Here is a 48,227-nt window from a genome sequence, read left to right on the forward strand (position 1 = left end):
CCTTGTTCGTCTACCCCGGGGACTACAAAACCTTTCTTTATATCTTAAGCAAAACCCATCAAAACTTCCCCTTTGAACTGCCCGCCTATTGCCTCATGACCAACCACTTCCACCTGATGCTCCGTTCAAAGGAACACTCCATCAGCAAAATCATGTCTCTGGTCAATAAACGCTATGCCGACTACTACAACACCCGCTACCGCCTCAAAGGCCACCTATTCGAAAAACGCTTCTACAGCCACGAAATCACCGATGATGAAGGCATCCTGCAAGTCAGCCGCTACATCCACCGAAATCCCCTGGAAGCCAGAATGGTTCAAAATCTCAAAGACTATCCGTGGAGCAGTTTTCCTTTCTATATGAATGGCGGATCTCCATTGCCTGATTATATAAACAAAGGAATCATTCTTCGGTATTTTGGAGGGAGTGAGGGGGAGAGGGGTGTGAAGTATAGGGAGTATTGTTTGGAGGAGGATTAGGGTGAATGTCACTTTCGGCTCTTCACGCTGACGGATTTTGGCTTTTGAAAGTTTAAGCAGTATTCATGATACCCTTAAGCCTCCACCTCACTTCATTAAGGGAAAAGTGGGGCTTGTTAAAAGTGGAAGGGAAAACCTGTTCATATGTTCTATTTTGTTTCGTGATACTATATGTGGTACTATTAGGTAAGAAGGGTATTTCCAGCATAGATCTCTAATACTTAACAAAATGAAGCAGCAGCCAAGGGGCTGAAAGAGTGCTTATTCATTATGGTTATATTCTTGTACGAAGTAGAGGGTCTCATCGCTACTTCAGTAATGATGCTGGCTACTTAATGATGATCAAGGAAAAGAATCCGTTGAAGATTTCCTATATAAATGAAATCCTGGATAGGCTAGGGGATTAATCCCCTTTCCTGCCTTCTAATATAAAATAATTAGATATTGAAAACCAATCCACTATAAAGGAGAGTACATGAATGAGCAATGTAACAACAAAGAATCTGAATTATTACCTTTCCTTGGATTATTCCATTATTATCAATAAGGTTAAAGAAGATGATCATGAATATTATTTTGGGAAGATTGCCGAGCTTGAAGGCTGCCATACCGATGCAGATACAGTAGATGAATTAATGAAAGAACTAGAGGAAGTTAAGAAAGATTATATTAAGCTTAAATTAGAACACAATGATAAAATCCCTGAACCTAATGAAATGCCAAGCGGAAAAATTGTATTAAGAATGCCTAAAACTTTGCATTGGAGACTTGCTGGGGAAGCTGCTCAAGAAGGAGTTTCTTTGAATCAATATATGATTTATAAATTATCCAGGAGTGTAGAGTAGGGAGACTGAGCCCACAATCTGTGAAAGGTTAAAGTGGTTGTTTGATGTCTTGGTTTTAAAAAAAGCGGGAGCTTGACGAAGCACTGTCGAAAGAAAGATGGGGACGCATCTCGCATTTCATTGGATGCTCTGAAGAAACATCAATTGCGTTCCTATTTTTTCGGGTTCTGTTTGGGAAATGTGCGCATTAAAGTTTATGTTAATTTATTTTGTTAAAAGGGCAGCTCTTTGAGTCAAGAGGTGCCCTTTTCAATAATCTGATCATCATAACCCAGCAGTAAAGGCTTCTAAAGGAACGTGGTAGCAGGGGTTGTATGTGAAATTGAAGTCATAAACCCTTAAATTGCCTCCATATTTTAGAACCCTTTGCTACTTCAGCCTAATGAAGGTGTATCTTAGAGTAAAGTTAAGCTGGGTGTATTTGATTATTTTGTATTAAGGGGCCCTTCTTTGAAGAAGGGCCCCTTTAGAATAATCCGAGTTTGAAGAATTAGTTTTCTGCGTTTGGCGTTAAAATACTTAGTTAAGGTCTGTAATCAAACTGTCCAAGTCTATAAGTGTTATTTCCCACCAGCAAATTAGAAAATCATTTTGATATTGCTTACGAGTCAAAAATAATTTTTATAATTGGAATTAGAGTTATCATCCCAAAAATTACAATTAATGTGATAAAGAACAAAAAGATATTTAAAGTTTTCAAGCGAAATCCTCTCCTATTACATATATTAGAGGACTATTCTTCCAGGGGAATTCTTCACATCATATTTTAAGATATACTAGAAAATATGTAAAGAACAAAAGCGGGGGCCTGATTCCACATTCATTTCCTTTCACTTTGAACAGTAAATTCGTCAATCTTAGGACACATAGTACCTTCAATTTCCAGATAAAGTAGAACGTCAATAAAAGTTTTGCGAATGTGTTTGATGTGTTGATGTATGTAATGGGGGTGTATAAAAGGTAAGGGGTCTGCTCCTGCATTCTGACCTCCGATAGGTTATTATGATAAAGGGTAGGGCTATTGGTTCAGGAACAAAAGAAGAGTGCTGGTTGATTGAAAACCCGTAAATTCAGAATTCAGGCTTTCTTTATAAGGGAGCAAAAAAATCACACGGATGAAAATGGATATTTCATCCTTTTAGCTGATATAATAATTAAATAAAAAAACTAAGAGGTGGAACATATGCCTGCACTCAGAAAAGATGATGTTATGAATGAGATAGATAAGCTTGAGCAATTCATGAAATCTTTGCCCGAAGAAGAAAAGAATGCATTTGCCACCAATATTAAAAGCATTAAAGGAATGATTAAGGATTTATTATATCAAGAAGAAGAAAGTTTATATTATGGTATCGCAAATAAATCCCTTGAAGAAGACTGGGACAACGAAAAGGATGACGCATACAATGACCTATAAAAAGCAAGATATTGTCCTAGTCCCTTTTCCTTTTAGCGATAGGCCAGGGTTTAAAAAAAGACCAGCTGTAATTATTAGCTGTGAAAATCATTACAATCAATACGGTAAGTATGTTTGCTTAGCTATTACTAGCCAAGAAAAGAAAATCGGTAAGGATCGATACGAACACAAACTGAAAGAAACAAAATCAGTTGGATTACTTTATGATGATCAATGGATCTTGCCAAATAAGATTTTTACCATAGAAGATAGTTTAATTGATCAAAAAAGAGGAGTTATGGATGAAGAAGATTTTCAAACAGGAAAATCTATGTTCGATGCATTGTTTGATTAATAGTATCGCTTCATATGCATAGTCACTCCCCATTCGTCGTATCCTGGTTACCTGTCACTCCCCGGTAAAGGTCTTCCCAATCAATGAGGTCGCCTTTATCAATGTCCATTTCAGCCTGTTTCTTTCTTTTTCAATCACCACACGAAGAATTACATACCACTCACCTACGGCACCTTTCATTTGGCAAAATTAAAGGGAAAGTCTGTTTCTTCATTCACCGGTCAACATATTATAAAAATCACTAGGGTGAATCCTTTGAATGGTGCCAATTTTTTTCGGAAAACGTTTTGAATTTGCAGTAACCATGTAATGGCAATCTGTCTGGATGGCTGTCGCCCAAACGTGGAAATCATTCTGGTCAAATGAATATAAAGGTTCACTTAACTCTTGGTTTGCTGCTAGATCATCCACCTCTTTTAGTGTATATCCTGATAACAATTCCAGTACTTCCTTAATTGGACGGTGTTCTCGGAGTACTGTTTCTATGCTATAACGACCGACCACGGAATTTACCGGAGGATGATCATCCAGAATTGGGTAAATGAACCCGTTAATATACCGTTCTACCTCATCCGGGCTATATGCTATGTTACCCAGGCCGTCTATAGCCTTCCTTTGGAACTCTAATAAACATACTTTAGAAAGGACAGGAGTAAACAAAATACTTGCGCGCGCTAGTGTTAAAATGGACTCATTAATGCCACCCGGTTTTCGAATGGCCCCACATAAAACTGTTGTATCAATTAGAGCCTTTGAAGTATTAGAATGGGAGGTGGAAAGGGAAGGTGTTTGATTAAAGGCTGAACTCATCCACTTCTCCTCCACCTTCTGACTTATTGCGAATATCTATTAATTCTTTATTAATTTGTTTTGATTGCTCTAAGGTTACTTTGAAGTATTCTCTTGGAATCCTCCAGTGTCCGCCGCTAGTACGTTCCGCCTTTGGGAACTTTCCGGCTTCACACATTCTTCTTACAGTCTGATCAGATACATGAAGGATTGAAGCAACTTCACTTGTAGTATAAGTTTCAACTGCAGTAGCAACTGATGTATCAACAGAGGTGCCAGGGGTAAATTCACCTGGTTGTGGTGATATTGTTATTGTGTTGAATAAGACAGTATTGTTTGTGTTTCCATTATCAATGTGTACCAGGTGCTTAAAAAGGTTTCTGCGAAGTCTATATTCTTCTTGAGAGCTTGAAGACAATAAGCTAACAATACCATCTAGATATTCCATAGCCTTTTCTTGTGCTTCGGTATATTGACCATGACTCGCCAAATTAGAAACATCTTTAGATAATTGCGCCATAAGTTTAAGTTGTTCCGTTTTAACCTCTTTTTTAGGTATATCGTCTATACAAACATCAACGTGTTTGCCGCTATACCTGCCAATAGCATGCGAGGCAATCGAGTGGATTACAAGGAGAGCATGGTCAGGCCTCTCTTCTTCCAGAAGGATTTGAGCAGTTTCCCATAATTTTTCATCCATGTAGTCTTGAATCATAAATTATCCCCCCTTTACATGTGATTAGTATACCATAAAAACCAACAACAAAACCAACAAACTCAACAGTTGCGGCGAAATCGAATGTTTCACAGAGTCTGGCTTAGGATGCCTATCACTCCCAGCATTTTCTTGTTTCACAATGTGTTGGGTTGATGTGTGATTTTTTAAGTAAAGTTAATGGTGAGGTTTGGCCAGGTCTGTCAGGTTTGTAAACAGTTTTAGTCAAGGGATGGCCGGGCTGTGCATTACATTTACCAATAGCCAAATACGCTGCTGTATTACTCATTGTAGTAATGCTGAAGGTTATTTATTTTATGCTTAATTTGCTGGTGAAAGATGGTGCAAGGTGTCCGGAAGTTGGTGGTGATTTTGTCCATGATACGGGTGTTTGTTGCAAAATAAAAGTGCAGAACATTGCAAGGTATGAATGCAGAGTGATGCACTATTTTTATAGGGTATGGAAATAGCTTGCTCCTGTTTAATGAAAAGTAAATGAGCCGCATGAGTGTAGAAATAAAGCTAGTGGATGGTGAGTATAGAGCCGTTGTCTGCAAAGCGAAGGCAACTCATTTTGATGGTAAATACTGAAAATCGTTGAGTGACCTCATATTTGGGGAAGGAGAAAAATTTGACACCGCATCTTATCTTAATGGGATTTTTAAAGCAAGCGAGCGAGCGAGCGAAAGTTGAGGGGGAATATAAAGGTTCTTATCATTTAATACACATGGTGAAACAAGGAAGTGTCATTTGAACGGGTTGTGTCTGATGTAATGATTGAAAGCGAGTAGGATTAGCTGAGAGGAAAAATAAATAGAATCAGACGAAGAAAGAAATTATGTGCTTCTTAAGGAAAGATTATCTGATAAAATGCCTTATTTATAAATATCTCCTCGAGGCCCAAGATCCAATATGATGATAATCAGCCTGTCATTTTGAATGCGGTATAATAAACGGAGTGATCCGATCCGAATGCGATAATCATCGTGATTTGAACCTTCTAAAGGTTTCACATTGGGTATAGCATAGGGATTCTCACCAAGCTGATTAATCACTTCCTTGACCTTGCTCTTTAGCTTCGGTGGCAGCTTTTGATAGTATTTAGCAGCGGGTTTGCTAAGTTTTATAGTATACCTAGCCATTAAGGTCTTCCCAATTAATGAGGTCGTCTTTATCAATGTCCATTTCAGCCTGTTTTAGTATCTTTTTCTCTTTCTCGGTTAAAGGGGAATTATCGGCTTCTACAATCGTCTCTTTTCCACTTTCTTTTTCAATCACTACGCGAAGAAGATGATAAACGAGATTTCTATCCTTTTCTTTCACAAGATCAATAAGCAAGTGAAGGTCTTCTTTTTGAATACTCAAAATAACCACCTCATAAAGAAATTTCTTGTACTTATTATACACGATATGGGGTTGGAAGAGAGCCAAGGGGGCAGGTACCTTGGCTCATTATCTCTTTTTTGATTGTGAAATAAAGCAGAAGCTGCCAGCCTCTGCTTTTTAATATACCTTTTCTCTTTTTTCTTCTTCATAAACTCGTTCTGTGACAAATTGCTTTAAAAGAGTTTGATAAGGAATGTTCTTTAATTCGGCTAAATGCTGCAAGCGAAAAAGTAAGTCACTTTCCATTCTTAAGCTAATAGGCTGTGTCGACGATTTTCTAGGCGGCGGCAATTCATCGTCGTCTTCTTCAATGATACTTTCTTCTAATAAGCGCTGACTCATTGCGTGCTTCTCCCAATATAGATGTTCTTCTTCTTCGGTCATATGTTTTGGGATTAAATTAGGATCATCAATGATTACTCTGCCTAATTCATCTTTTTCTTCGTTGAAAGGGTTTGTACTCATATCAATCCTCCTACTTTTAAAATAAGATTTTTTTCCATTCAGCGGACTCCCATCCTGTAACAACTCGAATCATTTTATTCTTTTTTTCGTAAATAATTGTCAGCAGGCGGCCATCTTCTGTCATTCCAACTAATTTTTTTCTTGCTGTATGAGCATCCAAAGGAATTCTGTCAGGATCTAAAATGATTGCTCAGCTTCTTCTGGGTCTATTCCATGTGCTTTGACCTTCCGTTCATTATGGTCATCCCCATCAATCCCAACCTTGGTTCCTCCTCATCAGTTTAATGTATATACTTTGATACATACATTATATCCTGTTTGAGGGAAACTTAATAACGAAAAGCGGGGGCCAGACCTCATATCAGTGAAGAGTTAAGATGTTTGTATGATGTCTTGGTTTTATAGAAGCGAGAGCTTGACCCAGCACTATCGAAAGAAACATGGGGTCGTATCTGGAACTTCATTCAATACCCAAAAGAAACAGGCTGCGTCCTTATATTTTAAGTTCTGTTTAGGAAATGTGCCCTTATTAAATTGTATAATAGAAGAAAAACGAATGAGGTAAATGGTTATGCCAAAGTGTGAACAATGCGGTACAAGAGACGTGAAGATTCATTTTGGGTCCGGAGATGAGACAGAGAAGCTTTGTTCTTCCTGCTACAATGACATGATAGCAGAGAATTTAGGGGTGGAGCTGGAGCCGCTGATTGAGTCTTTTACTCTTAAAGACTATGAGGGCGTTAGCCGAAGTTTTCGTGTGGATAGGAAGGTAGACCCGCTTGGCCTCTTTTTGGAAGCTGCGGAAAACATTGAAATGGGCTACAAATTTGCCGTTCATGGTGAGTTAAGTGAAAATCAGGGAGATCTCCTGAACCGGCTTATCGCAAAAGTGAGAAGCGGGATAAGCGTAAAACAGATCGAAACGAAGACATTTCCCAATGGACAGATATACCATTCTATCATCCAGGATCAAGCCTCCGGCCGGTTTGAATTTGATGAAACCGCAGACGGAGTGCCGCTGGTCATTATGGACGGAAGGCCATTTACCTGGGAAGAATTCGGGAAAATGATGCGTTCTTATGAGGGGTTTCAGTTTGAGATCAAGGTGTTGGATATGACGGATTGAAAATGCGGGAAGAAAGCCAGGTTCCATACTGCTTCTTCACCATTTCAGTGGCTGGGTGTTGTTAATCAAACGTTTGATTAGCTGCTTGGTTTGCGTAAGAAGAGGCTAAGATACACTTCCTATATGGAAACATAAAAGAAGTGCAGCGGGTGCGAATAGACTTCAATGCTTTATGCTGCTGATCATTAGAAATACCAGGATTTTAAACAATTTTATCTGGAGGGTTCTGCCATGAAAAAGGATGATTTAAACCTGCGGGACGAGCTGGTCATTACAAGCACTTATCCTTCCTCTATCCTGGAAGATTTCCATAAATATCTGAACTACATTACTTCTCATAAGCTGAAGCTTACCCGGGCAAGCGGCTATTTTACCAAAAAGGACCTGCAGGCGATTTGCGCACATTTGGAAGATAGCGCTGCAAAAACCGATCCAAAGCTGACACAAACCGGATATCCGCTGATTAACTTGTTTTACCATCTTTCCATTACGCTTGATTTTATGAGAGTGAATCGTACGCCAAGTACAGCTAAAGCCCTGATTCAAAAGGAGCGAATCAATCAATTCTCAGCTTTGACTGAAACAGAGCAATATGTCACGCTGCTGCAGGCATTCTGGACAGAAATTGACTGGGAGGTCCTTCAGGGTGAGCAATGGGGAAGGGTCCCTTATATTCCTGTGCTGCTTGGTGAACTGGAAGAAGTTCCGGCTGAGGAGCCGCTGGACATCCCTATGCATGGAGAATTAAAGTCTCTGCTAAGGGGATATGGGCAATTGTTTCATCATTTTTCCTATTTCGGGTTCTGGCGTTTTGAAAAGGATGAAGAAAAATCAAAAGGCAGTCCCGGCAGACCCAAACTCACTGTGGCCAAAACGATTACCCTAACGCATTTCTTTAAAAAGATAGAAGAAGCGCTGCTGGATGCCTGGGATCCAGCCGGGGAAGAACCTTTGGAGCAGTCATTCGAGCTGCTTTCTTCGTGGTTTGAATTGCCTGATCAAGAAGATCTGTCCGAAGCAGAGGAGGAAGAGATACCATCTCTGATTTCTTTGCTGAAGCCTCTCTTTCCTGCAGGCGAATTGGAAACGATCCTGGAGAAGCCGCAGCCCATTTATGTGAAGGGCGCCTACCGGTTCGCAGTAAACATGGAGGGTGGTGACTGTAAGGTAATGGAGCTTTCGGGATCCGATACACTCGAGCAATTGCATGATGCCATTCATGAAGAATTTGATCTGTATGATGACCACCTATACGCTTTCTATATGGACGGAAAGAAATTCGGCAAGCATGCATACAACTCCCCGATGGATGTCCAAGGGCCATATGTTGATGAAGTAAGAATCGGTGAGCTTGATTTACAGAACGGCCAGCGGTTTCTTTACTTATATGACTTTGGAGAAGAGCGGGAATTTGAAGTGGAAGTGGTGGGGGTGCCGGGGGAGTAAATGAGCTATAGGGACAGGTACCTTGGCTCTTTTTATATATGGGAAAGAGCAGGACAAGGGACCTAACTTTTTTAGTGGACTATGGGAGACCAGCCTAATATTATGAGTTAACCCCGAAATACCAAATAATAACGTTGCATATCTAGTGAAAAACCTTTCATAAAGTTATACAATGACAAAGGTGCTATCATACCATTAATCTACTTCATTAGAAAGGCGATAGAAAATTGAACTTATCACAGAAAAAAAGAGTACAGCTAGCTTTTCTGTTGGGGTCACTGGCCATTTTAGGTCCATTTACGATTGACACGTATTTGCCTTCATTTCCTACTATAGTTAATGATTTTCATACGAATGCTTCGCTGGTTCAAATCAGTTTGACCACTTGTTTATTAGGGCTCGGATTAGGTCAATTAGTTATAGGACCTATGAGTGATGTGCATGGCCGCCGTAAACCATTGCTTATCTTCCTTACTTTGTATTTTTTATCCTCTGTCACTTGTGCCATTGCACCAAATATTTATACATTGATCATTTCCCGTTTTATTCAAGGCTTTGCAGCTGCAGGGGGACTGGTCATCTCAAGAGCCATTGTACGGGATTTATTTAGTGGGCGGGAACTAACGAAGTTTTTTGCTTCTTTAATGCTGGTTGGAAATCTTGGTCCCATCATCGCGCCGATTATAGGCGGTGCGATCCTGACGTTTACGAGCTGGAAAGGAGTTTTTATTGTCCTGGCTGGTATCGGCATGATTTTCACATTCATTGTTACCTTGAAACTTGAAGAAACGCTGCCAGCTGAAAAACGGGTACCGGGGAATTTCAAGCAGGTCATCGGGAACTTTGGAATGTTATTAAAGGACCGTGAATTTGCTGGATATGCCTTTACTCAAGGATTTACAACAGCCGGGATCTTTGCTTATGTGTCAGGCATTTCTTTTGTCTACCAAAACATTTATGGCGTTTCCCCTCAAGTATTCAGCTTCTTATTTGGAGTCAATGGAGTGGGCTTAATCATAGGAACTCAACTGGTTGGCCGATTAGCAGATTATATACCGGAAAAAACATTCCTGAAAATTGGACTAGGGCTTTCCAATACAGCTGCTATTCTTTTGCTCACGGCCCTTTTACTAAAGGCACCGCTTCTGTTAGTTGCGCTTCCTATTTTCTTCTTAGTAATGTCCATCAGCATTATTGGAACAGCATCATTTTCTCTGGCGATGGAAACAAAAGGGCATGTGGCTGGAAGTGCATCTGCTTTATTAGGGGTGCTGCCGTTCCTTCTTGGTTCCATAACAGCTCCACTTGTTGGAGTAGCAGGTGAGTATTCAGCGATTCCGATGGGGATTATTATTTTGGCTGCGAGTTTTTTGGCCTTCTTGTCTTACTTCTTATTAGTCCGGAAAGCTTCTTTACATCAAAAAGGGCCAGACGTATCTGTGCATAACAACTTGTAATATATAATCTTAAAAACACCTTTCTACTCGATAACAGATCGAAGGGGAGGTGTTTTATTTTGGATAGAATACCGGGGCATGACCCCCAAGGGTAAAGAGGCCCTTCTGTAATCCTTCAGGTATAGCTCTCGAAGAGACATTCTTAAAGCACTGCCTTCAGTGTCATCACCCACTACGGATTCCTTTACAGTCTTTGTAGGGTTAGGAATCCTGGCAAATGAGTTCTGTAGATTTGTGGTGATTAGGGAGTTGAATATGTCCTATGTTTTTACGCCCAGCTCCACATTGTCATTGCTCGTCCGTAGATGCCGTCAGCTGCTAAGTCGAATAGGCAGCTCACAGATTCGCTCAACCCCTGTCAAATCGATTGTTGTCTGAAAAAGCCCTTTGCTCCTCCTCACCATGAATTTCAGCAGCAGCAGTGTTTTTTGCTCTCCGGACTTCTTCAGAAATGTTGTTTTTGTTTTTTTTCTTACTTTTCTCGATTGTGTTTGCAGTTTCAATTCACGAGTCCTCCACGACTGCTTCACTTGCAGTCATCAAAAAAATCTGTCTGTTTTAAACTATCCTCGGTCGTACGTACCTTCAGCCAGCTTTCGACCATTCTCAGACTCCACCACATCAGACACCGTAAACAAAAAACCATGCGGATACTGCTCCGCCGTGATCAGGCCGGGCTTTTCCAACCGCTTTATCACACGCTGAATCCATGAATAGCTATAAAAAACCATCTTTCTTACGTAATAACCACAGGTTCGCCCGCAGTAAATAAATAGAAAGGTGATACTGCCCCATATTCAGCACAATTTCCTTCAAACGGCACCCCATCCTTCAGCATCACAAAACTCTTAAGAAGCAAATATAACAGCAATTTCTCCAAGTGATGAAACACATCACTCCACTGAAGATAATATTTCCTGCTATCCAGATTTGTAGAAATTTGTCGATAATATTCTTATAGTTATAGTAGTCATTAAAATTAATAGCAATCGTTAGGAGATTGTAGGTGAATTTGCTAGAACCTGTATCTGAGCAAAATAATAGCTGGAATAAAAATGGTATATTAGTAGTACGTAAGGGGGTCATCTATGAATTAGATTGTCACAAATAGTAAACCGTACCCGAAATTTAAGGAGTTTTAAACTGGCTAGAATAATAATATTGGAGATGTACAACATGTTCATGATTAGTCAACTAAGGAGGAAAAAATGATGAAATTAAAGTTGATAGGTGCTTCAATTATTGCCCTCAGTATTTTTTCTGGTTCTACAAATACATTTGCAGCATCTGAAGAATTAAAGACAGAAAATATTAAAGGAATTAATGGGGCTCCTGTAGAAGTTGAACAGGTTACAGAAGGAATTATAACTATTACTAATGCAGAAAATCCTGAGGATTTATTAATAGAGTTAGATAAGGCAGAAGCAGCTAAATATTATGATGAAGTGGAATCAAAATTGAAAGAAGGCGCGAGACCAGCCGGATTATCTTCAACTAAGAGCACGCGGGGTTTTTCAACACTGGGTGCAGAAGAATGTATATCTAAGTGCTCAGAAGCTTACAGATATGGAACAAAAACTGGTTCAAATGGATATGCAGAAGCGTTCACAAGTGTGGGTGGTTACCATTGGTATTACGGAAGAACTCACTGGGATGGAATTCATGGGGGTACGGTAGGTAAGTGGAAAGGTTCAGGTACTGCGCAGTTTATGAGAATTGATCATACATTATCGATTAATGGTATAAGTATGAGTATATCATGGCCACCAGGTTTTTCGGGTACATCAAGTTCAGCTACTTATCTTGGTGAAAAAAAATATTCGGCTAATAACCACACTTCACAATTTTCAGGTGGTACGGCTGTAGGTGGAAATATGACAACTCTGACCCATAATGGCTCAGCACTTGTTAGAGGTAGCAATGGCCAAGATTACCGTCCAATGGCAGTAGTTAGTATCAATTAATTCTAATAGACCCTTGCCTTTCTAGGCAGGGGTCTATTAACAGAAAGGGACTACGTATTCACATGAGAAAAAATTCTTCTTGGATCCCGTTCATTCTCATCATTCTTATATTATTCCTGATTTCTTGTGAACATGATAAGGAAACTAAAAAGGAGACTAAACAACTAGGTACCTCAAGTAATGTTGTATATTCAGATTCGGAAATAAATGAAAAGTACCTAGATATCATGAAAAAAAAATATTCCTACCTAATTGGAAAATTAGACATGGATTATGGTGGTTATAGTATTGAACCAGCGGAGCATCAATATGGAAATTTGTATTCTTCCTATTTTATATTAAATACTATGGATTTATTAGGTGAAAAACTAGATGCTTCTGAAGAAGCTAGCCTAGAAAATTTTATTTTAGAACAAATACATTTAATAGATAATAAAAAAAACCCAAATGTTGTTTATGATTTATATTACGCCGCAGAAATACTCAGAATATCTAACTATGAAGATTCCGAAATTATGAAAATTATTTATGACAAACTCATGAAGTTTCAGTTAAAGGATGGATCTTTTGTTTCTAGTTATGAGGAATTAGAGAGGAAGGTACCAAATGAGAATAATATCAGGTCTACTGTTATGGCAATATCAATTATAAAAGCAAATGATAAGCGAATTTCGAAAGACACAACTGATTGGCTATTAACTCAATGGAACGCGATTGATAAAACAGAAATAAACACTGCTAAACTAACTCAGATTTTAAAAGGCTTGTCACTTATAGGCAATAAAGATATTACCAGCATTATAGGTATTGATTTGGATTTATTCAAATCCTTTTATTTGAGTGTTTTAGATGGAGATAGTGAGGACGGTACATTACTTTATGATCTTCAAGACGTCATTATCTTAGATGAAATTTTCAACTTCAATTCTAAACCCAATCCAAATTTAGTAGAAAGAATTTATAAAGAACAAAACATGGATGGCGGGTGGAATATCTTTTTAGATGACTATAGCGAAGAGCAAGGAACAGAGGCTGCGTTAAGTTTTTTGAGTCATTACAATATTGAGATACCTAACGAAGACCTATTAAGCAAAACTGTTAATGAACAAAAATCCTTTAACGGAGGCTTTTCTCCAATAGTGCAAAAAGAGTTCTCTCTAAAAAACTCTTCATATATTTATATGTTAAGCCAGAAGTTAGGCTTGAAGTACCATAATAAAGAAAAAACAAAAAGTATTATTCAGGATATAATGAATTCAGATTATAACTTATTCAATTCTGAAGATCTTCTTCAATTGAATGCTTTAGCGACTGAATTTGAAATTAACAATAGTAAACTAATTGATTATGCTGAAATAAAGTTAAGGGATGAAAACAAACTTCAATCCGTAGAAAATATATATGACCTTTTAAACTTCTACAAGATAACAAATGGGAAAAATTCATTAGCTGAATATAATATAGATCCTGAAGTTCTAGATAAAGATAATTATTTCACTGAGTTACTTCTATTGAATTTAAATTCGATTGATGGAATTGTCTCAAAAGAACATATTAATAATTACTGGGAAAAATATAAGGATTCGTTTGTTAAAGACTCGGATAAAAATTCAAGTTTAGTATTTATGCTATTAAGTTCTTTACCTATCGATAAAGATGACAATAATGATGTATATAAGACTTTAATTCATCTTTTAAATAAACGAATGCATAAATATTCTGCAACTATGGAACCATTATCAATTCAAGATTTTTACTATACACTAGAAAGTATAGAAAACTTGAATAGAATGGAGTAAACATATGAAGAAGCTCTTATTTCCAATTCTCGTGGTACTAGGCTTTGGGGTTATTATAATCTTGACATTGACTAAAGATAACGATGCGCCTACGTTACTAGAGGTATCAGACAATGAGGTTAATAATTACCTTGCTGGACTAGAATCAAATGACAAGTTGGTAACAGTTCTTATTACAGAAGATAAATTAATGTGTTATGCACTTCTTAAAAATGATAATACCGGTGAGTTATTAAAAATAACTAAGACAAAAGATGGGTACCAATCTAATAAATCATCATCATGGGAGTTAACCGACGAACCAATTTCTATTTTAGAAATCAAGAGTACTAGTCACCATCCTTCTATATTACTAGCGGGAATTGTAACTCAACCTTCTATTGAATCAGTAAGTCTTTTAGAAGAAAATAATACAGAGGTAAAGTTTCCTCTAAAAGGTAACAATGGTTTCATACAACCAGTTGATGAATCTGTTATTAAGGTAGAAGCATTCGATAAGCAGAAAAAAAAGTTATGGGATTCTGGACATCTTAACAAATAATGATGATTTAGGCAGTAACTGATTTATTTTTAATTTTCAGTTACTTCTTTGTATTTAGATATAATAACCAATAGTGTTATCTAGTAAAAGAACATCATTTTTATCTATTAGTCGTAATGATTTTTTGACTTTTCCCTTGATGCTATTCTTTTAATCCTTTGCTGCATGATTAACTCTGCCTGTTCTAAGAAAGCGGTATTTGAAGGTGTTATTGCCCAGAAGAGGAACTCAGAGAGTGGATACATGATTCTGGTCATGAAAAATATTCCATGTAGAGGACTAGCTTAATGAATCTACGTTTAATTAAAAAGATGTGGAGTAAGAATGAGATAAAAATGTTAACTGTATTTCCTTCAATAAAAAAGGCAGAACCATTCACTATAAGAATTGGTTCTGCTTTTTTAAATCGGGGACTAATAAACCCGTTATGCTTTCTCAATAGATGTGGATTTATTTCGAGCCAAGGGGACAGGTCCCATGGCTCAGTTTAAAAAAGTTCCATGGTACCGTCCTTTTGACTGTCATTAATCAAACGTTTGATTAATTCTTATCGCTTTCATAAGGTAGTCAGAAGTATCCTTGTATGGCTATCCTGCCATCAATCTGCTTAAAGATAGGATTGTTTTTAATACTACACAAAATCTATTATTGTCCTTCTTTAATCAAGCCAGTTCAAATATAATTGTAAATAAAAGGAATACCTTAACTGCAATCTTATGAGGAGGACTGACAACCATTAGAACACTGTTTTTATTTTGCTGTCTTTTATTGTTATCTGCCTGTACTCTAGGTGCAGTTCAAGAAGAAGGTTATATCATAAGCAAAAGTGATTCCGAAATTTGGGTGGTACCGGCGACTGAAAAAGAGATGGAGGAGAAAGGATTCGAGGAGCTTGCAGAGGCTTATGGGGGAGAAGGAACTTTTTTTAATATATCCAATCTAGATAGCAAACGTCAGGAAAAGCTTAAAGAAGGGCAGAATGTAATAGTCTACTATAATGGAGATAAAGCTGCCTCAGCCCCGGCCCAGGCAGGAGCCATCAAGGTGAAAATTGTGGACTGTGTCTGTTCTAAGAAGCCTGTATTTGAGGGGATTATTGCCTTAAAATGGACTGAACAGTCACACCAGATCCTGGTGATCAATAAGATTTCAGATGAGATGCTTAAGAATGGAACACGAGAAGAGAAGATGGATATTGCTTCCCGAGAAGGGAATGGCATGATTTTTTACGTAGAAGAAACAGAATTTAAGGAATTAGAAGTGGGACAAAAGGTATCAGTGACTCATCAGGGAATGGCTCAGGAATTGCTTCCTCCTAAGACAGGGGCAGAGAGGGTGGAGGTATTGGGGGAATGAAGGAAGGTCCGCGATTTCAACTAATGAAAACTTCTCAGATATAAACTCTCTTCAAAGACTGATGTCGGAAAAGCTGCTGGTTTGGAGGAATAACTTTGCCAAATGAAATCATCGAAAAGGTTAAAAAAGGACTTAAGGGTATAGAAATCGGATACTTTGATACCGGTCAAATTTTCGAGGAAGAAGAATACTATAGGTATTTTGGTGCTCCTGATAAAGAAACCCGTCGATACAGCTTAGCGGTTTTTACAGTGTATTTGGGGAATTGGTATAGCCTTTGCCGTTTTCCTTTTTTAGATAAGCCACAATTATTAGAGGAATACATCAAGGCTTTTACAGAAAACCATCAGCACATACAAAAAGAGTTCCCGGTCATGTACGAATATATCATTTCTTTTTTGATTGGAATTGAAGAGGAAAATAGTCAAAAGTATGCAGATTCCACCTTGGAAATAGATAAGGAATTGTATGGGTCTTTGAAAAGGGAAGTTTTGATCCCAAATAGAGACACTTTAAATAGACATACGCCAATGAAGTACTTTTTTAGAGAAATAGGGGTTGATCCTTTTTTTGAGACTGATTTGTTTGAGGAGTAGTTGGAACTGGCTCACCTTCAGCGAGAGAAGAGGCCGTTAGAATTGAGCGGGGAACTCCCGTTATGGTACTATCGACTTTATTATGTTCACAAGCCAATCTTCACTATGCTATTCTGCAGATGAAAGATTGCCATGCAGAAAGGTGGAATCATATGGTTTTGTCTGTCAAAAACTTTAGAGGTGATACGTACTTCTTGCACAGCCGGCTAACGAAGAAAGGAAACCCTTCTTATCATTTTTCAAAAAAGGCTGGAGGCGCAGCAGATATTGAGAATGTCCCTGAAGGATATGAAATCTATGAAGAGCCAAACGGGAAATTGTATCTGAGAAAACAGGCAACCTCGCCTATTACAGCAGACGAGCTCCGGCTGATTGAAGAGGGGATGGAGAAATACTCAATCATTGAAGATTTTAAGCTGGATGTGAAAAAGAATACCGTTTATATCTATCAGGCAGTCGACTCCTTCGATGACACCCCAGTACCCAAGCCGATGCTTGAGAAATATAAACAATATGAAACATCGCTCTGCTTTACTCTTATTGACAGGGATGAGCGTATGTTCGAGGTGGAACGATTCTGTTATATAGGCGGTATAGATGACTGGATTTACCTTGATGGACCGGATCAGCTGGAATGTTTAGTCCGTGAGTACACGCCGCATTTGGGGAAAGAGTCTTTTTATGAGTTGATGTAAAAATTTTAAGTGCCTATCAATTTGTTGTTTTGTTTACAAGTTCTTCTAATACCGAGGTCTCCCAGAAACCTGTGGATTTGATTTTGCATCCTTTTTAAGAAGCAGTTCTTTGTCCAAAGGACTTATTCTCTTTTAGTAATTACATAACTGAGCAGGTAGAAACACTATCAACCAAAGTTTATAGTTCTTCTAATATTTTTGGCCAACTGGCGTTCTAGCAGTAAAACAATAATTATGATGATTTTGGGGCGATAAAATGAAATTTATAGACTGCACTTATGAGCAAGTAAAGGAATTAAAGGAATCAAAAAATTTAACATTAAGCTGGAGAATTCCCGTTCAACCAAAGTTCGTTGAGATGAATGATGAAATTGTAGCTTTAATTGATTTTTCTTTTGGCGGTGTCTACGGTTCAGAAAGCATAGAAATAGATCATTTTGAGGTTTTCGAAAAAGGGGAAGCCACTGGCAGCAAGATTATTTCGGCTTTCAAGGAGATGTATAAAAACAGGATCATTTCTTTGTATCCTGATAATGAGAGGTGTAAGAAGTTTTGGCTGGAGCACGGGTTTGTAATAGAGCCCGAGGGGGCTGGTGTAGAAAGACTGGTATATAGATTCTAGTGGCGGTGACAGGTACCTCCCGATAATTCTTGTTTCACATAATAGTTTCACAAAGAGTGAAGTTAAATAGCTTTACTCTTGTTTTTATGGACAATCTCCGTTCAATGAAACCTCCATACCCAATCTATAAAGTGAGAGTTAGCTTCTTATAGCTATAAAATAATTCTAAAGACTCATAGTTTAACCTATTAAGTAAGATATGGTTTGGATCCTCTATTAAAAAGCTGCATATAAGCCTCTCTCCCAATAACACTTTCAGACTTTCATCACAGTAAAAAACTCTCGATTTAAAGAGATACCAGGAATAAATTCACAGACAAACTTCGACAATTCTGCGCATGTGTTTGACTGAATTAAAAACACATGATAGTTAATATATAGGACAAAAAAGGAAATTTTTGAAAAATGGGTATATGTCAATATGACTGATCCTTTAGCTTTGCTAAGGATACTCTTAAAACTGAAAGAAAAGGAGTTTTATCATTGCGCAAATTCTACTATGTATCTTTATTGGCATTCATGATGATTTTTACTGGCTGCTCCAAGGAAGATCCGTCAGCAGCAGATTCCTCAGATGTAAAATCGGTAAAAATTGAAGAAGAGCCGGTCCGGTACCCGGAGGCGGCCACTGAAGCTGAAGAGATTGTCAAGCAGCAGATGGGAGAAAAAATAGAAAAGGCGATGAATGAAGGATTGGAAGAAGCCAATATGACTGAGGAAGAAGTGATGGCGGATTTCGAAGCTGAAGGTATGACCGCGGAAGAAGTGTACAATGGCCTGGTGCACTGGTTTGCCGTTGATTATTCTGAAGTGAATGATGCACTGGCCAATTATGAGCCTGCCTTCGGGGAGTATGGAGCAGAAGAGGAAGGTCAGAAAACGAAGAATATCAGCATCCAGATCGACTCAAGCGGAAGCATGAATGGACAGGTAAACGGCGGTGTGAAAATGAACCTGGCCAAAGAAGCGGTCGATAACTTTGCTGCCGGTTTTCCGGAGGATACCATCATGACTCTGCGTACCTACGGCCACAAAGGGACAGGGGAAGACAAGGATAAAGCCATGTCCTGTGCAAGCACCGAGGTTATGTATGACGCCAATACCTATGATCAAGCTGCGTTCAAGGCGGCATTAGGAAAATTCAAGCCGAGCGGCTGGACGCCTTTGGCGGCTTCGATCAAGGCGGGATATGAGGACCTAAAGAAAAAGGCAGGAGAGGATACAGAAAATATCCTCTATATAGTAAGTGATGGAATAGAAACCTGTGATGGCGACCCGGTAAAGGAAGCGAAAGTTTTGGCAGATTCCGACCTGAATGTGAAGGTGCATATCATCGGCTTTAATGTAGATGATGCAGGTCAGGCTCAGCTGAAAAAAACAGCTGAAGCGGGCAACGGAAAATATTATACAGTCAACTCCAAGCTCGAGCTGACCAATACACTCAATGAACTGATGGGAGAGGCAATCTCCTCCATCCGGAAAAATAACCAAAAGGCCATGAACGGAATTGATATCAACTTCAAAAGTGTCGAACTCCGTAAAGACGTACAAAAGCTTAGAAGTAATTTTATGAATATGGCTGGGGTGGAGAATGAGGTGCTGAGGGGGGCAGCTCAGGAGCTTGAGAGTCAGGAGAAAGTTAAGTCTGAGGATGTAGAGGCGATAACGGAAATGGCGGATGAGCGTTTAAGTGTTCTTGCTGAATACATTGGGAAGCTTGAGGAGGATGCGCAGGAGAAGATCACTGTGAAGAAGGATGAATTGTTTGAGGCGATGGAGTAGCGGTGACAGGCACCTCCCGAATAATCTTGTTTCACACATCTGTTTCACAAATGTATATCAAGTCATTTATATAGCCATGCACAAAGAAAGGCCCAGAAAGATTCTGGGTCTTTTGTGTATGAAAATTTAGAATAATAGATATTTATATCCCGTTCACCTTCCATCTTTGTTATATTAGAAAAAAGTAATCGGTTTCATGGAAGGGGAAAAATAGAATGAAAGGCTTCGTTCAAGGCTTGTATACTCTTTGTGAATGGATTATGCGGCTGGCCATTTTAAATATATTATGGGTCATTTTTACCTTATTGGGTGGAGTGGTGTTAGGTCTTTTTCCATCAACCATTTCATTGTTCGAGATTGCGAGGAAATACCAAAAGGGAGAATGGGATACACCCATATTCAGTCATTTCTTTTCCGCTTATAAGAAGAACTTTTTAAAGGGTAACAGGCTGGGGCTAATCCTGATAACAGCCGGGACAGTCCTTTTTATTGACTGGCATCTTTTCTCGGGTATGAATGGTTTGCCTTTTCAGGTGCTTGCGGCCCTAGTGGTGGTTTTGGCGATTTTATATGTAATAGTGCTGCTGCACATTTTTCCTATCTACGTTTTGCATGAATTTACTAGTATGCAATGCATTAAATATGCCTGTGCTTTGGGCGTGTACCGGCCGCTTAGCACAATTGGCATTGTCATGGGAGGCATCCTCCTTTATTTGATCTTCTCGACTTTTCAGCCTGTACTCTTCTGTTTTGGTGCAAGCTTAACAAGTATGGTTATTATGTGGATATCAGGAAATACGATCATCAATATGAAAAAGAAGTCCACTCATAGTTTTTCAGCAGATAAAGCGGTATAGCCATGAAATATTTCCGCTTTCCAAAGTTCCGCCATTTAAAGAATCAATTATTGTTCCAGAATGCGCTTAGTATCAGTTTAATCATAGGGCTGACAGCAGTATTCACATATAATATTGCCATTAAAATACAGGTCAATGAAGCGATTAGATATAATACTATAATGGTTACTCAAATCAGTAAAAGTATCGATGACATGGTGGAATCTTTTAATGATGTCATGGATGGGGTTACGTTTAACAATGAAATCCAGCGTTTGCTGCAAATCCAATATGATACTGGGAAAGAGATGCATCTCCTGAATAAATATTTAGCATCCCAAGTGGTGGATGAAACGGTTATGTTCAATGAGGTTGATCTTATCAATCTATATGATACTGAAAATCTCAGGGTGAACTTAAGAAGAAGTGTTAATAATAAAGACTTCAAATTCTTTAATGAACTTCGCCCCGATATGTATGATAGCAGCGGGAGAGTAACCTGGAAAGTGGAAAACTCGGTCATTACGGCCAATCGGCTGATATACGGCATTCATTCATACAAGATGAATGAAATTGGCTATTTAACCATGTCGATGAAAACCTCTTACCTGGAAGACCGGATCCAGAAGTATGATCCCACTGAAGAAAGGCATATTATCATCCTGGATCAGGAAAATCATGTTGTTTTAACGAATGCTGAAGACAGTGGAAATGATGCATTTACTTCCTGGGCATCAGATCTGGATTATAAGTCAATTGATTCCGAGTCTTTTGTGGATATTCCGGGGGACGGAAGGATGATTGTAAATAACTATCAGTCTGAATTAACAGGCTGGAAAATCATCTCTTTAGTGAGTCTGAATGAGATTTCAGAAGGACCTGCATTGATTGGAAGGACCATTTTTTTAATCGGACTGGTGGCTATCATTATTGGAATTGTTGTGATTTGGATCAGTACACATTATATTGTAAAACCGCTGAATCAATTGCGCCTTGTTATGGATGAGGTGGAAAAAGATAATTTCCATGTCCAGGTTCAAATTGACCGCAAAGATGAACTTGGAAGAGTTGGCGATAGCTTTAATAAAATGATGAATAAAATCAACAATCTGATTTCAGATATTTATCAGAAGGATATCAATGAGAAGGAAGCCCAATTGAGGGCACTAAGAGCCCAGATCAATCCCCATTTTCTCTACAATACATTGGATGCCATTAATTGGATGGCGCAATTTGATAAAACAGATGAAGTGAGTAAAATGACCATTGCGTTAAGCAGACTGTTAAAAACAAGCATATCCAACAATAAGGAATATATCAGGCTGGAAGAAGAAGCAAAATATATCGATGATTACATGACGATCCAGAAGATCCGGTTCCAGGATAAAATACATTATTCGATGCAAATTGACGAAGCAGCAAACAAATGCCTCGTCCCCAAACTGATCCTGCAGCCGATCGTTGAAAATGCAATGATTCACGGATTAGAAAAGAAACTGGAGAATGGTTATTTGCTCATTAAGGGATATGTGAAAAATGATCTGTTGCATATTCAGATAATCGATAATGGTGTTGGGATGGACGAAAGGACAATGTCATCATTGCTTAAAGGAGTTTATGTGAACCGGGATGAGAATAAAGGGACAGGAAATGGAATCTTAAATGTTCAGAATCGCATAAAGCTGCTATTTGGCAGAGAATACGGATTGAAAATCGACAGCAATGAAAATGTCGGGTCCGTATTTGAATTGACGCTGCCTGTTCATAGGGAGGGCTATAAGAATGTATAAAGTTCTTATTATTGACGATGAGCCCATGATCACGAAAGGGTTATCCGAGAAGATTGATTGGGCCAGTCTGGACTGTATGATTGAAGGGGTAGCTGCGAATGGCCTGGAGGGGAAAAAAATGATTGATGAGCTGAGGCCTGATATCATTGTTTCGGATATTGTCATGCCAGGCTGCACTGGGCTCGAGCTGGCCAGCTATGTTCATCAGCATCATAAAAATACCATTATGATCCTGCTGTCTGGACATGATGAATTCACTTTTGCTAAGGAAGCTCTCAAATACAGTGTTTTTGATTATCTGCTCAAGCCTACAATAAAGGAAGAAGTTATGAATGTGATCAGAAATGTTGTGAAGAATATCGAGGAAAAAAGAGAACAGGATAAAAATTATCAATATTTAGAGTCTGCTCTCCAGGAGAATATCCCGCTGATCGAGCAATCATTATTATATGATATTACAGTGAAAGGGACTGTTCATTCGAAAGATCTGAGAGATAAAATAGAAAGCTTTCGTCTTACTTTCGGAAAAGGAGCCGTTCTAACCATTGAAGTGGATGATCATGAAGAGAATCAAATACTCAGCCAAAGCATCATAAAGTCCGTGGAGGGTCTGTTAAATAAGAACAATATTACAGCGCGGTATGTGGCCAATGACAATCAGATCATAGTTCTGCCCACCTTCCCAATAGGCGTCCCCAGCAAGGTATTGGGAACCAGGATGATTGATGCAGCAGATAGGATACTGGATCATCTCATGCTGGCAGAAAAACTGAGTGTGTCTATTGGAGTTGGCGGAATCTATTCATCTGTAAACAGTTTACACTCCTCTTACTTGCAATCAGCTGAGGCTTTAGAGAGGAGTTACTTTGCAGGAAAAGGGATAGTTCATATTTTTGATGATCAAAAGCAGAGACATTCTGAGGATAAAAACACAAACAGTCTGGAAAGCTTTATTCAATCTTTTGAAGAGCGGAGCCTTGAAAGGATTTTAGAAGAATATGAACTTCTTTTCAAAGAATTGAAGTACACATATGATAAGCAGTTCATCTTAAATCAATGCCTGGAGCTTCTCATTAAATTGGGACTGCTCGTATCCAAATGGGATAAACACTTTAAAATATCTGTCGGATACGGGCAGCTGGAGAAATGCACATCAATAGATGAGTTACAGGATTTCATGAAGAAAGTGATCATCCAAATTAAAGATCATCTATACGAAGAGATGAGTGAAAACAATATCGGGATTGTGGAGCAGGCAAAAAAAATAATCGAGCAGCAATATGACAATCCTGATCTGAGTGCACAATATATGGCTGACAAACTTGATGTGAATGTAAGTTATCTAAGCAGAACATTTAAAAAAGAGACAGGTGAAAACCTGATTAATTTTGTTACAGAAAAAAGAATGCAGATGGCTCAAAAGCTTTTGGATACTACTGATTTAAAAACAAACGAAGTGGCTAAAAGGGTTGGCTTTATAGATGCACGATATTTCGGCCAGGTGTTTAAAAAATTTATGAGTACAACTCCATCTCAATATAAGAAAAGTAAATAGTCAAAATTTTAAACATAATATTCAAAATTTTCAACATCCCACCCTTCTTCTTATTCGATAGAATAAAAACAAGAAGGATTTTTTTTTATAAAAAATGCAAGCGTTTACAAAAGGGAGGGAGGAAAACTGTTGAATCAGATTAAATATCCATTGAAGCCTGGCCAGCCGGTAAACCGGTGGCTCATCGCAGGTACGTTTGAAGAGGAGAAATCCTTTAGACGCCTTGCGATGAATGTAACTGGCGATTTAAATCGCTGGTTAACTGAAGGCTTCTCTGTATTTGAAAATCCAAGCAGAAAAGAATTTATAGACGCCCATAATGAAATCAGCATAGATAAAATACATATCCCGGAAGCATTCCCAGGAAAACCACTGTTATACGGGGAAACAGCGAAAGAATGGAGGCTTTATTTTCCCTGGAAAAATAAAAAGGTGGAACAATCCGGATTCTGGCAGCAGCCCACCCATCTGAAATCATGGGCCCTTACTCATATTCGATCAGATATAGAGCAGAAGGTTCCTTTTAAAATGTTCACCTGCGGCAGTGCAGCCGTTTGGATCAATGGGGAAAAAGTATTGCAGTTTTCGCCATACACAAGAAACCTTGAGAAGAATATTCAGTTTGAGGCAGCCCTGAAAGAAGGCGACAATGAGTTTTTGATTTTCTATGAAGATCTGGCAGAACGGGACACACTTTATTATTTCCGATTAGATTATCTTGGAACTGAACCATTGGATATGATGCTTCCGATCGGGAAATTAGCAGCTGATGATATTCATTCCTTAGAGAATGCGCTAAAGGGTGCCTATTTCCAAAGCGATGTTGTTAAAAATGGAGATGTGATCATTCATTTTGAAAATCCTTTAAAGGAAGAAGTCCTACTGCAGTGCAGCTTTAAAACGGAATGGTGGGGAGAACAGCATGATTTGGCAAAAGCTGCGCCTCCTGGATCCAGTGAAATTTCTTTTGGGAAAGTTGAAGAATTGGGAATGGGCAATGCTTTATTAAAGGTAGCCATTCAACATGGATCAATAGCGATACAAAAAGATATGTTCCTTCAATTATATCCGGAGAAATTGGTGCCTGCAGACATAACGGAGAGTTTACTGGAAAGAAAAGAGCAAGCTCTATCCTTTATTGCCAGATATGGAAGCAGTGATATCCACCGCGCATATGCCCTTGTCAGGACAGGAGCAGATAAAGACCTTGCAGAGTCCATAGTAAGGGACACGCTTAAAGTAATCAATGCAAGATATGACTGCAGTGATTTCTACTTGAATCAGCTTTTCAGATTTTGGATCGATTTTCGTGAAACAGAACTATTTGAGGAAGGTTTCTGGGAAGAATGCAAGAGTGCCATTTTGAATTACCGCTATTGGTTTGATGAGCCTGGAGACGATGTGATGTGGTTCTTCAGTGAAAACCACGCTTTGCTGTTCCACACCTGTGAGTATCTGGCAGGACAGCTTTTCCCAGATGATCTATTCCCAAATGCAAATATAACAGGGACCGCTCATGCTGAAAGAGCGAAGGAAAGGCTTCAGAAGTGGTTTGACAAATTCCATGAAGAAGGTTTGGCAGAATGGAATTCAAGTGCTTATATACCGATTAATGCGATGGGCTTCTTCCAGATCTATGACCTGGCAGATGATAAGCTGCTGAAAATGGAAGCCAAGAAGGCCCTGGACACAACCTTTCGATTAATGGCTCTTAATAGCCATAATGGCTACCTTTCATGTTCTCATGGCCGTATATACGAGAAAGAGCTGAAAGGAAATTATAATAACGCCACTACTTCTTTACTCTGGATAGGCTACGGAGAAGGAAACCTGAACAATGCCACTTTTGCAGCTGTATCTTTCTCTATCTCAAATTATGAACCGCCTGAATATAAATCACTCATTCATTTAAAGCCTAATGAAAACATTATTTTCAAGCATCACCAGGGGTCAGAAGGATTTGTTGATCTTTATACGTTTAAGAATAGATTCGGTTTATTATCAAGCGCGGTCGAATACAGGCTCTGGAAAAATGGCTACTCGGAACATGTGATCCATTCTATACTCAGTCCGGAAGCGACCGTGTGGATTAACCATCCTGGCGAAGAAGCAGAGCTTGGCACAGGCAGGCCGAGCTTTTGGGCTGGAAATGGCATATTGCCAAAAGTAGACCAATATAGGGATATTGCAATGGTACATTATAAAATCAGCCCAGAAAATGAAATCGCCTATACGCATGCCTATTTTCCCATTGCTGCTTTTGACCAGGTCAAAATAATTGAAAAATGGTGCTTCGGAAGAATAGATGATTCTTATATTGCTCTATACGCCAAAAATGGAATCCGTCTTCAAGAGGAAGGCCAGAATAAAAATCGTGAGCTGATATCCGAAGGAAGAGACAACAGCTGGATCATCCGCAACAGCCATGTAAATCAGTTTCCTGCCTTCAGTGACTTTATAGAAAGTATGGCAGGGTCAGAGATTCATGCTGATGAAGAAGAAGTCATTTTCAAGGATCCCGTTCACGGGGTTATCCATAGTTCATGGAATTCACCATTCAAGGTGAATGATGATATCCAGTCAAACGGAAATCAGCAGGCGGAAGGAGTTCTTGAACAATGGACATAAATACAGATCTGATTGACTCAAAAGTAAAGCTTGTTACGAATGCGATGAAATCATTGGAAAATGATGAGAGTTTTATAGAAGAATTCCCAATCGGGCTGATAGATATCCATTTATGGGAGTGGCCGCAGGGTGTAGGGATTTATGGACTATATAAATATTATAAGCTGACCAATGACAAAGAAACCCTCGACTTTCTATTAAACTGGTTCGATCAAAGAATTGAAGAAGGCCTGCCGGAGAAAAATGTAAACACCATGTCGCCATTGCTGACGCTGATGCATTTAGCGGAAGAAACAAAAAATCCTGAATACATCAAGATATGTGATGAGTGGAGTACATGGGTCATGGAAGACATGATCCGTACTGGTGACAGTGCCTTGCAGCACATGATAACCGGTGATCCCAATGACGGCCAGATTCTGATTGATACATTGTTCATGACCGTGCTGTTTTTAACTAAAGCAGGTACGTATTTTAACAGACCCGACTATATCGAGGAATCGAAAAAACAGTTCCTCATTCATATCAAATATTTATATGACAAAGAAACCGGCCTTTTCTTCCATGGCTGGGATTTTAACCAGAACCATAATTACGGTGCTGTCAGGTGGGGAAGAGGCAATGGCTGGTATACATGCGGCTTGCTGGAATACTTAGAAATTGCAGAGCTGGAAAAAGGCATCAAAGATTATCTGCTGGATACATGGCACAGCCAGGTAAAGGCATTAGCAGAACTGCAGGCGGACAGCGGTCTATGGCACACAGTCCTGGATGATCCAGAGTCTTATGAGGAAACCTCCGCAACAGCTGCTTTTGCATTCGGCATACTGAAAGGCATACGAAAAGGCTATCTGGCTGAGAAATACTTGCAGACAGGGTTAAAAGCCTTAGAAGCAGTCATCCGTGAAGTAGATCATCAAGGTGTAGTGCAGAAAGTTTCGTACGGAACACCAGTCGGGATGGATCGTGATTTCTATCAGAACATCCCGATCAGCCCAATGACATATGGCCAGGCGCTGACCATCTTATTGTTAATAGAATCAATGGAGTTTTCAATGAAAAGGGGAGAATATGATGAAAAAAGTATTTAAAATGATCTCTATGTCATTACTGGCTGCCGTTCTTTTGATCAGTGTAACAGCCTGCTCTGACAGCTCAAGCTCAAATGGCTCCGGCGGGTCAAAAGACAAAAAAGTAACTCTTGATTATCTTTGGTTTACTGATGGTGTCGAAGGCGATGTTATGCGAGACATTATTAAAGACTATCAATCAGAAAATGAGAATGTAGAAATCAATTTAATTGAGGTTGCGTATGCTGATTTTAATACTAAATTAAAAACAATGATTGCAGGAGGAAAGCCGCCTGCATTGGCACGTGTGACTGATACGGGCATCTTTGCAGAACAGGCTCTGGATCTTACTGAATATGTGGGCGGTGCTGAAGAGTTTACTTCACAGTTCCTGCCTTCTATCAAGCCTTACTATGTAAAAGATGACAAAATCATCGCAACGCCAATGGATGTGACGGCAAACGGTCTGATTTACAATAAAACATTGTTCGAAAAAGCAGGTGTAGAAGTTCCTCAGTCACCAGATGATGTCTGGACTTGGGATGAATTCGCAGATGCCATTCAAGAAGTAAAAGAAAAAGGCGGAGCGAAATACGGATTATTAGTAGACTTTACTCCTCATAGATATTCAACTATGGTCTATGAATTTGGCGGAAGTATCTTTACAGAAGATCTATCTGCTCCTGCCATTAACAATGAAAATGGTGTTGCTGCTTTAGATAATTTTATTAAGCTCCATAAAGATGAGGTCATTCCTGAATCAGTTTGGCTGGGTGGAGAAAATCCTAATAACCTTTTCCGTTCAGGCACTGCTGCCGCTCACTTAGCCGGAAACTGGATGCTGAGCAACTACAAGGATATTGAAAATTTTGACTGGGGTGTAACTTACCTTCCAAAAGCAGAAATCCGTTCTTCAGTTCCAGGCGGGAAGTATATCATGGGCTTCAAAAATACTGGACTTGAAGATGAAACAGCAGAGTTTATTAAATACCTATCATCACAGGAAGTGAACGCGAAGTTTAACCAGGAATCACTATTCTTAAGTGCAAGAAAAGACAATAACGAATTGGATTATGAATTTGGCAAAGAAATGTTTAAGGTCTTCTCAAATGAATTGGAAAATACACCAGAAGCTGCTGCAAATGATTGGGGCAATCAGGTAGTCATTTCAAAAGTGACAACTGATATGAGAGATGCGGTTGTAGAAGCACTCAGCGGCGGAATTTCATCTCAAGATGCAATGGACAAAGTTGCAGAGCTATTAGAAGAGGCTATTGCTGATCAAGAATAACAGTTTTGTTATTAGTGGTGATCACCTCATAATGGGTGGTCACCACTTTTAAAAACAGAGGACAGTAGGTGATGAAGGTGAAACCAAAAATCAATGAACAATCAGCAATAAGTCCTGCTAAACGATTCTCCTTTCGAAAAGACAAATTTAATAGACAAATTGCTCCGTACCTGTTTGTCCTTCCCAACTTTCTAATCTTTTTCATATTTATTGTTGTACCGGCATTTGTAGGGCTGGTCTATTCTTTTACTGATTTTGATGGCCTGTCAGAGATGAACTTTATTGGATTGGAAAATTATAAAGAAGTGTTTGCCAGTTCCGAGTATTGGGGGATTTTCGGCAATACCTTCATTTATGCTTTTTCAGTAGTGCCGCTCATTTTTGTGAGTTCCCTTGCCATTGCCGTTTTATTGATCAAGGAAATTAAAGCCAAAGGCTTCTTTCGCGCCATTTTTTATTGGCCGACCATGTTATCAGCGATCATAGTGGGCGTTACCTGGAAATGGATTTTTGGCGACAGCTTTGGAATCTTGAATTACATGCTGGAGTCAGCGGGGCTTGAACCTGTACACTGGCTGTCAGATCCGCTTTTTGCAAAAATTTCTGTTGTCGTAGGGACTGTTTGGGCCAGAATCGGATTTTTTATGATTATTTTCATGGCTGGCCTGCAAAGTATTCCAACCTCTTATTATGAGGCTGCCCAAATAGACGGCGCCTCTAAGGCCAGAATGTTTTGGACGATCACTCTGCCGCTGTTAAAACCGACCAGTTTGCTGGTGCTGATTCTGCTGCTGATTGAATCTTTTAAGCAATATCCGCTGGTATTGGCTTTGACAGGCGGGGGACCTGCAAAGGAAACAACATTCCTGGTCCAGTATATTTACGAATTTGGCTTTGAAAAAGGTGAATTGGGTTACGCGAGTGCCATGTCAGTAGTTCTGTTTATTGTCATTGCCATCTTTACGATTATCCAATTCAAGTGGACGAAAGGAGGCTCAATCGATTGAAAAAGAAGCCTGGCTTGCTCCTGTATATTGCATTGACTTTGCTAGTAATTATCTTTATTTTTCCTGTCATATGGGTGATATTATCATCGTTAAAAGATTCAAACGAATTATATAGCTGGCCTCCTAAGTTTATCCCGGACAATCCAACGATAGAAAACTTTACGCTGGCTTTTGAAAAAGGTAATTTTGGCAGATATTTTTGGAACAGTACGATTGTCACTGTGACGGCGACCTTTCTAACGTTGCTGGTTAACACAATGGCTGGTTATGCCCTTGCGAAATACAGATTTAAAGGCGATACATTCCTGCTGATAGGATTTATCTCTACACTTATGATCCCGCTTGAAGTAATCATGACGCCGATCTTTACCGTAATCAGTAAACTTGGCTTATATAACACGCTGTGGGGCATTATCATACCGCCTGCCGCAACACCAACAGGGGTATTTTTAATACGGCAATACCTATTAACAGTGCCGGATGATCTTCTTGAAGCTGCCAGGATAGATGGAGCAGGAGAATGGAAAATCTTTTGGAGAATCATTGTGCCTATAGCAAAGCCAATCATATCTGTTCTGGCCATCTTCTCCTTCATGTGGAGATGGGACGACTTTATATGGCCTTTGATCGTAATCAGCGACCCGACGAAATATACCATTCAGCTGGCACTGTCTAATTTCATTGGTGAATATAATGTTGACTGGGGAAGCCTGCTTGCTATGTCAGTAGTGACCATGGTTCCAGTGCTGATCGTGTTCCTGATTTTCCAGAAGCAATTTATACAGGGACTCGCAACTTCCGGCATGAAAGATTGATTTTAAATAACCATTGGAACAGAGATGACCCTTCAGGTTTATCTCTGTTTTTAGAAAAAGGTGAAAATATGAGGTTGAAGTGGAGATATAAACTAGTAAAAGAGCAGGACAATCAGCTGATCTTTGAGTGCAATAATAAGCACATCCATTTCTTTATTCTTGAGGAAGACCTGTGCAGAGTGTTTATGAGTACAGGAGATCAGCCTGCTTTAACAGCTACCTGGACGGTTGCGCCAGAAGCAGAAGATATCCCTTTTGAAGGGAGAGACAGATTTGATCTATCTCCTTTCTCGCTGCCAGCCTATCAGCGTGAGATCGGAAATGATCAGATAATAATCGAAACCAAACTGTTAAAGGCTGTTATCCGGCTGGATGGGTTCATTATTTCCTGGTATGCGAAAGAGAATGGCGGGGACGTATTAATCTCTAATGATAGAAAAACACAAAGCTATAATTATAACAACAAGCTGGGCAAAGGAGTTTACCATTATCTTGAACGATATAGTGATGATGTATATTACGGATTAGGCGAGAAGAGCGGGACCCTCAATAAAGCAAGAAAGCGCTACAGAATGCAAGCCATCGATGCAATGGGCTATGATGCCGAGTTCACAGATCCTCTTTACAAGCATATACCGTTTTATATTACTCATAATCAAAAGTCTCAATTATCATATGGTTTGTTTTACGATAATTATTCAGACTCGGTATTTGACCTGGGTGCTGAATTGGATAATTATCATGGGTTATACAGGTATTATCATGCTGAAAAAGGGGATTTGGATTATTATTTCATCTTAGGCCCAAGGGTCCGGGATGTAGTGGAAAAATTTTCAAAGCTTACCGGCAAAACAGTGTTCCCGCCTAAATGGAGCCTTGGCTATTCTGGGTCCACAATGGCTTATACCGATGCGCCGGATGCACAAGAGCAATTAAAGAAGTTTGTTGATGCCTGCAGTACATACGACATCCCATGTGATTCTTTTCAATTATCATCAGGATATACAACTATAGGCGAAAAGAGATATGTATTCCACTGGAATTACGGCAAGGTGCCTGATCCTCAGGGAATGATACAGTATTTTCATGATCATGGACTGCGTATTTGCGCCAATATCAAACCCTGCCTGCTTCAGGATCATCCTCATTACCGGGAGCTGGCTGACAGGGGAATGTTCATTAAAGCTGAAAATAATCAGGACCCGGATGTAGTGCAATATTGGGATGATGAAGGTTCTTATCTTGATTTTACGAACCCTGAAACCATCCTTTGGTGGAAGGAGAAGGTGAAGGAACAGCTTCTTTCCTATGGAATCGACTCTACATGGAATGATAATAATGAATACGAAATTTGGGATAAAAGTGCACAGGCATTTGGATTTGGCAATAGCATTGCGGTTGACTATATCAAACCTATTCAAACTTTACTGATGTTAAAGTCTTCTTTTGAAGCCCAAAAGGAATATGCACCAAATCTCCGACCCTATTTAATTTCACGCTCCGGGTGCCCGGGCATGCAGCGGTATGTGCAAACATGGTCCGGCGACAATTTTACAGAATGGAAAACACTCCGTTTTAATATCAAAATGGGGCTGAGCTTAAGCTTGTCCGGGGTGTACAATGTCGGCCATGATGTCGGGGGATTTAATGGCTTTGCACCGGAACCGGAATTGTTGATCAGGTGGATTCAGAATGGTATTTTCCATCCCAGATTTACCATACACTCCTGGAATGAAGACGATACAGTCAACGCACCATGGATGTACCCCGAGCATCTTGCTATCATCAGTAAATTCATGAAAGAGCGCGTCAAGTGGATTCCGTATTTCTATCATTTACTCTACAAAGCTAACCAGGAATATAAACCGATTCTGGCTCCGACCTTTTATTATTTCGAAAATGACCCAAACACATTTGCTGAAAATGATGATTTTATGGTGGGGGAAAATCTTCTGGTTTGCAGTGTGGTTGAAAAAGGAGCCACAAAGCGCAGTGTCTATCTGCCGAAAGAGGAAAACGGATGGTACGATCTGAATTCGGGACAATGGCTGGAAGGCGGGCAAACCATTGAAGCAGATGCACCATTGGACGTAATCCCTTTGTTCTCCAGGGCAGGTTCGGCATTCCCTATTCGGGACGGAGAAATAACCTTCAATAATAAGCATGAAGATCAAAGGGGAATCCTCATTTACCCTATTCCTGGAGAAGGAGAAACCACCTATAAATTCTATGAAGATGATGGCCTCTCTGTGAATTATAAAAAGGGGGAGTTTTCATATGTAACAGTAAAGGTTAAAACAACAAGCGGCCTTGTGGATATAAATGTTTATATAGAAGGAAGCTATAAAGTTCCCTATGATTCTATTAATGTCTACCTTCCCGGAACAGAAAAAAGAGATGTGCGTATAAACGGAGAAAAGACTGATAACAAATATCCCTTTACGGTAAAGGATATAGAAAGTGGTGTGTTATGAACGTAACTGTTTTAAAAGATTATGAGGAAATGTCAAAAGCTGCTGCCGAAAAAATAGCCGAAATTATAAATGCAAACCCTAATGCTTTGGTGTGCTTTGCGGCGGGAAGTACGCCAATTGGAACTTTTGAAGTTCTGGCACATTTAGCAGCGAATAAAAAAGTCGACTTCGGTTCGTGCAAATTCGTAGGGCTGGATGAATGGGTTGGAATGGATAAGAATGATTCTGGCAGCTGCCAGGAGACATTATGGAAAACACTATTTCTCCCCCTGAAGATAAAGGAAGAAAACATCTGCTTCTTTGATGCAAAAGCAAAAGACCTGCAGCAAGAGTGCCAAAGAGTCGATGAATATATCATGGATCATGGCAATATCGACCTCATGCTCCTGGGCATAGGAGTCAACGGACACTTAGGATTCAACGAACCAGGTGTTTCCTTTAACTGTCTCTCCCATGTTGTGAACCTTGATGAAAATACAAAATCCGTCGGACAAAAATACTTTGAAACCCAAAGAGAACTATCAAAAGGAATCACCCTGGGGACTCAGCATATTATGGACAGTAACACAGTGATTCTAATTGCCAATGGTGCCAATAAGGCTGAGGCAGTTCATCGGATGATACACGGTGAGGTCACAAATGAGCTCCCGGCAACCATTCTTCAGACTCATAGGGATTGTTATGTTTATTTGGAGGAGGGGGCTTTTAGAAGGTGACAGGCACCTCCCGAATAATCTTGTTTCACAGGATAGTTTCACGAGGGGTGAAGTGGAAAACTTCACTCTTTTTTTCTTCTGGTGGTGTCTGGAACCACTTGACTATGAAGGAAACCGGGTTGTGAATTAGCTGAGAAGGTGTAAAAAACTTAATCAATGTTTAATTAGCAAAAGATCTGACGGAGCATCGTCAGATTTTTTTATCGTTTTCTGTAGGATGATCAGTCTTTTTTCAAAAAAAAATATTAATATATTGTAATAATTAAATCTCATTATAATAGCTTCAGACTTTTTGCTATAAAAGGAAAGCATAATCAAGAATCTAAACTAAATGAAGCAGAAAGTTTTATCCGAAAAATAAAACTATTTATATTGTTTTGAAAATTAAAAAAATTAATTGACTAAATTCTGCTTGATATGTATTGTTTAATTTGTAGGGTAACGGTTTCCAAAAACGGTTTCCAAAATCGATTTCCAGAATCGTTCAGCCCCATTCTTCCTTCCGTTTTATATGCCTTCTAAAGAACTTTCAACTCTGCCAGTAAGCTAATAAATGCGCAAGCATTTATTAAAAAAGTAAATTTTTAAAGCGCTTTCTTTTAAGGGGGTGAATTCTCTTTCGAACACAGTAACACGTTGCTAAAGAAAATGGCAGCTTAAAAATATTAAAACAAAGGGAGAGAACTAAATGTCAACAGATCAAACAGTAAGAAATGAAAAAACAATTGATCGTGCAGAAATCCTGGAGCTGTATAAAGATTTACGAGTCTGTGATGTTCGTGATGGATTAGATTGGGTAGGGATGCAAGGTTATGGAACGGTGAATCATAAATTCAAACCATTATTCCGTACAAGAGCTGTTGGAATTGCCCGCACTGCCCGCTATTTACCTTTTGAAGGTCCAAATCCAAGAGTTACTGGAGAGGAATATTCAAAATGGGTTGGCTGGTATTACAATGAAGTGGGTAATTACCCTTGGAAGGAAGATATTGAGGAAGGCGACTTTGTTGTACTGGATATGAGTGGTGTTGATGTAGGACTTCTTGGTTCTGATAATACTCTGGACTTTAAAGCAAGAGGTGTAGAAGGTTATCTATTGAACGGGGGAGGAATAAGGGATACAGATGAATGTATTCTGCAAGGGATTCCAGTTTGGTCTGAATTTACTTCACAAGGCATGAATCAAACACGCATCCGCTTTGATTCAAAGGATATTCCTGTAGCTATCGGCGGAGTTGCGATTTACCCGGGGGATGTAATAGTTGCAGATGGTGATGGCATTGTTGCGGTTCCTCAAAAGTTAGCTAGGGAAGTTGCAAAATATGCTCATCAGGAGCTATCAAATGATAAGAAGAGCAGAGGGAAGCATTATAAAAAACTTGGCTGGGAACTAGATGAAACAGTTTCAGATGAAGGTTAATCAGTAATCTTTATCAGGCATTATATAAAAAGGGCCGATTAAAAAAGTGGTATGAAAACAACTTTTTTAAATCGGCTTCAAAACTATACTATACAAATATCATAAAGTGTTTTTATAAAAAAAACAACAGAGGTATATCCTTTAATATTTGAAAATTCAATCTTCTGAGAGGGGAATGCAAAGTGGAAAATAAACGTGTTGGGTTTATTGGGCTAGGAGCAATGGGTCTTCCAATGGCTAAAAACCTTCAAAAGAATGGCTATGATCTCCATATAACTGCACATAACAATCGTAAGCCTGTAGAAGAATTAACTTCAATGGGTGCAGTTGAACATTCTTCCGCTGCTGATGCTGTATCGAATTCTGAGGTTATAATCAGTATCTTGCCTGCGGATAAGGAAATGGAAAGTGTTTTATTATCAGAAGAGGTCCTTAATGTGCTTACTCCCGGTCATTTTTTGATTGAAATGACATCAGGATCTCCGGAGATGATGAAAAAGGTTCACGCTGCTTATCAGCAAAAAGGAATACCTGTTTTGGATGGTCCGGTAAGCGGCGGTACAGCCGGTGCAGAAAATGGAACATTAACAGTGATGGCTGGCGGGGATGCTGACGTTCTTGAAAGATTAAGGCCGGTACTAGAGTCAATGGCTACAAATATTTATTTGGTTGGTTCAGTGGGAGACGGAAAAGCGATTAAGGCAATAAATCAAATGTTAGCAGGCATTCATATGGCTGCCGCAGCAGAGGCTGTTGCGCTGGCAGAGAAGCTTGAAATTGATATGGATAAGCTTAAGGCGGTTGTTGGCAGCAGTTCAGGAAATTCATGGATGCTGGAAAATAAAATGGATGGTCTTATAAGAAGAGATTTCACGCCGGGCTTTAAGCTGAATCTTATGAAAAAAGATATCCAAATTGCTGTAAATGAAGGGAACGGCAAGCAGCTCCCGCTCGCAAACTATGTACTTGATCTATTTAAACAATCCGAAAAAGACGCTGGTGAAAAAGATTTTTCAGCAGTTGGCAGATCCTCGCTTTCATCCTGAAGAGGATATTTTAATCTGATAGGAGATATAGGATGCATATTGCAATTGGAAGCGATCATTGTGGTTTTGAAATGAAAATAGCATTATTGCCTTTTTTTAAAACCATTGGTTGTGATGTTGTGGATTATGGCTGTTATTCCGGCGAAACAGTGGATTTTCCGGACATTTCAAGTGAGATCTGTGATGCTGTCCGTTCTGGAAAATCAGAAAGAGGTATCTTATTTTGTGGTACAGGGGTGGGGGCAGCAATAGCATCTAATAAGATAAATGGTATACGGGCCGCGGTTTGCCATGATATTCATTCAGCCCACCAGTCTGTTGAACATGACAATGTAAATGTCATGTGCATAGGAGCACAAATCATCGGCCCGTGGCTTGCTGAGGATTTGATAAAGTCTTTTGTGAATGCTAATTTCAGGCCGGAAGAACATTTAATGCGAAGAGTAGAAAAACTGGAACAACTTGAGCGGAGATCCAGCCGTGAATTCAATGCGGATTAAGTAGAGCAAGATTCATTGAGTCATAAAAAAGAATTAATAATAGCCTGCAAATATAACATGATGAACATTCGGGGCAACCCAATTACTAATGGGGGAATGAAAATGGTTAAAATGAAAGCGTTATTATTTTTGGTTGTATCCGCTTTTCTGGTTTTATCCGGCTGTTCAGGCGGAGAAAAATCATCATCAGACGGCAGTAATTCTGGTGAAAAGGTAGAAATCCGCTTCTCTTGGTGGGGAGATACAAAGCGCAATGAAATCTATAATTCAATCATAGACAGATTTGAGAAAGAAAACCCTAATATTACAGTTAAACGTGAATTCGGCGGCTGGAATGATTACTGGGATCGATTAGCTACTCAAGTTGCTGGCGGAAATGCACCGGATGTTGTAAGCATGCACCAATTCTATGTTTCTGATTATGCCCGCAGAAATGCACTGCTAAACTTAAAGGACCAAGTGGATTCTGGAAAGATAAATTTAGAGAACTTCCCTCAGACTACTATTGATAGCGGCAAAGTCGGAGAGGATTTGTTTATGGTAGCCAAGGGTGTCACTATGCCAGGCTGGGCTTATAATACTGCTTTATTTGACAAACTGGGAATTGAATATCCAGACGAAAATTGGACGTATGATGATTTCGTAGATAAAGTGGCAGAAATCCATGAAGCATCAAACGGAGAGATCTGGGGAGCTGCTAATATGAGCGGAGGCCAGCTTCAGCCAGTATTCCGGTATTTCCTGCGCCAAAGCGGAAAAGATCTATTTAACGATGAAGGCAAAATTGCTTTCGGTAAAGAGGAAGTTGTTGAATGGTGGTCAATGTGGGATAAGCTGAGAAAAGAGAATTTGATTCCCGATGCTGAAACAATGACTGAATATGAAAGTGCGCCACTTGAGCAAAACCTATTTGTCTCAGGTAAAACAGGCTTACAGCAGATTCCTGCTAACCAAATTCACCTTTATCAGGAGCAATTTGATGAAGGTGAAATTAGGATAGTAAGAATGCCGCAAAAAGCTGGCGGTGAATCAGGAGAATATATCGAAGGTGCCTACCTGAGCATCACAGAGAAATCAAAACATCCTGATGAAGCGGCAAAGTTTATTGATTTCTTTGTAAATGAAGAAAAAGCCTTGGAGCTATTTAAAGTAGAGCAAGGTGCTCCAGGTTCGACAGAAATGCAGGATTTCGTAAAACCATTATTAGAACCGGCACAGCAAAGAGCGGTTGACTATATTCAGGAGACTGTCAAGTATGCAAGACCTGCAGCATATGCTCCTCTTGGTGTAAATGAGGTTGAACAGGCATTTGCAGATAATGCCAGTGCCATTAGCTTCGGGGAAAAAACAGTTGAACAGGCAGCAGAGGATTTTGTTGAATTAGCTGAAAGTATCTTGAAATAAACCTAGAAAAAAATGAGCGGGCTGCCTGGATTGATAGATCTATTAGAAGATCAAAGAATAGGGCGCCCCTCATTCATGAAGGAGGGGGTTTGTATGCAATCGCTGAAACGCAGCTGGCAGAAGAATTGGGTAGGATATTTTTTTTTAACACCTTGGCTGATTGGGTTAATAGGATTAAGTGTTATACCAATGGCTGCATCACTATATTTTTCATTTACTAGTTATGATATGTTCACAGCGCCCGAATGGATTGGTTTATCGAATTACATCGAAATGTTTAATGATGCTAAGTGGCTAAAAAGTGTGAAGGTAACATTGATCTATGTATTTTTAGGGGTTCCATTACAATTAGCGTTTGCATTAGGTGTTGCAGTACTATTGAATCGTGGTTTAAAAGGACTGCAGGTTTACCGGGCGATTTATTATGTTCCATCATTATTTGGCGGCAGTGTTGCTATTGCATTGCTATGGAGGCAGTTATTCGGCGGCGAAGGATTAATAAATAAGGTTTTAGCACTGGTTGGCATTGAGGGGCAGAACTGGATATCTTCTCCTGATACAGCACTTTACACGCTGATTATACTGACTATTTGGCAATTCGGAGCACCGATGGTTATATTTTTGGCAGGATTAAAGCAAGTGCCTGTTGAACTATACGAATCTTCTCTCATTGATGGTGCCGGGCCAGTAAAACAGTTCTTTAGTATTACACTCCCATTAATCACACCAATCATCTTCTTTAATCTTGTTATGCAAATAATTAGTGCTTTCCAGGCGTTTACTCCTGCATATATCGTAAGTGGAGGCAAAGGCGGGCCGCTTGATTCAACATTATTCTACACACTGTATCTCTATCAGAAGGGCTTTACTCAATTTCAGATGGGCTATGCATCTGCAATGGCGTGGTTTTTGTTAGCCTGTATTTCAGTTGTGACAGCAATTGTATTTATTTCATCTAAAAAATGGGTGTATTACCAAGAATAGAGGTGAATGGGATGGAGACGAGCAGAGCAGCTGAATCTATTCAGAGTGCAGCAGAATATAACCAAATTAGCAAAAAGAAGTTTCAGCCTAAGAAACTGCTATTGCATGTCATTATAATAGCAATTGGCTTAGTCATGTTATACCCCCTTTTGTGGATGGTCAGCAGTTCGTTTAAAGAGCCAACAGAAATTTTTAAAGGAGTTTCTTTTTTACCTGCAAACTTTAATTTAGATAACTATATAGAAGGATGGACAGGATTATCAGGAGTTTCCTTTGGCAGATTCTTTTTAAATACTTTCATTTTAGTTATCTTTTGCACTATTGGTACAGTTTTTTCTTGTTCAATGGCTGCATACGCCTTTGCAAGACTTGATTTCAAGTTTAAAAAGATTCTATTCGGAGTAATGTTAGTTACTATGATGCTTCCATTTCATGTAACTGTAATCCCCCAATATATCATGTTCAACAAGCTGGAATGGATCAACACCTATATCCCGTTAATTTTACCTAAGTTCTTAGCTGTTGACGGGTTCTTTATTTTCCTGATGGTTCAATTTATCCGCTCTATTCCAAAAGAGTTGGATGAAGCTGCAAAAATGGATGGCTGTGGCCCGATTCGGATGTTTTACACTTTGATCATGCCTCTTGCATTACCAGCAGTTATAACAACAGTTATCTTTACGTTCATATGGACATGGAATGATTTCTTTAGTCAGCTTCTCTATTTAAGTGATATTAAATTATACACTGTTGCATTAGGACTGAGAATGTTCCTGGATGCAATGGGCCAAAATTCATGGGGGGCATTGTTTGCAATGTCAACACTATCTCTTATTCCGCTGTTTATTATCTTCATTTTCTTCCAAAAGTATTTGATTGAAGGAATAACAGCTGGCGGAGTGAAAGGATAAGATCATTACTAACGTATGAATTTTTAATACGTGTATTAATACTTGAAATGTATTTCTGATCAGCGGAAATGAGGTAAATACCATGAAGGTTACAATTTCAGATGTAGCAAAAAAGGCTAGTGTCTCCAAATCAACAGTTTCCAGGATTATTAATGGCAATCATGAACAAAACACACAAGAGACAGTGAATAAAGTATTAAAGGTAATAGAAGAACTTGATTATAAACCAAATGCACTTGCAAGAAGCTTAAAGTCAACTAAAACAAATGTCATAGGCATTATATTATCAAAACTTCAGAATCAATTCTGGTCCAGTGTATTAGAAGGGGTTGAAGATACTTGCAGAAGCTATGGGTATAATCTGATGATTTGTAACTCAAATGAAGATGGGCAGCTGGAGGAGGAACATATCCGTTCGCTTCAGATGCACCAGCTTGATGGCTTAATCATTAACCCGACCCTGAAAAATAAATTGCTTTATAAAAAATTATCGGATAACAAATTTCCATTTATTTTAATGAATCGAAAACTATATGATCAAGATGTTCACATGGTTACAGTGGATAACATTAAAGGTGCCAGGGTAGCCATTGAACATCTCATCCAGACAGGGAGAAGGAAAATTGCCATATTTTTATACCCTCCAGCCGAAATAAGCCCAAGGCTTGAGCGGTTAGAAGGATATAAGCAAGCCCTTATAAACAATGGTATTAAAGTAAACCAGTCTCTTATTCAAATAGTTGGGGAAGAAGCTGGAGAAGTTGAGGAAGCAGTAAAACGATTACTTAATTCTCCTGATCGTCCAGATGCAATTTTTTCGACAAATAACATGATGACACTGAGTATCCTGGAAGGTATAAAAAGCCAGCAGATCATGGTTCCTCAAGATTTGGGGCTTATTGGTTATGATGAAACAGTTTGGGCAAAGCATTTAAATCCCCCGCTTACTACGGTTAATCAGCCATCGTATGAAATGGGCACTATAGCAGCTAAAAAGTTGATTTATCTAATTGAAGGAAAAGAAGACCAGATGGCTGAAAAAGTTGTATCGTTAGAACCTAATTTAATCATAAGGAAGTCTTGTGGTGCTGATAAATCTAATTAATGTAAAAGTTATAAAACGGTAATAAGAAATGAAATGCCAGAACTAATTAGCCCGGGCATTCTACTAAACTGAGGAGGGTCCATAATGAACAATATTGGATTTCGTGTGCTGCCTATTAAAAATAGGGTGAGTAAAGAGATAATCGAACAATATAGAAGTGTTGTAACCCCTCATATTAGCGACAATTTGAATCGTATGCATGCCATTGGGGCAAAGCTTCGGCCTTATCATAAAAAAGGGAAGCTGATAGGAACAGCTGTTACTGTTAAGACACGGCCCGGCGATAATTTAATGGTCCATAAAGCCATTGATCTTGCTGAGCCTGGTGACGTAATTGTGGTTGACGCAGGCGGGGATACAACGAACGCAATTGTTGGTGAGATCATGCTCCGCATCGCAAAACGCAATGGAATTACCGGATTTATCATTGATGGGGCCATACGAGATACGAAAGCATTTGCAGAAGGGGATTTTCCTGTCTACGCTGTCGGTGTCACCCACAGAGGCCCATATAAAGATGGTCCAGGGGAAATAAATGTACCCATATCAATTGATGGAATGTGTGTGAATCCAGGGGATTTGATTATTGGGGACGAAGATGGAATCGCTGTTATCCCGCAGGAAAATGCTGAAGAATTGTTATATAAAGTAAAAGCACAGGAAGCAAAAGAAACTGAAATTTTTGAATCAATAGAAAATGGAACGTTTGACCGAAGCTGGATTGATGAAACATTACAGAAAAGGGGATGTGAACTTGAGAGTATCTCAAAAATTTGATTGGGAAAAACTTCAGAAATTCTGCTCGGATGTTTTTATAAAGGCAGGTGTTAAGAGGGAGGATGCTGAGACTGTAGCTGAGTCGTTAATTCAAGCCGATCTGCGGGGAATAGACTCGCACGGTGTCGTTCGTACGGATATTTATATAAAGAGAATTGAAAAAAACATGATGAATCCTTTTGCTGAAATTTCTATTGAGGAAGAAACTGATGCTACTGCATTAGTGAATGGCCATAATCAATTGGGTGCCATTGTCGGCAGCAAAGCTCTTGATCTTGCTTTACATAAAGCGAAAGAAAAAGGAGCTGCAATCGTAGGAGTCAAAGGTTCAAACCATTTTGGAACAGGTGCTTTCTACGTATCTAAAGCTATTGAAAAAGATATGATTCTATTGGTCTTATCAAATGCATCACAAACAATGCCACCAACAGGAGGGGTCAGGCCTTTTATTGGAACAAACCCTTTAGCCATAGGGGTTCCTGCTGGCGAAGAAGAGGCATTTATTTTAGATATGGCTACAAGTGTAGTGGCAAGAGGCAAGATTATTGTTGCTGCTCAAAAAGGAGAAGACATACCTTTGGGATGGGCAATAGACAAACATGGGAATCCAACCACGAATGCACAGGATGCATTAGAAGGATCGGTATTGCCTCTGGGTGGACCTAAAGGGTATGGGATTTCTATGTTTATCGATATTCTGGCCGGAGTTTTAACGGGTGCCGGGTTTGGAAGATATGTGAATAATATGTATGAAAATTGGAATGATCCACAAAATGTCGGACATTTCTTTCTTGCCATCGATATTAATAGTTTTATGCCAATTGAAGCATTTAAAAAGCGGATCGACATGTATTTGAGAGAAATTAAAGCTGAACCAAGGGCGATTGGAGTAGAAAAGATTTATATTCCAGGGGAAATCGAGTCAATTAAAGTGAAGGAACGAAAGAAAAATGGAATTGAGCTGCCAAGTAAAGTTGTGGAAGAATTAAGGCTGATTGGTGACCAGTATAGTGTAAATTTGATGAATGCAGTAATTTCAGAGGCAGATCAACATAAGGAGGCGCTTAAATAATGTTAACTTTATCTTCTTTTCGTTATGAGATTCCCACAGTCATCGAGTTTGGCAGAGGCTATGTTAATGAACTCCATAGACATGTAAAAGCTCTAGGAGGTAAAAAAGTGCTGGTGGTAGGGGATCCGGGCGTACTCCAGGCAGGAATTGTACGTCGAGTTGAACAGCCTCTTGCTGAAGCGGAGATACCATTTATCAGATTTACTGAAGTAGGGGTAGAGGCATCTATCGAATCAGTTGATAAGGGATTAGACATCGCAAGGCAGACAGGATGCGATATTGTTGTTGGCGTTGGTGGAGGCAGTGCTTTAGATACAGCAAAATCTATTGGCCTTATGTTAAGGAACGCTGGGAACATAAGAGATTATGTGGGATTAGATAAAGTTACCGAACCTGGTGCACCTGTAATTGCAATTCCGACTACATCCGGGACTGGAAGCGAGATGACAAGATTTGCAGTTTTATCCGATACATCTGCACAGGCAAAATTAAGTGTTGGCAGCATGTATGTCTGTCCAAATTTAGCATTATGTGATCCTGAGTTAACTTTATCATTGCCACCGCACATAACAGCTGCAACAGGTATGGATGCACTTACACATGCACTGGAATCCTATGTTAATAAAGCAACCCAGCCAATATCTGAAGGATTATCTGTACAATCAATGAAACTGATTTCAAAGAGTCTTAGATTAGCTGTTATCCAAGGTGAAAATATTGATGCACGGCATGATATGTTAATGGCCAGCACGATTGCTGCAATGGCATTCAGTTCAACCCGACTGGGGCTTGCTCATGCTCTTGCAATGCCATTAGGTGCCCACTTTAAAATACCGCACGGGGTAATAAATGCCATTCTATTGCCAGAGGTGATGCAATTCAATCTAATTGGCAATACAAAAAAGTTTGCTGAAATTGCTGGTATTTTTGGAGAGAAAACAGACCATCTAACAACGAGAGAAGCTGCGGAGCGTGCTGTTATTGCAATCCGGCAGTTAAATAAAGATATTGGAATTACAAAAACATTATCAGACTATGGTCTCGAGGAAAAACATTTAGATTTTATAGTGGATGAAGCCATGCAATCCGGGAATGTACCGGTCAATCCTGTAAAACCGACAAAAGAGGATTTGAAGAATATCTGTCGTGGAGCTATGGTAGCACTTAACAAAGAAGAAGCAGTGATTGGTTAATTTACTAAGGAGCTGAAATAGATGATCAGTACAACAAACAAAGATATGTTGGAATGGCTGGACACTAATATTGAAAAATCATATGGAAACTTTATTGACGGCGAGTGGAAAGAGACCTTCAGCGGCAGTACATTTCCACTATATAACGCTGCAAATAAACATCAGGTACTGGGATATTTTCAGAATTCTACAGAAGGAGATGTCGACCAGGCAGTAGAAGCAGCACATCACGCATTTAAAAGCTGGTCAAAGGTTCCCGGTCCGGAAAGAGGAGCCATTATTTTTCGATTCGCTGATTTACTTGAGCAAAATGCGGAGGAATTAAGTTATATGCTTTCTGCAGAGCAGGGAAAAGCTTTGGCAGAGTCAACAGGAGAGGTACTCCGTGCTGCAAAAGAAGCGCGCTTTTGTGCCGGAGAAGCATCACGTATCGAGGGTGACACGCTGCCGGGAGAAAGAGCCAATGTTACAAGTTCAACAATTAGACAGCCAATAGGTGTTGTGGCAGCAATTGCCCCCTGGAATTTTCCGGTTGTTACTCCAGTGAGAAAAATTGCTCCTGCTCTGGCTTATGGCTGTACGGTAGTCTATAAGCCGGCTTCGGCAACACCTTGGACTTCGGTTAAGCTAATGCAGCTGCTCGAAAAATCCGGGGTGCCGAAAGGAGTTGTTAACTTCATCTCGGGCAGCGGATCTAAAGTAGGGACCCCACTTATCAATCATCCCCTCGTAAAAGGAATCAGCTTTACCGGTTCCACTGATTTAGGAATCCAAATAAACGAAAGAGCAGCGAGAAGGCTGGTGAAAACCCAGCTTGAATTAGGCGGTAAAAATCCAGCAGTAGTTCTGGATTTTGATAATGCTGAGGATATTGCAAAACAAATTGTGCCAGCAGCATTTGCTTGCAGTGGTCAAAGATGTACATCATTAAGCAGGGTAATTGTGGTAAAAGATAAAAAACAAGAACTTACAGAGGCACTGCTAAAAGAATTGCAAAACATTAAAGTAGGCCCTTCATGGCAGAGTGATATATCTATGGGCCCGCTTATTAATCAACAGCATCTTGAATCAGTACAAGAGTATCTTACAGCTGGCATTAGAGAAGGTGCAAAACTCCTTTATGGTGGTGAAGTGTTAAATACTGGCCAATTTGCAGACGGAGCATATATGCAGCCTGCCTTACTGGATTCTGTTACTCCTCAAATGAGGGTAGCAGGCGAAGAAATATTCGGTCCGGTCTTATGTGTAATGGAAGCTGAGGATCAAGAAGATGCCCTTGATATAGCTAACTCTGTTAGTTATGGATTAGCAGCATCGGTGTTTACCAGCCAATTCTCAGCGGCGCATCAATTTGTCCAAGAATCAGAAGTTGGGATGGTTCATGTAAACCATGGAACAGCCAGTGCGGCACACATGCCATTTGGTGGATGGAAGCACTCTGGCTTTGGTGCATATTCAATTGGAAGATCAAATATTGATTTCTTCACAGATCTGAAGGCAGTTTATTACCAATACTAATGCTTCACTGCAGGTAGAGGAGTAAGCCAGTCCTGATAGTTGTTATGATTGCATCAGATCCTATGAAAGGTTCCTTTCAGCTAAACCCAGAGCGTACTGAATCAGTTGTAGCTTCTGTGTATTAAAATTTGAGTCAAATTACAATAGAAAGGAGGTTCATATTGAAACCCAAAGTTTATATTACTAGGAAAATACCTGATGAATTTATGGCTAAAATCAAATCTGAGTGTGATGTAAAAGTATGGAGCGAAGAAGATATCCCAGTTCCCCGGGATATATTAGAAGCAGAAATTGCTGAGATTGACGGCCTTCTTTGCTTATTAACTGAAAACATTGATGAGTCTATTATTGAAAAGGCAAGTCACCTAAGAGTGATTAGCAATATGGCTGTAGGTTACAACAATATAGATATTGAAGCAGCAAAAAACAAAAGAATTACAGTTACAAATACCCCAGGTATCTTAACTGACACAACTGCAGATTTAACGTTCGCACTTTTAATGGCTGCCTCAAGAAGAATTATCGAGTCAAATGAATTTCTTAAGATGGGTAAATGGAAAACTTGGTCACCATTCCAGCTTACAGGGCAGGATGTTTATGGAGCAACATTGGGGATCATTGGAATGGGCAGAATTGGTGAAGCACTAATAAAAAGAGCTAAAGGGTTTAGCATGAACTGTATCTATTATAACCGTACAAGAAAAACTCATTTAGAAGAAGAACATGATATAAAGTTTGAGGAGTTAGATCATTTATTGCAAATAGCTGATTTTGTATGCATATTAACTCCCTATACACCTGAAACAAAGAATCTGATTAGTGAGAGAGAATTAAAATTAATGAAGAGTACTTCGATACTAATAAATACTGCACGCGGCGGAATTGTTAACGAGGCTGCTTTATATAAGGCGTTAACCAATGGAGAGATATGGGCTGCAGGACTCGATGTCTTTGAGCAAGAGCCCATTAATAACAGTCATCCACTTATGGCTTTACCAAATGTTGTTGCACTGCCGCATATAGGCAGTGCTTCAGTAAAAACCCGTATGAAAATGGCTGAATTAGCAGTAGACAATTTGCTGCTTGGGGTAAAGGGCATAACACCCAACAGTGTCATCGTTTAGCGGTGACAGTGGTCAAGCCCCTTAAAAATGGACACTAATAAAAATCGGTTATTTCTATAATGAAGAACAGAGAAATTAGCTAATTTTCCTAAAAAAGTGTATAGAAAATAAAGCTACAACATCCTATTTTTTAAACAGCTTGGTCAAATAATGATAAATATTCTTTAGGGGATTGATAGCTCAATTTCTTTTGTATGCGCTTTTCGTTGAAGTATTTTATGTACTTGAGTAAATAGCTTTCTATTGTTTCTAAAGAGATTAAAGGGAAGAAGCAGGGCATTTCTACTTTGAGTGTGGAGAAAAAGCTCTCTATTACGGCGTTATCCCAACAATTTGCTTTCCTGGACATACTAGGGGTAAAACNATATTCTTTAGGGGATTGATAGCTCAATTTCTTTTGTATGCGCTTTTCGTTGAAGTATTTTATGTACTTGAGTAAATAGCTTTCTATTGTTTCTAAAGAGATTAAAGGGAAGAAGCAGGGCATTTCTACTTTGAGTGTGGAGAAAAAGCTCTCTATTACGGCGTTATCCCAACAATTTGCTTTCCTGGACATACTAGGGGTAAAACCATATTCCCTGCTCCACTGGTTATAGGCGAACGAACGGTATACGTTGCCCTGATCACTATGAATCGTTACTCCCTTCAACGAAGGGAGCTTGCGGTTCTTTTTTGCTTCCAACAGTGTTTGTTTAATAAGCTCTGCATTCGGGCTTGAACTTACCTGAAGTGCTACTATTTCACGGTTAAATAGATCCATAACGGCTGATATATAAAGTTTACGGCTGTCTACCAAAACCTCCGTCACGTCAGTGACCCATTTAGTGTTGGGCAATATGGCATGAAAGTCTCTTTGCAACTTATTTTCGTATATATATCCAGCGGATTGAGCCTTTTGACTATAGGTTGTTTTCGGCTGGCGAACAACAGCTTGGAGGTTAATCTCCCGCATCAGACGAGCCACTTTTTTGTGGTTCACTCGAGTGCCGCTCTTACTCAGGTATTTGGCGATTCTTTTGGCACCGTAGGTACCATTGTGCAGGGTATATGCTCTTTTGATTTTTGTAATAAGCCTTTTATCGTCAGATGAAAGAGCAGGTTTTGGCCGTTTTAAATAGGCATAATACCCGCTTTTCGACACATTGAGAATTTGGCATAAGAGGGTCACGGGATACTC

At 39.4% G+C, this 48,227-nt stretch carries 43 protein-coding genes and 1 pseudogene; 37 read left to right on the forward strand and 7 right to left on the reverse strand.

Translation table 11 applies throughout. The features are described 5' to 3' along the window. The 4 genes from FZD51_RS24695 to FZD51_RS24710 all read left to right on the forward strand — a co-directional run. A partial coding sequence (locus FZD51_RS24695) for a transposase (protein ID WP_187445888.1) occupies positions 1-479 on the forward strand: 479 nt, incomplete at its 5' end. 479 nt (positions 480-958) lie between these two features. Beyond that, positions 959-1,324, forward strand: coding sequence for a type II toxin-antitoxin system HicB family antitoxin (locus FZD51_RS24700; protein ID WP_148977100.1), 366 nt, complete (start codon positions 959-961; stop codon positions 1,322-1,324). Between the two features lie 1,183 nt (positions 1,325-2,507). Then, positions 2,508-2,741 carry a hypothetical protein gene (locus FZD51_RS24705; RefSeq protein WP_148977101.1) on the forward strand — a complete coding sequence of 78 codons (234 nt, stop codon included), beginning with the start codon at positions 2,508-2,510 and terminating at the stop codon, positions 2,739-2,741. Continuing rightward, entirely contained in the window at positions 2,731-3,075 is a 345-nt protein-coding gene (locus FZD51_RS24710; protein ID WP_187445889.1) for a type II toxin-antitoxin system PemK/MazF family toxin, read from the forward strand. Before FZD51_RS24705 ends, FZD51_RS24710 begins: the two co-directional genes overlap by 11 nt. A 210-nt stretch (positions 3,076-3,285) precedes the next feature. Here the strand turns inward: FZD51_RS24710 and FZD51_RS24715 are convergent, their stop codons facing one another. The 5 genes from FZD51_RS24715 to FZD51_RS24735 all read right to left on the reverse strand — a co-directional run bounded on the left by FZD51_RS24715 (position 3,286) and on the right by FZD51_RS24735 (position 6,430). Next, positions 3,286-3,885, reverse strand: a complete 600-nt coding sequence (locus tag FZD51_RS24715) for a PIN domain-containing protein (RefSeq protein ID WP_148977103.1) — start codon at positions 3,883-3,885, stop codon at positions 3,286-3,288. Beyond that, positions 3,869-4,579 (reverse strand): MerR family transcriptional regulator, encoded by a 711-nt coding sequence (locus FZD51_RS24720; RefSeq protein WP_148977104.1) that lies wholly within the window; start codon positions 4,577-4,579, stop codon positions 3,869-3,871. The genes FZD51_RS24715 and FZD51_RS24720 overlap by 17 nt, the downstream gene beginning before the upstream one ends. An 875-nt stretch (positions 4,580-5,454) precedes the next feature. Beyond that, a complete protein-coding gene (locus FZD51_RS26930; RefSeq protein ID WP_148977105.1) occupies positions 5,455-5,721 on the reverse strand; it encodes a type II toxin-antitoxin system RelE family toxin in 267 nt (88 codons plus the stop codon). Then, positions 5,714-5,944: a hypothetical protein gene (locus FZD51_RS24730; protein WP_148977106.1), complete on the reverse strand. Its 231-nt coding sequence runs from the start codon at positions 5,942-5,944 to the stop codon at positions 5,714-5,716. Before FZD51_RS24730 ends, FZD51_RS26930 begins: the two co-directional genes overlap by 8 nt. Positions 5,945-6,082: 138 nt before the next feature. Beyond that, positions 6,083-6,430, reverse strand: a complete 348-nt coding sequence (locus tag FZD51_RS24735) for a CopG family antitoxin (protein WP_187445890.1) — start codon at positions 6,428-6,430, stop codon at positions 6,083-6,085. Positions 6,431-7,001: 571 nt separating this feature from the next. Between FZD51_RS24735 and FZD51_RS24740 the strand changes: the two genes are divergently transcribed. The 33 genes from FZD51_RS24740 (at position 7,002) to FZD51_RS24900 (ending at position 47,050) form a co-directional block, all read left to right on the forward strand. Next, entirely contained in the window at positions 7,002-7,556 is a 555-nt protein-coding gene (locus FZD51_RS24740) for a DUF7686 domain-containing protein (RefSeq protein WP_148977107.1), read from the forward strand. 231 nt (positions 7,557-7,787) lie between these two features. After that, a complete protein-coding gene (locus FZD51_RS24745) occupies positions 7,788-9,002 on the forward strand; it encodes a plasmid pRiA4b ORF-3 family protein (protein WP_148977108.1) in 1,215 nt (404 codons plus the stop codon). A 227-nt stretch (positions 9,003-9,229) separates the two neighbouring features. Then, complete coding sequence (locus FZD51_RS24750; RefSeq protein ID WP_148977109.1) at positions 9,230-10,459, forward strand: multidrug effflux MFS transporter; 1,230 nt, start codon at positions 9,230-9,232, stop codon at positions 10,457-10,459. A 1,208-nt stretch (positions 10,460-11,667) separates the two neighbouring features. Further along, positions 11,668-12,423 carry a hypothetical protein gene (locus FZD51_RS24755; protein WP_148977110.1) on the forward strand — a complete coding sequence of 252 codons (756 nt, stop codon included), beginning with the start codon at positions 11,668-11,670 and terminating at the stop codon, positions 12,421-12,423. Positions 12,424-12,689: 266 nt separating this feature from the next. Next, complete coding sequence (locus FZD51_RS24760; protein WP_148977111.1) at positions 12,690-14,222, forward strand: prenyltransferase/squalene oxidase repeat-containing protein; 1,533 nt, start codon at positions 12,690-12,692, stop codon at positions 14,220-14,222. A gap of 4 nt (positions 14,223-14,226) precedes the next feature. Next, positions 14,227-14,763, forward strand: coding sequence for a hypothetical protein (locus tag FZD51_RS24765; RefSeq protein ID WP_148977112.1), 537 nt, complete (start codon positions 14,227-14,229; stop codon positions 14,761-14,763). Between the two features lie 768 nt (positions 14,764-15,531). After that, positions 15,532-16,119 (forward strand): YobA family protein, encoded by a 588-nt coding sequence (locus FZD51_RS24770; RefSeq protein ID WP_262381104.1) that lies wholly within the window; start codon positions 15,532-15,534, stop codon positions 16,117-16,119. Positions 16,120-16,214: 95 nt separating this feature from the next. Continuing rightward, the gene (locus tag FZD51_RS24775) at positions 16,215-16,715 is read left to right on the forward strand and encodes a hypothetical protein (protein ID WP_148977114.1); all 501 of its coding nucleotides are present in this window, start codon (positions 16,215-16,217) and stop codon (positions 16,713-16,715) included. Between the two features lie 152 nt (positions 16,716-16,867). Next, positions 16,868-17,410, forward strand: a complete 543-nt coding sequence (locus FZD51_RS24780; RefSeq protein ID WP_148977115.1) for a hypothetical protein — start codon at positions 16,868-16,870, stop codon at positions 17,408-17,410. Between the two features lie 256 nt (positions 17,411-17,666). After that, entirely contained in the window at positions 17,667-18,032 is a 366-nt protein-coding gene (locus tag FZD51_RS24785) for a hypothetical protein (protein ID WP_148977116.1), read from the forward strand. A 483-nt stretch (positions 18,033-18,515) separates the two neighbouring features. Further along, complete coding sequence (locus FZD51_RS24790) at positions 18,516-19,814, forward strand: vWA domain-containing protein (protein WP_148977117.1); 1,299 nt, start codon at positions 18,516-18,518, stop codon at positions 19,812-19,814. A gap of 215 nt (positions 19,815-20,029) precedes the next feature. Beyond that, positions 20,030-20,671 carry a YesL family protein gene (locus FZD51_RS24795; protein ID WP_148977118.1) on the forward strand — a complete coding sequence of 214 codons (642 nt, stop codon included), beginning with the start codon at positions 20,030-20,032 and terminating at the stop codon, positions 20,669-20,671. Between the two features lie 2 nt (positions 20,672-20,673). Next, complete coding sequence (locus FZD51_RS24800) at positions 20,674-22,440, forward strand: cache domain-containing sensor histidine kinase (RefSeq protein ID WP_148977119.1); 1,767 nt, start codon at positions 20,674-20,676, stop codon at positions 22,438-22,440. Further along, positions 22,433-23,995, forward strand: coding sequence for a response regulator (locus tag FZD51_RS24805; protein ID WP_148977120.1), 1,563 nt, complete (start codon positions 22,433-22,435; stop codon positions 23,993-23,995). Before FZD51_RS24800 ends, FZD51_RS24805 begins: the two co-directional genes overlap by 8 nt. A 129-nt stretch (positions 23,996-24,124) precedes the next feature. Further along, positions 24,125-26,623 carry a hypothetical protein gene (locus FZD51_RS24810; RefSeq protein WP_148977121.1) on the forward strand — a complete coding sequence of 833 codons (2,499 nt, stop codon included), beginning with the start codon at positions 24,125-24,127 and terminating at the stop codon, positions 26,621-26,623. Then, on the forward strand, positions 26,614-27,714 hold the full coding sequence (gene bglB, locus FZD51_RS24815; RefSeq protein WP_148977122.1) for a beta-galactosidase BglB: 1,101 nt from the start codon (positions 26,614-26,616) through the stop codon (positions 27,712-27,714). The genes FZD51_RS24810 and bglB overlap by 10 nt, the downstream gene beginning before the upstream one ends. Next, positions 27,698-28,984: an ABC transporter substrate-binding protein gene (locus FZD51_RS24820; protein WP_148977135.1), complete on the forward strand. Its 1,287-nt coding sequence runs from the start codon at positions 27,698-27,700 to the stop codon at positions 28,982-28,984. Before bglB ends, FZD51_RS24820 begins: the two co-directional genes overlap by 17 nt. Before the next feature lie 71 nt (positions 28,985-29,055). Next, a complete protein-coding gene (locus tag FZD51_RS24825; protein WP_187445891.1) occupies positions 29,056-29,991 on the forward strand; it encodes a carbohydrate ABC transporter permease in 936 nt (311 codons plus the stop codon). Next, on the forward strand, positions 29,988-30,806 hold the full coding sequence (locus FZD51_RS24830) for a carbohydrate ABC transporter permease (RefSeq protein ID WP_009792776.1): 819 nt from the start codon (positions 29,988-29,990) through the stop codon (positions 30,804-30,806). The genes FZD51_RS24825 and FZD51_RS24830 overlap by 4 nt, the downstream gene beginning before the upstream one ends. A gap of 68 nt (positions 30,807-30,874) precedes the next feature. After that, complete coding sequence (locus tag FZD51_RS24835) at positions 30,875-33,280, forward strand: glycoside hydrolase family 31 protein (RefSeq protein ID WP_148977123.1); 2,406 nt, start codon at positions 30,875-30,877, stop codon at positions 33,278-33,280. Next, positions 33,277-33,996, forward strand: a complete 720-nt coding sequence (locus tag FZD51_RS24840) for a glucosamine-6-phosphate deaminase (protein ID WP_148977124.1) — start codon at positions 33,277-33,279, stop codon at positions 33,994-33,996. Before FZD51_RS24835 ends, FZD51_RS24840 begins: the two co-directional genes overlap by 4 nt. A gap of 688 nt (positions 33,997-34,684) precedes the next feature. Continuing rightward, the gene (locus tag FZD51_RS24845; RefSeq protein WP_148977125.1) at positions 34,685-35,416 is read left to right on the forward strand and encodes an RraA family protein; all 732 of its coding nucleotides are present in this window, start codon (positions 34,685-34,687) and stop codon (positions 35,414-35,416) included. 182 nt (positions 35,417-35,598) lie between these two features. Then, positions 35,599-36,462, forward strand: a complete 864-nt coding sequence (locus FZD51_RS24850) for an NAD(P)-dependent oxidoreductase (protein WP_148977126.1) — start codon at positions 35,599-35,601, stop codon at positions 36,460-36,462. Between the two features lie 32 nt (positions 36,463-36,494). Continuing rightward, positions 36,495-36,962, forward strand: a complete 468-nt coding sequence (locus tag FZD51_RS24855) for an RpiB/LacA/LacB family sugar-phosphate isomerase (protein ID WP_148977127.1) — start codon at positions 36,495-36,497, stop codon at positions 36,960-36,962. A 102-nt stretch (positions 36,963-37,064) separates the two neighbouring features. Next, positions 37,065-38,366: an ABC transporter substrate-binding protein gene (locus FZD51_RS24860; protein ID WP_262381105.1), complete on the forward strand. Its 1,302-nt coding sequence runs from the start codon at positions 37,065-37,067 to the stop codon at positions 38,364-38,366. 93 nt (positions 38,367-38,459) lie between these two features. Then, a complete protein-coding gene (locus FZD51_RS24865) occupies positions 38,460-39,350 on the forward strand; it encodes a carbohydrate ABC transporter permease (protein ID WP_022544458.1) in 891 nt (296 codons plus the stop codon). An 11-nt stretch (positions 39,351-39,361) separates the two neighbouring features. After that, complete coding sequence (locus tag FZD51_RS24870) at positions 39,362-40,261, forward strand: carbohydrate ABC transporter permease (RefSeq protein WP_262381106.1); 900 nt, start codon at positions 39,362-39,364, stop codon at positions 40,259-40,261. A gap of 82 nt (positions 40,262-40,343) precedes the next feature. Beyond that, positions 40,344-41,366, forward strand: a complete 1,023-nt coding sequence (locus FZD51_RS24875) for a LacI family DNA-binding transcriptional regulator (protein WP_148977128.1) — start codon at positions 40,344-40,346, stop codon at positions 41,364-41,366. 84 nt (positions 41,367-41,450) lie between these two features. After that, positions 41,451-42,143: an RraA family protein gene (locus tag FZD51_RS24880; RefSeq protein WP_148977129.1), complete on the forward strand. Its 693-nt coding sequence runs from the start codon at positions 41,451-41,453 to the stop codon at positions 42,141-42,143. After that, complete coding sequence (locus FZD51_RS24885) at positions 42,121-43,215, forward strand: Ldh family oxidoreductase (protein ID WP_148977130.1); 1,095 nt, start codon at positions 42,121-42,123, stop codon at positions 43,213-43,215. Before FZD51_RS24880 ends, FZD51_RS24885 begins: the two co-directional genes overlap by 23 nt. After that, a complete protein-coding gene (locus tag FZD51_RS24890) occupies positions 43,215-44,408 on the forward strand; it encodes an iron-containing alcohol dehydrogenase (RefSeq protein WP_148977131.1) in 1,194 nt (397 codons plus the stop codon). The genes FZD51_RS24885 and FZD51_RS24890 overlap by 1 nt, the downstream gene beginning before the upstream one ends. 21 nt (positions 44,409-44,429) lie before the next feature. Further along, on the forward strand, positions 44,430-45,926 hold the full coding sequence (locus FZD51_RS24895) for an aldehyde dehydrogenase family protein (RefSeq protein WP_148977132.1): 1,497 nt from the start codon (positions 44,430-44,432) through the stop codon (positions 45,924-45,926). Positions 45,927-46,087: 161 nt separating this feature from the next. Then, positions 46,088-47,050: a 2-hydroxyacid dehydrogenase gene (locus FZD51_RS24900; protein WP_187445893.1), complete on the forward strand. Its 963-nt coding sequence runs from the start codon at positions 46,088-46,090 to the stop codon at positions 47,048-47,050. A 130-nt stretch (positions 47,051-47,180) separates the two neighbouring features. Here FZD51_RS24900 and FZD51_RS26935 read toward each other — a convergent pair whose 3' ends face one another. Both FZD51_RS26935 and FZD51_RS24905 read right to left on the reverse strand, forming a co-directional pair. Continuing rightward, the gene (locus tag FZD51_RS26935) at positions 47,181-47,330 is read right to left on the reverse strand and encodes an IS3 family transposase (protein ID WP_420886301.1); all 150 of its coding nucleotides are present in this window, start codon (positions 47,328-47,330) and stop codon (positions 47,181-47,183) included. Between the two features lie 144 nt (positions 47,331-47,474). Continuing rightward, positions 47,475-48,218: pseudogene (locus FZD51_RS24905) on the reverse strand (IS3 family transposase); the annotation flags it as partial. Positions 48,219-48,227: the final 9 nt, after the last annotated feature.

Origin of the sequence: Bacillus infantis, assembly GCF_008180445.1 — a bacterium.
GTDB lineage: Bacteria > Bacillota > Bacilli > Bacillales > Cytobacillaceae > Bacillus_AB > Bacillus_AB infantis_B.

Coding starts and splice junctions, on each gene's coding strand:
- FZD51_RS24700 (WP_148977100.1), top strand. CDS start 959: ATGAGCAATGTAACAACAAAGAATCTGAATTATTACCTTTCCTTGGAT.
- FZD51_RS24705 (WP_148977101.1), top strand. CDS start 2,508: ATGCCTGCACTCAGAAAAGATGATGTTATGAATGAGATAGATAAGCTT.
- FZD51_RS24710 (WP_187445889.1), top strand. CDS start 2,731: ATGACCTATAAAAAGCAAGATATTGTCCTAGTCCCTTTTCCTTTTAGC.
- FZD51_RS24715 (WP_148977103.1), bottom strand. CDS start 3,885: ATGAGTTCAGCCTTTAATCAAACACCTTCCCTTTCCACCTCCCATTCT.
- FZD51_RS24720 (WP_148977104.1), bottom strand. CDS start 4,579: ATGATTCAAGACTACATGGATGAAAAATTATGGGAAACTGCTCAAATC.
- FZD51_RS26930 (WP_148977105.1), bottom strand. CDS start 5,721: ATGGCTAGGTATACTATAAAACTTAGCAAACCCGCTGCTAAATACTAT.
- FZD51_RS24735 (WP_187445890.1), bottom strand. CDS start 6,430: ATGAGTACAAACCCTTTCAACGAAGAAAAAGATGAATTAGGCAGAGTA.
- FZD51_RS24740 (WP_148977107.1), top strand. CDS start 7,002: ATGCCAAAGTGTGAACAATGCGGTACAAGAGACGTGAAGATTCATTTT.
- FZD51_RS24745 (WP_148977108.1), top strand. CDS start 7,788: ATGAAAAAGGATGATTTAAACCTGCGGGACGAGCTGGTCATTACAAGC.
- FZD51_RS24755 (WP_148977110.1), top strand. CDS start 11,668: ATGATGAAATTAAAGTTGATAGGTGCTTCAATTATTGCCCTCAGTATT.
- FZD51_RS24760 (WP_148977111.1), top strand. CDS start 12,690: ATGGATTATGGTGGTTATAGTATTGAACCAGCGGAGCATCAATATGGA.
- FZD51_RS24765 (WP_148977112.1), top strand. CDS start 14,227: ATGAAGAAGCTCTTATTTCCAATTCTCGTGGTACTAGGCTTTGGGGTT.
- FZD51_RS24780 (WP_148977115.1), top strand. CDS start 16,868: ATGGTTTTGTCTGTCAAAAACTTTAGAGGTGATACGTACTTCTTGCAC.
- FZD51_RS24785 (WP_148977116.1), top strand. CDS start 17,667: ATGAAATTTATAGACTGCACTTATGAGCAAGTAAAGGAATTAAAGGAA.
- FZD51_RS24795 (WP_148977118.1), top strand. CDS start 20,030: ATGAAAGGCTTCGTTCAAGGCTTGTATACTCTTTGTGAATGGATTATG.
- FZD51_RS24800 (WP_148977119.1), top strand. CDS start 20,674: ATGAAATATTTCCGCTTTCCAAAGTTCCGCCATTTAAAGAATCAATTA.
- FZD51_RS24805 (WP_148977120.1), top strand. CDS start 22,433: ATGTATAAAGTTCTTATTATTGACGATGAGCCCATGATCACGAAAGGG.
- bglB (WP_148977122.1), top strand. CDS start 26,614: ATGGACATAAATACAGATCTGATTGACTCAAAAGTAAAGCTTGTTACG.
- FZD51_RS24820 (WP_148977135.1), top strand. CDS start 27,698: ATGAAAAAAGTATTTAAAATGATCTCTATGTCATTACTGGCTGCCGTT.
- FZD51_RS24825 (WP_187445891.1), top strand. CDS start 29,056: ATGAAGGTGAAACCAAAAATCAATGAACAATCAGCAATAAGTCCTGCT.
- FZD51_RS24835 (WP_148977123.1), top strand. CDS start 30,875: ATGAGGTTGAAGTGGAGATATAAACTAGTAAAAGAGCAGGACAATCAG.
- FZD51_RS24840 (WP_148977124.1), top strand. CDS start 33,277: ATGAACGTAACTGTTTTAAAAGATTATGAGGAAATGTCAAAAGCTGCT.
- FZD51_RS24845 (WP_148977125.1), top strand. CDS start 34,685: ATGTCAACAGATCAAACAGTAAGAAATGAAAAAACAATTGATCGTGCA.
- FZD51_RS24855 (WP_148977127.1), top strand. CDS start 36,495: ATGCATATTGCAATTGGAAGCGATCATTGTGGTTTTGAAATGAAAATA.
- FZD51_RS24860 (WP_262381105.1), top strand. CDS start 37,065: ATGGTTAAAATGAAAGCGTTATTATTTTTGGTTGTATCCGCTTTTCTG.
- FZD51_RS24865 (WP_022544458.1), top strand. CDS start 38,460: ATGCAATCGCTGAAACGCAGCTGGCAGAAGAATTGGGTAGGATATTTT.
- FZD51_RS24870 (WP_262381106.1), top strand. CDS start 39,362: ATGGAGACGAGCAGAGCAGCTGAATCTATTCAGAGTGCAGCAGAATAT.
- FZD51_RS24875 (WP_148977128.1), top strand. CDS start 40,344: ATGAAGGTTACAATTTCAGATGTAGCAAAAAAGGCTAGTGTCTCCAAA.
- FZD51_RS24880 (WP_148977129.1), top strand. CDS start 41,451: ATGAACAATATTGGATTTCGTGTGCTGCCTATTAAAAATAGGGTGAGT.
- FZD51_RS24890 (WP_148977131.1), top strand. CDS start 43,215: ATGTTAACTTTATCTTCTTTTCGTTATGAGATTCCCACAGTCATCGAG.
- FZD51_RS24895 (WP_148977132.1), top strand. CDS start 44,430: ATGATCAGTACAACAAACAAAGATATGTTGGAATGGCTGGACACTAAT.
- FZD51_RS26935 (WP_420886301.1), bottom strand. CDS start 47,330: ATGCCCTGCTTCTTCCCTTTAATCTCTTTAGAAACAATAGAAAGCTAT.